We start from the raw sequence: 56,925 nt of genomic DNA, 5'->3' as shown, positions 1-56,925 counted from the left end.
CCGGTGCGAAGTTCGAGAGCTTCAGCTTTGGGGACGCGACGACGCAGCCGGGGGACGGTAGTGCGCCTGCGAACCCGAACAACTGTGGGGATCACAACTGGACAGCTTCTTGGGTGGATCCCTCAGGAAATGTCTGGCTGGGTGGAGAAGGTGGATGGCTCGCTGTTCACACGGGTACGAGTGGATTCAATTGCAGCCCCGGAATTATACCAAGTGGAGCAAACATCACGGCGTTGGTGGGCTTCCCGGCGCCGAGTGGAAGCGTGTTCTACATCACGGATACGACGGGCCGACTGTATCGGTATGCGCCAGGGACGCAACCGCCTGCGTCGCCGTTTACCGAGCTGGACGACAATGTGGTCAACTTCTACGGGATGCACGGGCTGCAGGAGGAGTTCCTTCTTGCAGTTGGCGGTACGACAGGAAGTGGTAGTGGGCAGAGGTTCCGTGGCTATGCGGTGACACCTGGGGGAACTGCGACTGCCGCCAGTCACTCACACGCGCCAGGAAACACGGCGGGTTCCGCGAGGGCTGTATGGATGGGAACTGCCAACAAAGCCTGCGCGGTGGGCGACAACGGGGCCGCGTGGCGCTGGGATGGAAATGTGACCTGGAACCGGGTTGATGCACCTGTGGGAGTGAATGTCCCCTTCACCAGTGTGGTGATGCGCAATGACGGGCAGAGCTCAGAGCAACGCCTGCTGGCGGACCAGTGCTACATGGTGGATGGGAGCGCGAATGGCAGGCTGCGTCGCCTGACGCCATACGGTTGGGCCAAGGGCCCAGACTTGCCCGCAGCCACAGCGACTGTCCCCCTGAATGACATCGCCATCACCGCGTCCGGAGACATATGGATCGTCGGTGACGACGGTCGCGTCTTCCACTACCCAGAGCCCTGACCCCCAGGTCCACCGTCCCCGGGTCGCTCAGTGACAGGCCCGGGGACCGTGCTCTCCAACTCCCGCAGCGGAACCCACCGTCCAAACCCCGGCCCCCCGTCCTTCCGCCGCCCAATCCGCTGCGCGGGATAAATCCCCCGGTGGCCCGTCAACACATACGCCACCGTAGCCACAATCATCACGTGGGGCAGGACCCCTGCCCCCACCAGCTCCACAGCCATGATGGACAGCGCAAGGGGCGTATTGGCCGCCGCGGCGAACAGCGCCGCCATGCCCACGGCCGCCCCCAGGTCCACCGGCAACCCCAACATCCGCGCGAGCACGTTCCCCAAGCTCGCCCCGATGAAGAACAGCGGCGTCACCTCCCCACCCAGGAACCCTGTCCCCAGCGTCACCACCGTGAACGCCAGCTTCCACGCGAACGCGGAGACAGGGAGCCCCGGGTCCTCGAACGCCCGCACGATGCCCGGCACCCCCAACCCCAGATACGCATCCGTCCCCACCCACAGCCACAACAGCACCACCGCCGTCCCACCCATCGCCATCCGCAACGGCAACCACGGAACCCGCTTCTCCATCCCCGCCTTCAACCGGTGCAACCCCTCCACGAACACCACCGCCACCGCCGCCACCCCCACCGCGAACACCAACCACTTCCCAATCACAACCACAGTCAACGGCAACGCCCCAGGCACCGGATACACCGTGTGGTGAATCCCCAACCCCCGCGTCACCACGTCTCCCACCACCGACGCCACCAGCGCCGGCAACAGCGCCTCGTACCCGAGCCGCCCCACCACCACGACCTCCAACCCGAACACGGCCCCCGCCACCGGCGTCCCGAACACCGACCCGAACCCGCCCGCAATCCCTGCAGCCAACAGCTCCCGCCGCAAATCCACCCCCGCCCGGAACCGGTGCGCCACCCAGTCCGCCAGGCTCCCTCCCATCTGCACCGCCGTCCCCTCCCGCCCCGCACTTCCGCCGAACAGGTGCGTCAGCACCGTCCCCACCAACACCATCGGCGCCATCCGCAACGGCACTTGCGCATCCCCCGTGTGCACCGTCTCCAACACCAGGTTGTTCCCCCCACGCACCGGCCCTCCCCACCGCGCATACACCGCCCCCAACACCCAACCCGCCAACGGCAGCGCGTACACCAGCCCCCCATTCGCCTCCCGAAGCCGCGTCGCCTCCTCCAGGAGCCACAGGAACCCCGCGGACGCCACGCCGCACACCACCCCCACCAGCGCCCCCAGCACCAGCCACTGCGCCAACACCCGCGCTCCCGTCGTCCACCTCAATTGTGCTTTCTCCCGCTGTATTGAAACACTGTGAAACACCGCGTCATGCGTCGCGCCGCGTCAGGAATCAGACACCCCAAGCCCTCGTGGGACAAAGTTTCACGCATTCCTCGAATTCTGACTGAACGCGTTATTCCAGTTTGCGGGTGATTCACGAATCGACGGCGTGTACGGTTCGGTCTCCCCCTACATCCCCCCGTGGGAAGAGAAGAGAGCGGGCATGTTCTTCCGTCGCAATGGGCTGTCCTTCGCGGTTGCCGTGGCCACCGCAGCGGTGAGTGGTAGCGCCCTGGCGAGCACCATCAACCAGAACACGTCGTGGACCATCGACCGGTCCACGTCCACGACGAAGTATCGCGTCGTGGCGTACGGCGACTCCATCTATGCGGGCTACAACGGTGGCATCTCCGCCGTCGCGCGCCGCGCGGCCCCCGTGGTGCAGGGCGAGTACCTGGCCAAGACGTGGAACGCGGACATCGAGGTCATCCGCCGCACCAAGTCCGGCGCGAAGGCGGACGACATCTACAACAACAAGATTGTCTCCGAGCGCTCGTACATGCAGACGGCCAACACGCGCGCCGTGATGTTCGAGATGTGCGGCAATGACTACCTGCAGGCGCGCAGCGCGTTCTCGGGTCAGTCCGGCACCTGTGACTACAGCGGCCTGGAGGCGGCGCTGGCGGCCTGCACCACGTACACGGAGCGGGCCATGCAGGCCATCAACCAGTACGCGACGTCGGCCAAGGTCAAGATTGTCTCCAACATCTACTACCCCGGCTTCGACGCGGACAACGTGCAGACGTCCTGCCGTGACTCGGCCACGGGCGCCACGGTGAACAAGCAGGTGAAGTTCCTGCCGCTGCTGGCGCGCAGCAACTGGCGCACGTGCAACCTGGCGGCGAAGTACGGCTTCCAGTGCGCGGACTCCTTCGCGGAGATGATGGCCGCGGACTACGACAGCAACGGCGATGGCCAGGTGGACTCGGCCGCCCTGCGCTACGTCGCGGGTGAGACCGAGGCCGCCTACGTGGCCCGCATCACCGGCGCCCTGCGCTCCACGCTGCGCGACGCGAACACCCACTTCGTCAACGCCAGCACCAGCTACGACTACATCCAGTCGGACAACACCCACCCGACGTACTTCGGCACCACCATCAGCGTGAGCATCTTCTCGGGCTCGGGCTCCGGCACGGGCGCGCCCCAGTTCACCGACACCCAGGTGGTCAACGGCAAGAACCCCGAGTGGAACAAGACCGGCCACGAGCGCATGGGCTGGGAGAGCTCGCGCTTCAACCCCGCGACGCCGTGATGTCAGCGCCCGCTCCGCGCGGGTGAGTCGCTGCATCCCAGGGCCTCCGATGCTCGTCCGAGCGTCGGGGGCCTTCGTCGTTCCAGCCAGGCCCTCACGACAGGAAGCGCAGCGCGGTGAAGGCCATGATGCCGCCGTAGTACACGAGGCGGCAGCACCACTCGGCCCCTCGGCGCACGCCGCGCGTCCACGAGGGAGTCCACTTCGCCGCCGCCAGCGACAGCGCCTCCGCCACCGCGCGCCAGAAGACGGCGATGAGCAGGAGGCTCAGCGCTATCGGCGCGTAGTAGCGACCGAACGAGCGCAGGTACGCGGCGAGCCCCGACACCTGGTACTCGCCGAACGGACCGCCGAAGGCGATGTACTGGTGCGCCCGGAAGAAGATGCCCGCGGGCACCAGCGGGAACACCACCAGCTTGAGCAGCAGGTGGTACCAGCGCTTCTTCCACAGCTCCCGCCGCGCCCGTCCGTAGCGCACCAGCGGATGCGAGGCCGACTCACCCAGCGAGCCCTGGAGGCGGCCCAGCGCGACGAGCAGCGGCAGCGCGTCCTCGACCTCCAGCCCGTGCCCCAACGCGCGTCCCGACTTCATGCGCACGACGAGCCCCGGGCCCGGCAGCGGCAGTCGCCACGGGCGCACCGTGTCCACGACCTCGAGCGGAACCTCCAGCCGCGCGCCGTCTCGCAGCGCGAGCGCGAGCCCCGAGGCGCCCACCTCGAGCGTGGCGCGGGCCCGGACGCGCATCCCCGCGACGAGCACCACCGGGAGCCCACAGCCGAAGACGAGGCCGAGGATGAGCGGCTGCGCGGTGAGCGTCTGCGTGCCTTGCAGGATGTCCGACATCAGCCAGGTGGTGAAGGCCAGCAGGCACGTCATCATCACCAGGCGCGCCGTCACGGCCACGCCGCGTTGCGCCGTCGTCCAGGCGTGGAGCGTGAAGCGCTCGGGCTCGGCGGTGGGCATGGGGGAGGGGAGGGCGTCGACGGAGGAGAGGCTCATGGCGCGAGGGAGCGGGGTCGCCGGGGGCCAGGTGGCCGAATTGCCTCGGCGAGAGGCTGTCCGTAGCATACGCAGCGCGGAGGTCTCCCGGCGAGCATGCGGCCGCAGCAACCATCTCCTGAACGCCGTGTCGACCGTGACGGTGTCACCCACGTGGCCGCCTCGCGCCCCTCCTCGGGAGGTGGCGTGGCGAAGTGGCTGGTGGGCGGCGCGCTCGTCTTCACCGTGCTGAGCATCGCGGTGAGCCTGTGGTGGAGCGCCTCGGCGGTGGAGGTCGAGGCTCCGCCTCCTTTCGTCGAGGCCCCCGCGCCTGTCGCCGAGCCCGCTCCCATGGTGGCGCGCGCCCCGGTGCCTCGCGCCGCGACGCGAGCGGCTCCCCAGGCGCCTGTCGCCATGGCCGCGCCCATCGAAGAAGCGCCGCCGCCCGCGCCGGAGCCGGACATGCCCTCGGAGCAGCCCACGGGACTCCAGCTGTACAAGCGCGGCACCAAGCCCCTCAAGCGCGGCATCGTCGTGCCCGAGGACTTCGAGCTGCCGCCCGGCTACGTGCGCCACTACCAGTCGACGGACGAAGGTGAGCGCGTCGAGGCCATCCTCATGTTCCATCCCGACCACAAGCCGGTGGACGCGAACGGCCAGCCCATCCCCATGCCGGAGAACCGCGTGGTGCCCGAGGAGCTGGCGCCTCCGGGGATGCCCTTGCGCATGTTGGAGCTGCCGAAGTCCGACGAGTCCAAGGACGCGCCTTGAAGCTCGGCCGTCTGGAGCCCTCGCCCGGAAGACACCTGGCCGACGCGCTGGTCGCCGTCGCGCTCACCACCGTGTCGCTGTGGGCCTTCTCGTCCCTCGTCTCGCCGTGGACCGCGCTGGGGTGGGTGGCCCTCACGTTCTGGCTCGCGGCCGTGGACCGCGCGCGCTCGTCGAAGGAGGCCCTGGCGCTCGGCGTGGGGCTCAGCGTCACGTTCTGCGCCACGGTGTTCCACTGGTTCCCCACCGCGCTCCAGGGCTACTCGGGCGCGCCCAGGTGGCTGTGCTGGGGCGCCATGCTGCTGCTCGCGCCCGTGTTCCAACCCCAGTTCGTGCTCACCGCGCTCGCACGTCACCTGGCCCGCCGCGCCGTGGGCGAGCGCGCCGCGTGGCTGCCCGCCGTGACGAGCGTGCTCGTGTACGTGGGCGTCGAGTGGCTCGCGCCCAAGCTGTTCTCGGACACGCTGGGACAGGGCTTCGTCTACTCGGAGCGGCTGCGGCAGTTCGGTGATGTGGCGGGCGCGGCGGGGCTCACGCTCGTGCTCCTGGCGGTCAACGAGTGTCTGCTCGGCACGGTGCGGGTCTTCCGCGCTCGAGGCGTGGCGCGCGCGCTGCGTCCTCTGGGCGTGGCGGTGGTGTTGCTCATGGGGCTGACGGGCTACGGGGCCTTGCGGCTGTCCCAGGTGCGCGCGGCGACGGACGCGACGCCGGCGCTCGTGGTGGGCGCGGTGCAGGCGAACATCACGAACTACGAGAAGCTCAAGGCGGAGATGGGCGCGTACGAGGTGGTGCGCACGGTGCTCGACACACACTACGCGCTGTCGGATGCGCTCCTGCGTGAGGCGCCGCTCGACGTGCTCGTGTGGCCGGAGACGGTGTACCCGACGCCCTTTGGTGTCCCCAAGAGCGAGGCGGGCGCGGAGCTCGACGCGGAGATTGCCGGCTACGTCGCCGCGCGGAACGTGCCGCTCGTGTTCGGCTCGTACGACGTCGAGGACGGCCGTGAGTTCAACGCCGCCATGTTCCTCGCGCCCCCCACTCGTGAAGGTGCCGCTCCCGAGCGCACGGTGTATCGCAAGTCGAAGCTCTTCCCGCTGACGGAGTGGGTGCCCGACACCCTCGACTCGCCGACGTTGCGCGAGTGGCTGCCGTGGACGGGACGCTGGACACCGGGCCCAGGGCCTCGGACGTTGTCGCTGCGCCGGCGGGATGGACGCGTGCTGAAGGTCGCGCCGCTCATCTGCTACGACACCGTCTTCCCGTCCCATGTCGCGGAGCAGGTGCGGCAGGGCGCGGACCTGCTCGTCACACTGAGCAACGACTCGTGGTTCACCGGCTCGCCGGGCCCGAGGATGCACCTGACGCACGCCATCTTCCGCAGCATCGAGACGCGCAGGCCGCAGGTGCGCGTGACGAACTCCGGTGTGTCCGCGCTCATCGACGCGTCCGGTGAGGTCCTCTCCGAAATCGCCGACGCGCAGCGAGGCACCCAGGTCATGCGGGTGCCCGCGTCTCCCGGGCTGTCCACGCTGGCGCTCACCTGGGGCCACTGGTTGGGCCCTGTCGCGCTGGTGTGCGCGGTGGCGCTGCTCGGCGGCGCGGTGCTGGGAGCTCGCGGCTCACGGCGCTGACGGTGGACTCTGCTCGCTTGAGGACACTCGGGACTCGGGTCCGCGCTGGTGCGTGACACATCCGGGTGACAGTCCGGCGCCCGCCGTTGTCAGCCCCGGTCGTCGTCACTACACGCTCCGCGCGGCGCAACCTCGTCCTCGGAGTCCCCTCGCGATGATTGTCGGTCGGCGTCTGTCCTGGCGCATCATCCTGCGTTACACGGGCCTACCCGTCACCCTGCACGTCCTCTTCGCGCTCGCCATCATCGTGGGCTACCGCGCGTATGGCGCGTCCTGGTTGGCGGTGCCCGCGCTGCCCATCACCGTGCTCGCGGCGGCGCTCGGCGTGCTGCTCGCCTTCCGCAACAACTCCGCCTACGACCGCTGGTGGGAGGCGCGCACGCTGTGGGGCGGCGTGGTGAACTGGTCGCGCTCCTTCGCCCGACAGGTCCTCACGCTGCTGCCTCGGCCCGGCACCACGCAGGAGGAGCCGCTCTCCGAGGTGGAGCTCGCGGCCGTGCCCTCGCGCCTGTTGCGCACCGCCGTGGACCGACCCGGCACCGTGAGGGGCCCGCGCGCGAGCGACGGCGCCGTGCGCGACAGGTTCGGCCAGGCGCGCATGCCCACCGACGCCAAGGTCTCCCTGGAGCACATCGCCGTCCTGGAGACTCCGCCCGAGGAGCAGCGGGGCATCATCACCAAGATGGTGGAGAGCATCACCGAGGACGCGCGCGAGCTCGTCTACGCGCAGATGGGCTTCGTGCACGCGCTGCGCTGCCACCTGCGCCGCCAGGACCCGCTGCCCGAAATCGTCCGCTTCTTCCGGCCCGCCGTCATCGAGGCCCTGCGCGAGGAGCACAACATCCCCTCCGCCATCCTCCTGTGGATGGCCACCCGCCTGCGCCGCATCTACGGCCAGGTCTCCGACCCGCAGAAGGTCGTCTTCCTCCACGTGACGATGGACCGCACGCTGTCCGAGATGACGAACCTCCTCGGCGCCTGTGAGCGCATCAAGAACACGCCGCTGCCCCGGCAGTACGACATCCTCCTGTACGTGATGACGCGCGCCTACCTGGTCCTGCTGCCGCTCGGCGTCGTCGAGGAGCTGGGCTGGCTCATGCCCATCGTCACCGCCATCATCGCGTTCCTCTTCATCGGCCTGGACGCGGTGGGCCGCGACATCGAGACGCCCTTCGAGGACGACGTCAGCGACACGCCGATGACGGCCCTCAGCCGGACCATCGAAATCAACCTGCGGCAGATGCTGGGCGAGACGGAGCTGCCCCAGCCCGTGCAGCCGCAGAAGGGCCTCTTGTACTGAAACGAGCTGCCCGAATGGGGTCTGTCAGGGCGGAACGTCGCACCCCCGGGCCTCGCGTTGCGGCGGACCCACGCGCGGCGTATACCCGAAGCATCGTGTCCGGACTGTCCCGCATCCTCACGCTCGTGTTGCTCGTCGGCTGGCAGGTCCTGGCCAGCGGCGTCGCGGGCCTGGGGCACTACTGCGAGAAGCAGGTCGCGACCCGCGCCACCAAGTGCCGCTGCCACGAGCACGAGAAGGAAGGCGGCCACAAGGCCTCCTCCTCGCCCGACGGCCCGGCGCTGAGCTGGAACTGCTGCGAGGAGCCGCACTGGGATTTGCCCGCGCCCACCGAGGCGGGTGGCTCCAGTGGAGCGCCCTTCGTCGTGGCGCCTCCCGTGCTGCTCCCGGTCGCCTGGGCGGCTCCTCGTCCGCCGGAGTGGGTGCCTCAGCGCTCGCTCTCCTGGTGGGAGGTGCCTCCCGCCCAGGGACCGCCTGTCTTCCTCCGCATCCGCACGCTCCTCATCTGAGCGCTCCGGCGCGCGGCGACGTCGCGTCCTCCCGCTGAAGTCCCACGGGAGTCACGCGAAGGCCGCCTCGCGCCTGGGTTGCGCGCGTCCGTGTGCCCACGGAAGGCGTGCCGCCCTCGGAGTGTCCCTGAGGAGCCGGGTGCGCGAGTCGTTCGCTCTCCCCGGCATGGCAGTCAGTCGGTCTGAAGAATCCAGAAGAGCGAAGCCATGGACATGATTTGGGAGCTGATGATTGGAACGGTGCTGCTCACGCTGCTCATCGTGGTGATGACACCGGCGATGTGGAGCTCGCGGCTCAGCCTGCGCGAGAAGCAGAAGAAGTACGAGGGCCAGGGCCCCGGCCCCAAGACCTGAGGCCCGTGACGGCGCGAGGAGACACGGCCACCTTCCAGTGCGTGGCCGTGTCCTCCGTGCGCGTCAGAGCCTGCCGGCCTTGAGCTCGCTGACCAGGTGCGCGCTGGCTCGCACGGCCAGGGCCATCATCGTCAGCGTGGGGTTCTGCGGTCCCTGCGAGGGGAACGCCGAGCCGTCCATCACGAAGAGGTTGGGCACGTCCCAGCTCTGGTTCCACGCGTTGAGCACGGAGGTGCTGGGGCTTGTGCCCATGCGCGCGGTGCCCACCTCGTGGATGGCCATGCCCGGCGTGGACAGGGTGTCGTTCACCTTCTCCACCGTGAAGCCCGCCTCCTTCATCATCTCCTGGCAGGCGGCCACGGCGTCCGCGCTCATGCGCAGCTCGTTGTCCGAGTGACGGCACTCGATGTGCGCCGCGGGAATCCCCCAGCGGTCCTTCACGGTGGGGTTCAACGTCACGCGGTTGTCCGCGCGCGGCACCATCTCCCCGAAGGGCACGAAGTGGCACGAGTCCCCGAAGGTGAACACCTGCACGCCGTAGCCGCGCGAGAAGCCCTCCGCGTTGGTCGTGACGTTGCGGAACTGGGGGATGTACGCCCAGCTCTGCTCGGCGCGCTGCTCGGAGGCGGGCAGGTTCATCTTCGCCTCGATGCCGAGCAGGTACGTGTGGTCCATCAGGTTGCGGCCCAGCTGCCCCGACGAATTGCCCAGGCCCTCCGGGAACGCGGCGCTCTTCGAGTGCAGCATGAGGCGCGTCGTCTCGATGGTCCCCGCGGCCAGGATGACCACGCGGCCGTGGGCCTCGTGCGTCTTGCCCGTGTCCGAGTCGATGTACCGCACGCCGGTGACTTTGTTCGTCTTCGCGTCGTGCAGCACCTGGTCCACCACCGCGTGCGTGCGCAGGGTGAGCCGGCCCGTCTTGAGCGCGGCGGGGATGGTGACGGGGGCGCCCGCGGTGCGGCGCACGACGACGCGGCGCTCGGGCCAGCGGCGCTCCACGCGCTCCTTCAGGCGCTGCTCGGCCGGGTTCATCGCGATGGACGCGGCGAAGATGGAGTCGGGCAGCGTGTCCAGCCCGTCCGTGTTGCCGTGGAGGCCCATCCACCGCTCCACCGTCTCGTAGTGCGGCGCCAGGTCCGCCAGCGACAGGGGCCAGTCCGGGCCCTGACCGTCGCGCCCGCCTGCTTTGAAGTTGAAGTCCGACAGCCGGTAGAACTGGCGGCCGTGCGCCTTCACCGAGGTGCGTCCGCCCACCTGCCGCGCGCGAATCCACGTGAAGGGCGCGTCCTTCGGCGTGGTGTACGGGTTGTCGACGTCATCCACGAAGGCGTGCGGATGGAAGGGCCACGCGAAGGTGGTGGACTGCACCGACTGGCGCTGCTTGCGCGCGCTGTCCGTCTCCGCCTGGTAGCGGAAGAGCTTCTGGCGGACCCGGTGCATCACCCACAGCAGCTTGTCCGCCTGGTTGCTGCGCCCCGCCTCCAGCACCAGGACGTTCAGCCCCGCCTCGGTGAGCTGCTTGGCCGCCCAGCCACCGCACGCGCCGGAGCCCACCACCACCGCATCGAAAGTCTTCTTGGACGTGCTCACAGCGACCCGGCGAGTGCAAAGGGGATGCGCGGCGTGACGCACCGCGAGTTGATTCGGCGCAGTGTAAGCTGCGGCGCGCGAGCTTGACCATTGGACGCCCGCCTGTGTCGCGAGTGACTCGCGTGAGGCTCGGGCGAGCAGCCGGGGGATGCCCGGGGAAGGTGTTGCATGAAGTGGCGGCGAGTCGTGGCGGCGGTGGTGGCGTTGGGGGTGCTCGCGACCCTGGCGCTCTTCGCTCGGGCGCTGCGGCACTCGGAGGCGTACTTCCACTATCCCCGGGTGGCGCCGGAGCGCCCCGCGGACTTCGCGGACGCGCAGGACGTGCGCCTTTTCACCTCGGACGGGCTGGAATTGCGCGGGTGGTACGTGCCCTCGAGGAACCGCGCCGCGGTGGTGATGACGCACGGCCTTTCACAGACGCGCGCGGATGTGTTGCCGGAGGCGCGCATCCTGCGGGACGCGGGCTATGGCGTGCTCCTGTTCGACCTGCGCGCGCACGGCGGAAGTCAGGGCGAGACGTCCACATGGGGCGACTTGGAGCGGCGGGACGTGCGGGCCGCGCTGGAGTACGTGCGGGCCCGGCCCGACGTGGACCCGGCGAAGGTGGGCGCGCTGGGATTCTCGATTGGCTCCGCCGCGGTGGCGGAGGTGGCCGCGAAGGACCCGGACGTGCGCGCGGTGGTGCTCCTGTCCCCGTTCAACACGCTGTGGCTCGCGGCGGCGTATGACTTCCGGCGCTTCGGCGTCATCACCCAGACGGGCGCGCTGGTGCCGTTCTGGCGGCGCGGAGTCCAAATCGAGGAGGTGCGCACCATCGACGCGGTGGACCACATCCGCCCCCGGCCCCTGTTCATCGTGATGGGGACGGAGGAGTCGGGTCAGCCGCTCGCGGATGAGCTCTTCGCCCACGTGCGTGAGTACGCGCAGACGTGGCGCATCCAGGGCGCGGGGCATGGCGGCTTCGCCACCGTGGAGCCCCAGGAGTATCCCCGCAGGTTGCGCGCCTTCTTCGACGGGGCGCTGCTCGGAGGCGGGGAGGGGAGCGCGGCGAATCCCGCGCCCTGAGCCGACGGACTCAAAGGCGCGTGCGAGTCGCCTCAGACTTCGGCGGCTGTCGACGGACCCGGAGGTGAGTCACCTACCGCCGAGCCCGCGACGCCATCACTTCACGGAGCCTTCGGGGCCGTTTCCTTCTCGCGGGCCTCGAGCTGCTCCAGGCTCTTCAGGAAGGCGCGGCCCTTGGCCTCGTCCGTCATGTAGACGAAGGCGGCCATGCCCTTGAGCTGCTCGAGCGACTCGCCCTCGCGGCCCGGCTTGCCCTTCTGACGGTTGTGGATGGCCGCGCGCAGGCGGCGCACCACATCGCGCGGCACGCGGGCGGAGGCCACGCCGTCACGGGCCCTGTTCACCACCAGGCCCGTCACCTGCTGACGCGTGCCCTTGCGGCTCACCCGCGTCTTCTCCGGGTGCACGCGGAAGCCCTCGGACTCCACCACGTCCTTCACGCGCGCGAGCAGCACGGCCACCGGCGCACCCTGCGCGCGACGCGCCTTGGGCTGCTTCGTCTTCGTCCACGAGAACGTGAGGTCGTCCGCGTAGCGCGTGTAGATGAAGCCCAGCTTCTTCGACAGCGCGGACAGGCGCTTGTCCAGCTTCAGGCACAGCGCGTTGGTGATGCCCGGCGACGTGGGCGCGCCCTGCGGCAGCGAGCGCGGACCCTTGGCCACGTAGAGCGTCTTGCCGCGGAACTGCACCGCCTCGCGCGGGGCCTCCGTGGACATCAGCGCCAGCAGCGTGGACGTGTTCTCCGGCAGGCCGCCCTTGCGCAGCAGCCCCTTCACCCGGCGCCACGTGACGGAGGGGAAGAAGTCCTTCAGGTCCACCTTCACCACGACATCCGCGCTGTGGTGCGCGAGCGCGTTGGTGAGGATGGAGCGCCCCGCGACGAAGCCGTGCGCCGCGCCGTGCACGGGCAGCCGCTCCACCACGTTGGACAGCACCCAGCGCTGCGCTTCCTTCAGCTCCGGCTTGGGGGACGTAATCGTCCGCGTCCCGCCGTCGCGCTTGGGGATGCCCCAGCTGATGTAGTGCGAGCCGGTGTCCACCTCGCGGTGGAACGCGAACCAGCGCAGCTTGGAGACGCTCAGCCCCAGCGCCTTGGCCAGCACCTCCGCGGAGCCCAGCTCGGGCAGGCCGTTGGCGCGGGCGCGCTCCTCACGGTGCGCGATGTCGAACTTGTCGGCGCCGCCGTCCTCTTCCCAGTGGACCCCGGCACCCAGGTGCCCCACGTGGGTGGCCTTCCAGGCCTCGTGGGCCTGGCGCCCCAGCGCGCGACGCTCGGCCGCCTCGGCCTTCTTCTTCTCCTTCCACGCCGTCTTCTCTTTTTCCGAGGCGCTGGAGAAGTCGAGCTCTCCCACGGCGAGGCCGCGAGAGACCAACTGGCCTTGCGCCCAGGCATCGGCGCCGCCGGCCTCGACGATGGCCTTCCATCGGGCGAGCAACGCCTCGTGCGCGGCGCGACGCGCTTCGCGTTGAGCGACAGCGGTGGCGGACGGGGCTTGGGGCGCTGGCGTCGCGACGGCTTGCGGCGCGGCAGCGGGGACGAACGACTCCAGCCTGGCGGTCATGTCAGCACCTTCGAGGGGGCGCGGCGGCTTCGGACGAAGCGGCTGTCATTCGCGAGCAGTCGAGGGAGGCCAGGAAAGCACCACCATCTCACCTGGGGCACGGTAGCCTCACCGGCTCTCCCCTCACCTGCACTACGGCCGGGGTGGGCAAACGGCGGTCGCGTCGTTGGCTCCGCTGCCCACCCCGGCCGTAGTGCAGGTGAGGGAGAGAGCCAAGAACAGGCTACCTTGCGGAGAGTGTCCTGCATTCAAACCGGAGCGGCGCAACGCCGCTCCCGCGCTCGAGGCGCTCAGGCTGATGCACTCCAGACCTCTCTCGGCTGCTCGCGCGTGAAGCGCGCTTCATCGTGTCTTCCGTCGCACCTTCCCTGTCGGCCGCCATCGAAGGCGACCGAGCCGTGGTTGAGTGTTTACACCAATGACGAGGCCGCGTCGATGTAGCCGTCGGCCGAAAGCTTCTCCAGGCGCGTGAAATATGCGGTGCGCGCCTCCACGTCCGTGTCGAACCAGAGCCGCTGGTGACGCGCTTCGCCGGTGCGAAGGCCCCACTCCACGGCGACCACCTGGCCATCCAAGGAAACGCGGTACACCATCTCTTGTCCGCTCTCCGCGTCGCGACGCACGTACGAGCGCGTCTCGGCGCGGATGTGCTTGCGGCCCTCGGGCGTCTGCCGGAGCGCCTCTTCCTCGGTGCGGCGGCGCGCGTAGACCAGGCGCAGCGCGAGCTGGTGCTCGCACGGTCCCTCGCGCATGCCGGAGCGGCGGAAGTGCGGACACCCGCAGGACGCGTCCTTCACGCGGCCTTCCAGGTCCAACGTGAAGCTGGGGAAGAAGCTGCGCACGGCCTCGCGGTCCACCACTTCGCCGTGGATGCGCGTGCCCTCGCCCACCATGTCGTGCACCTTGGTGAGCTTCACCTCGCCGGCACCCGGGCCGCCGTCGCCGAGCAGGCGGTGGGCGCGGGCCTCACGCTCGCTGCCGAAGCGGATGACGGACTCGTCCACGGGCGTGGCCATCAGCTCACGCGGGCGGTACTTGCCCTGCGCCACATCGAAGAGGACACGGCCGCGGAGGCACTCGAGCTGCAACGCCGCGCGCACCTGCTCCTTCTTCGCGCCCTCCGCGGCGGCGACGAGGGGCTCGAAGGACTGCGGGCCATCGGCGCGCAGCTTCCCGCGCAGCTTCTCGGCCAGACCCTCCGGCACCGCGCGCGGCATCAGCACGTCGAAGGCCGCGGCGGAGGACCAGCCGCTCTCCGTCCAGCCGGTGAGGCCCATCGTCAGCGTGGCCTGGCCCATGTCGATGACCCAGAACACCGGCAGGCCCGGACCCATGAGCTGCAGGCGCACGGACTTCGCATGCGGCAACAGCCGCGCGAGCGCGACCAGCCGCTGACGGCCGAACGTGCGCACCACCGCGGGCGCGGTGCCGGTGTACTTGCCGCCGTGGCACTCGAGCACCAGCTCCCACGGCTCCAGCACCAGCCTGGGCGGAGCGCCGGGGACCAGCTCGAAGCGCAGCGCGCGCGGGGCCTTCTTCGCCTTGCGGGTGCGCAGCGCGAAGAGGAGGTTGTACAGGTCGATGGGCGCCAGCTCGCACGTGTTGGCGGGCAGCGTGGCGGCGGACTGCACCTGGAGGAAGCCGCGCAGCCACGCGTGCGGCACCTGCACGTTGCGCGGCTCACGGGCTTCCTTGGCGGGCAGCGCGACGTGGGCCTCCAGCGACACGGGCAGGTAGGTGCGCAGCCGGTCCATGCGCGAGAGCAGGTCCGACGGGACGTCCAGGAAGGTGGAGCCGTGCGCGGCCTCGCGGCCCTCGAAGAGGCTGTTGTCCAGGGACAGTCGCGCGTAGGCGCTCTCGTCGCGGGAGAACACTTCGAGCGAGACGCTGTCCGGGTCCACGGTGAGCACCGGGTCCAGCACGGCGTCCTGCTTCTGCTCACCGTCGAGCGCGTTGTCGAGGAAGGCCTTCTGGGCCTCCCAGATTTGCGCGCTCGCCCGCTTCCCCTTCTTCATGAGGTACGCGAGGTACGCGGTGCGGTCCTTGCCCCGGTAGCGCAGGTCGCTGGCGAGGATGCCGAACGTGGCGGTGAGCGCGTCGCGGAACAGCGACGCGTCCTTGAGGCGGCCTCGCACGCCGACGGTGCCGCGCGAGCCCTCCAGGGCCAGGAGCACGCGCGAGGCGTCCGCGTGGGACTCCACGTCGCTCGCGGTGGCGTAGCGAAGCTCGACGGGGTGACGGGTGGCGGTCGTCACGACGGGTTCCCTTCCTTCCGGTGGTTCTTCGCGCGCTCGGCGGCGCGACGTGCACGTTTGTGGGCGCGCCAGGCGGCCTTGCGCAGCTCCACGGACTGAGACTTGTCGAAGGCGGCCGTGTGCAGCAGCTTCGCTGCCTCGTCACCGCCCAGCCGGCCCATGCCGGCCCAGGCTTCCTGTTTCACCTCGGGCTTCGCGCTCTGGGCCAACGCGGCCAGCGGCGCGAGATTCCCCTGACCCAGCAACGAAGGCTCGGCCAGCCGACGACCCTCGGACGAGGCCAGGGCGTCGGCGGGCACCTTCGCGCCCGTGGGGCCCAGGGCCACCGGGTCGAACGGCTTCACCTCCAGCGCCCAGGTCGCGGCCTTCTCGGGGGAGAGCCGCGCCAGTGCATCCGCGGCCGCCGAGCGCACCCGCGCATCCGGGTCCGTCAGCGCGCCCTTGAGCACGTCCGCGGAGGCGGTGCGCTCCTTGTCGTTGGACAGCACGGGCGCCGGGGTGTCCTGGCCCTGGAGCTTCAGCGTGGCGCCGGCCGTGCCCAGGCGGGACAGCACGCGGGCCGCCTCCTGACGCACCGTCGCGGGGGAGCCCGCCTCGCCAGCCTTGAGGATGTCGCGCGCGGAGTCGGCGAGCCCCGCCGTGCCCAGCCGCGAGCCGGCCCACAGGATGCGCTCCCACGCGGAGGCGAGCGCGTTCTTCTTCGGGCCGGGAGGCGTGGCCGCCCAGTCCTTCGCGGTGCGCCGCTCGGAGGAGACCAGCGCGCGGGACAGCCCGGCCACGTCCACCTGTCCGGAGGCGCGCGCCTCGCCGGTCCACGTGCCAATCAGCAGGGCCGCCTCCTGGCGGGCCTCCGCCTTGTCGTGCTCCAGCAGCGTCACCGTCTCGGGCACCGGCAGCGCGCCGCGCCGCGAGAGTCCCCGACGCAGGCTCAGCCGCAGCTCCTCGTTGGTCAGCGTGGCGAGCCGGGGCACCAGCAGCGCCGGGTCACCCTCGCGGGAGAGGTACGTGACGGCCGGCTCGGAGATGTCCTGGTAGCGGCTGGCCACGGCGAGGAACTCGACGCGGGTGCGCTCCTTCGGGAACAGCTCGTCCAGCGCCTTGCGCGCCTCCTTGCGGAGCAGCTCCGTGGAGTCGTCCAGGATGGTGGCGAGCGTGGTCTCCGCCTCCACGTCCTTGAGCTTGCCCAGCTCCTGCGCGGCGGTGATTCGCACGAGCAGGTGGGTGTCCGTGTCGAGCAGCAGCGCCTCGACCTTCACCCGGGCGCGCTCGCCGCCGATGGCGCGAAGGCCCTTCACGCCCGCCTGCTGGAGCGAGGAGTCGGCGCCCTCGACCGCGGCGGCCTCCACCTTCTCCTCGACGCGGCGGCGCTCCTCGCCGTCCGGCAGCCGGCCCGCGAGGCGACCCAGGCCCTCCACCGCGGCCCACACCATGCTCGGCTCGGTGGGCGCCTCGGGCGTGCCACCGGCGGCCACCGTCTCCAGCTCGCTCAGCGCCCGCGCGTCACCCAGCGTGCCCAGGGCGAGCAGGGCGCGCTCGCGCTGCCCGTCCTCACCGGCGCGCGAGTACAGCAGCAGGGGCCGCAGCGCGCTCACGCCGCGCAGGTGCGCGACGCCCTCGGCGGCGGGCAGCATCAGCTCGCGAGCCCCACCGCGCAGCACGTCCTCGAGCGGGCCCACGGGGGCGGCGTGCTCGACGACGCGCTTGGAGTACAGCCCCACGGCCTCGGCGCGCACCGTGACGTCCCGGTCGTTGAAGAGGCTGACCAGCACCTCGGACTGACCGGCCTCCGCGCCGTGCTCCAGCTCGCGCAGGGCCGCCAGCCGCACCGCCACGTCCAGGCTCTTCACCGCCGGACGCAGGAAGCGCAGCGCCAGCGCCGCGTCGCGCTTCTTCACGTCCGTGCCGGCCACCTGCATCGCGGCGGGGACACACGCGACGCGCACCGCGCTGGTGTCGTCCTCCAGCACGCGGCGCGCCAGCACGTCCAGCGCCTCGGGGCGGCGCGTCTGTCCCAGCGCGTCCACCAGCCGCAGTCGCTCGTGCAGGTCCGTGGAGACCGCCAGCCGCGCGGCCAGGGCGCTCACGGCGGTGGGCGTGGCCAGTCGGGCGAGCGCCTCCACCGCGCGCTTGGCGACGGCGGGCGTCTCCGAGCGCAGGAACGAGGCGAGCACCTCCACCGCGCGCTCGTCGCCGCGCCACGCGAGCAGCTCGGACGCGCGCAGGCGCAGGTCCTCGTGCTCGCTGGACATGGCCCGACCCAGCGCCTCGGTGACGCGCGAGTCGTTGGCGCCGGCCAGCCGCTCAATCACGCCCACGCGCAGGTCCGCGTGCTCGCTGCCCAGCGCGGCCAGCAGCGGCTCCAGGCTGCCGGGCGGGCTGAGCTTCTCGAGCAGCTCGAACGCGTAGCGGCGCACGTCCGACAGCGGCGAGTTGAGCGCGGCGGTGATGCGCGGCTTCGCGGCGTCCCCCCGCTCGGCCAGCTCGTCCAGCGCGATGCGCGCCACGTCCGGCGCCAGCGAGGCCAGGGCCAGCGAGAGCGGCTCGTCGCTGCCCGCGGGGAACAGCTCCTTGAGGCCCGTGAGCGCGGCCTTGCGCACCAGTTGGTGTGGATCCTCCAGGGCGCGCAGCAGGGCGGCCACGGCGGCGGGCGTGCCCGCGTAGCCCTCCTGCGTGAGCTTCACCACCCGGTCCACGGCGTCGCGGCGGACGCGGTGACCCTCGTCGTCACCCGCGGACACCTGGCGCAAGAGCCCCACGTACGCGCCGAAGGCCAGCCGGCGCAGGTGCTGACGCTCGGCGTGGGTGGCCGCCTCGGGAGAGGAGGTCTCCGGCGTGCCGGGCTTGGTGGCGGAGAACAGCCGGCGCAGCCAGCTCTTCGCGGGCGTGGCCTGCACGGGCGACACGGTGGGCGCCGTCTCCGGCTTCCACGGCGCGTCCAGCGAGCTGGGCCGGGCGACCTTCTGCGCCTCGCGGAAGTAGTCGAGCGGCTTGTTGCGCAGCAGCAGCACCTGGGCCGCCGCGTAGCGCTGCTCGGGCTGACCGCTGGAGAGGGCCTCGGCGAGCCCCACCATGCGCTTGGCGCGGTCCTCCTCGGAGGGCCAGTCCTTCATGTCGCCGACCTTGTCGGGCTTGGGCGGCAGCAGCCCCTCGACGAGGTTGGCGCGGTACGCGTCCGTCTCCGTGCGCAGCTCCAGCGCGCGGGCCGCGGCGTAGCGCACCTCGGGGCGTCCGCTGGACAGCGCGCTGGCGAGCAGGTCGGGCGGCTCCCCGCGACGGGTGGCGCGCAAGTCCCGGGCGAGGACGATGGCGAACACCATCTCCTGCACCTCGCGGGCGCGGTCCTCCAGGCCATGCAGCAGGCCGCCGTCGCCCTCGGAGCCCAGGGCCGCGAAGGAGAGGATGGCGCCCAGCCGGATGGGCAGGTGGTCATGGCGCAGGTTGCCGGTGAGCACCGGCAGCGCGCGCGCATCACCCAGGCGCGACAGGCCGTCCGCGCCCCACGAGCGCACCGCCACGTTGGCGTGGCTGAGCGCGTCCAGCAGGTAGCCCTCGTCGCCCCGACGGCTGGCGGTGGCGAGGCCGCGCGCGCCCTGCTCCTGCAAATCTCCCAGCTCGCTCGTCAGCAGCGTGGTGGCGAACCAGGACAGCAGCCGACGCGAGCCCAGCGTCGCCAGGGCACGAGCGCCCCGGATGCGCAGCGGGATGAGGAACGCGGGCGGGTACAGCCGCTCGAGCTCCTTGTCCATCAGGTTGCGCATCGGCTCGATGATGTCCTCGGCGCCACGGGGCGCGAGCAGCTCGGAGGCGCGCACGCGCACCGGCAGCGCCGCGGAGGACAGGCCCGCCAGCAGCGGCCCGTTCTCGCTCGGAATCAGCTTGTCGAGCGCCTCCAGCGCGGCGACCGCGACCTCCAGCTCCTCGTCCTGCACGCGCTTGAGCAGCGGCGAGCGCAGGGGCTCGGCGGGCGCGTGCACGGAGCCCTTCGCTGCCAGCACGCGCAGGGCGGGGTGCGTCGACGCGAGGGCGGCCAGGTGCGGCTCGGGCTTCTCCTTGCCCACCAGCTTCACCCACGCCTCGTACGCGGCGGTGGCGACGCCGACGTCGCGGTCCTCCACGGACTTCTTCAGCCGCTCCTGCGCCCAGCCCTCGGCGCCGCGCTGCGCGAGCACCTCCACCGCGCGGCCACGCAGGTCCGGGAAGCGGCCCGCGAGCGCGCGGTCCAGCGCCTTCTCCGGCACCTTCTCGTTCCACGCCCACAGCGTGCGGAACGCCTCGCCGCGCACCTTGGCGGACTCGTCCTCCAGCGCGTCACCGAGCAGCGGCTCGGCGCCCTGGGCCGCGGCGCCCAGCTTCACCAGCCGGTCCAGGCCGCGCACGCGCACGTCCTCGTGGCCGGAGCGCAGGGCCGCCTCGGCCGAGGCCAGCGGCGCCTCCGCGTCCAGCGCCACCACGGCGTCGAGCGAGGTCGCGCGCACGTCCGCGTTCTCGTCGTCCAGCATCCACACCAGCCGCTCGCGGGCGCGCGCGTCCTGCAGTGCCTGCAGGGCGGCGGCGGCCTGACGGCGGATGGCGGGGTCGGGCTCACGCGACAGCTGCAGGAGCGCGCCCAGCGCCCGGGCATCCCCCAGCTGCGCGAGGCCCCGAGCGCCCCGGACGGCCGTGTCCGGCGTGCGGCAGGCCATGGCCGCCAGCAGCGGCTCCAGGTCGCTCTCCGTCAGCGAGGCACCCACGGCGCCCTGCGCGGGCATCGCGTCGCGCGCGGCCTGCACGTCGGCGTCCGTCAGCGCGGAGGTCTGTCCCTGCCGCGAGCGCTGCGCGAGCCGGCGGGCCACGTCCTTGGTGGAGCGCGCGAAGTCCTCGTCGCGGCTCTCCAGCGCGTGCGCCAGGGCGCGGCGCTCCAGCACGCGGATGGTGAAGGCCACGCGGCGCACGTCCGCGTCGGCGTCATCCAGCGCGCGGGCGACCAGCGGCTGCAGCTGGGCGTGGCCCAGGAGGCCCGCCCCGGCGATGCGCACCAGCACCTCCACGCGCAGGCGCGGCTGGCCCCGCTCGAAGGCGGCGCGCAGGGGCTCGGTGTCGGCAGGCGCGGAGACCGAGGAGAGCGCGTCCAGCGCGGCCAGCCCCACGGTGGCGTCCGTCTCACCCAGCTTGCTGGCGATGAGCGCGGGGACCAGCGGGGACGCGCGGCCCAGCTTCGCCAGGCGCTGGAGGCCCGCGACGCGCATGTCCACGAAGCGCGACTCCAGCGCGGCGCGGGGCGCGGCCAGCGGCGACTCCGTCTCCAGCGCCTCCAGGGCCTTGAGGGCCTCGGCGCGCACCTGGGGATGGTCGTCGTCCAGGCGCTCGCGCAGCTTCGGACGCGCGGCGACGCGGCCCTTCTCGCCCAGCTCGCGGGCGGCGAGGCGGCGCACCTCCGCCTCCTTGTCCGTGGAGAGCACCTGGAGCACGAAGTCGAGCGCCTCGGTCTCCTCCAGCGCCGCGGCCTCGCGCACGGCGGCCTCGCGCTTGGGGCGCCCCGCCTTCAGCGACTCCGTCAGCAAGTCGAGCCCGTGCCGCGACACGACCTGACCGTTGGCCGGCTTGCCGTCCGTCTCGATGCCGAAGCGGAAGACGCGCCGGTCCTCGCCCGCCGTGAAGAGGGCGCCCAGCGACGTGCGCGCCTCGCGCGGGTTGCCGGGCGCCACGAACACCAGCGCGTTCACCGGCTTGCTGCCGCAGTCCAGCGTGCGCGGCTTGCGGCGCTCATCCAGCCGCCACACCTTCACCTTGCCGTCGCTGCCCGCGGACCAGACCCGGTCGCCGGGCTCCTCGTCGTCCTGCGCGGCGGGCGTGGGCGGGAACACCAGCGCGAGCACCGCCCCGGCGTGACCGGAGTCCTTGTCGCCGCGGACCTCGAACTCCACCGCGCCCACCAGGTACCAGAAGCGCACCTTGCCGTCGTCGCCACCGGAGGCGAGCCGGCCGTCGCGCGGCGTGAAGGCCAGCGCGCGCACCGCGCCCTCGTGGCCCGCCATGTCCCGGCGCTCACCGGTGGCCTGGGTGAAGGAGCGCACCACGCCGTCATCACCGCCGCACGCGATGAAGGTCCCGGACGGGTCCACCGCCACCGCGCGCAGGGGCTGCGGCGACGCCTTCCACTCGTGCGCCTTGCGCGCGCCGTCCCACTCCCAGCCGCGCACCACGCCGTCCGCGCCCGCGCTGAACAGCACCTTGCCGTCGTGGCTAGACGCGAGCGCGGTGACGCCGCCCGGATGCGCGTCGGTGAGCCGCGTCTGCACCTGCCCGTCGGACACGGTGCCCAGGCACAGGGTGCCGTCGGCCAGGGCCGCGGCGAAGCGCTCGCCCGACAGGGCCAGGGCGCTCACGGCGGAGGGGAGCTCACTGCTCCACAGCACCTTGTTGGAGGCCAGGTCGAACGCGGTGAGGCGGCTGGGCGCGGACGCGCGGGCCCCGCCGAGCAGCAGCACGCGGGGGTTCGCCGCGAGCGCGCGGAGCTTTTCGATGTTGCCGATGGCGAGAACGGACATGGTGTTCTTTCCGGGGCGCCCATCGGGCACCCGATACGCTGGGAATGCCGACGCTCAGAAGCCCCCGAGCTGCGCGCTCGGATGCGCGGTGCGCAGCTGGACCAGGGAAGCCAGGCAGCTCTGCCACTCACCCTTCGCCATGGAGCCGGTGAACTCACCGAGCACCGGCGCGATGACCCGGGCGAAGCTCTCGTCCTCCAGGCCCAGGTCCCGCACCAGCTCGATGACCCGGCGCTTGGCGACGCTGGCCGACAGGCGCTTCTGCACCTCGCCCTCGCGCGCCTCCTTGGCGCGGCCCGGGGGCAGGCCGAAGAGCATCTTGCGCAGGAACTCGCGCAGGGCCGGCACGTCCGCGAACGGCGCGCCTCCACCCGTGGCGGGGGCCTCCTTCGCGCCCGCGGGCTTCCACCCCTCCGGCAGGTGCGTGGGGCGGTGCTTCTCCCAGAGCAGGCGCACCGCGAACAGGCCCACCTCGCGGTCCGCGCTCTGCATCAGCCACGTGAGCCGCTCGGCGCCGCCCAGCCTGGCGTAGTGCCGGCGGATGAGCTCCACCGCCACCTCGCGCGTGCTGCGCTTGGTGCTCTCCGTGAGGGAGAAGACCTTCACGGGGTCCAGCTCCTCGGGGTGCAGCACGTAGCGGGCGTCCGCGCCCTCCTCCCCCGCGCGCAGGAGCGCGTCGTAGGCCAGGTTGCGGACCTCCTTCGCCTCGGCGTCCGCCAGCTCGTACACCCGCGTGTGCCAGCCCCACGCGCGCAGCTCCGCGCGGGTGACGGCGAGCGCGAAGCGGCGCACGTCGTCGCGCGCGTCGAACAGCGCGGGCCACAGCTTCTCCGGCGTGTACGCCTTGCGAGGCGCCTTCGGCTTGATTTCGTAGGACTTCGACTCCGGCTGCTCCGGTCCGATGATGGGGTGGTGGCAGCGCAGGTACGTCTGCGCGAACGCGCGCACCGGCACCGGCTGCTTGGCGCCCAGCGCCAGCTCGAACAGGCGCTCCAGGCCCGCCGCCGCGTCTCCCGTGTCGCTGAAGTCCGCGGGCGCCACGTACTCGAGCAGGTAGCGGTGCGCGAAGTCGTGCAGCGTCGGGTCCGCGCGCCGCGCCAGCGCCAGCAGCCAGGGCACCGTGAGCTGCCGCGCGGTGAACAGCTTGCGGTTGCCCAGGAGCGCCAGCGCCACGTGCCGGTGCTTCGCGCTGAAGACCAGGCCCTTCACCTTCTCCACGTCCAGCCCCGGCAGGCTGTCCGCGCGCTGCAGCCACGTGGCCACCTGCGCGCCGATGCGCGGGTGCGCCGCCTTGTCCAAGAGCCACTCCGGACCGATGGCCGCCGGCGCGTACGACGACAGCGCCTTCACCACCAGGCCCTCCACCGGGTACGGCTTCTTCGTCAGCCGCGGGTCCTCCAGCAGCTCCTTCCAGAACGCCACCGGCATCTCCCCGGCCGCGTACTTGGACTGCACGTACCCCTTGGCCCAGTTGAGCTGCTCGGAGGTGCCCAGGTACATGTCCCGCAGGAAGCCCGCCGTCAGCTCCGCCCGGTCGAACGACTGCTCCAGCGACTTCGCCGCGAAGCCGGCCGTCGCCTTGTAGGGCAGCAGCCGCCCCAGCAGCTCCATCCCCAGCTCACGCGGGTTGCGCTTCTCCAACGTGGCGGCCGCGAAGGCCTTCACGTCGTTCTCACCCTTGGCCACCAGCTCCACCAGTCGCTCGGCGGACAGGTCCTGCGCGTGCGCCCGGGCGTACTCGATGGCGTACGTGCGCGCCCTGCCACTGGGTGACATCAGCAGCGCGATGACCGCGTCGTGCAGGCCCAGCTCGCGCAGCTTGCTCTGGTGGAACTCAGGGGAGCCCTGCAGCGTCTCCACCAGGAAGTCGTGGGCGCTGGCAAGCGGACGACGCGCCAGCCGGTCCAGCCACGCGGGCGTCACCTTGCGCAGGCTCTCCGGGAAGTCCTTGCGCAGGCCCTGGATGGCGAAGCGCGCGGCGGGGTCCGACAGGCACGTGTCGAGCAGCCGCATCAGCGCGTCCGGCGAGCGCTTCCACGCCTCCGTGAAGGCGCGCTGCTTCACCATGTCGCCCGGCGGCTGGATGCCGAAGGAGCCGCCCGTGTAGTTGCCCGTGCCGTGCGCCCAGATGTGGTTGGCCACCCAGACGGAGTACCAGGACGTGTCCTCCTGGTAGTGGCGCAGCACCTCCACGGCGAACTGCGGGTACAGCTCCGGGACGGCGGCGCCCAGGTGGCGCAGGTAGCGCCACGCGCGGCGGCGCAGATACTGGAGCGTCCCGCCGGAGACCTCGTGCTTGTAGGACTGCCGGCGCTCCACGTCGAAGCGCCAGGCGAGCACGCCGAACAGCTCCGCGTCGTGGTTGGCCTCGGCCAGCTTGTAGATGCGCTTGAGCCCGCCCCACAGGCCGAACTTCAGGTCCGCGGTGGCCGCCAGCTCCAGCAGCACCGCGCGCGAGGCGTTGGTGTTCTTGCGGTACAGCGACACCAGCAGGTCCGCCAGCGCCAGCCGCGCGGGCTGGGGCACGTCCTTCTGGGCCAGGAAGCGCTGCCACGCGTCCGCGGAGGCCTCGCGGCGTCCAGCGCTGTCGTAGCGGGCCTGCGCCTGGGCGAGCGAGCGCAGCAGCTTCTCGAAGGTGAAGGCGTCCTTCGGCGGGGCCTTGCCTTCCTCCGGCTCCGGCTCCTGCTGCTCGAGGAGGGCAAGCATGGCATCGGCCAGGTCCGGCGACTCCGCCTGGGCCAACCGCTCGAGGTCTGCTGCGTTCAGCGCGTCGCTCGTCGACATGGGCCAGGGGACTTAGCACAGGACGCCACTGCTGGCAGTGTGCGCACGCCTGGGTCCTGGACTTCTCGCTTTCGGATGTTCCGCGAGTCGCAGGAAGCCGTTAATCCACGATGTCCGCGCCGGCGCCGAACAGCGAGCGATTCTTGCGGTTGTCGAAGTACGTCAGGTCCACCAGCAGCGCGGTGGCCAGCACCAGTTGACGCAGCCGGCCGTCGGTGCACGAAGGCTGGAATTCCAGGCGGAAGTTGTCCGCGTCGCTGAAGGTCTCCTGCAAGAGGCCGCTCCACTTCTTGCGGATGACCGCCACCTCCTCGCCGCGCTGGAGGATTCGGAACGTCCACGGCTTCAAGAACGGCCCCTCCACCGAGGCCAGCACCGCGCCGGTGGATGACACGATGTCGAAGCGCCGACCGAACAGGCGCAAGCGCTGGACGATGTCCCCCATGGGGCGGCCGTCCCACGCCGTCACCTCCGCGCGGGCGAAGAAGAGGTGCCAGGGCAGCTCCACCGCCATCGCCAGCGTGCCGCCCAACGTCATGCACTCCAGCCGGGCGCGGTAGAAGGGCCAGAAATTTCGCGCGAGCCGCGACATCCAGCCCTCGCCCGTCTCGCCCACGTACACGGTGCCCCGGCCGTCCTCGCCGCAGACCTCGTACTTGTTCTTCCCCTCCCAGCCGATGAGGATCTCCAGCGCCTCGCGGAACTGGCGCATGCGCAGCGAGGTCGCCGTCAACACGGCCTCCAGCGCCAGCCGCAGCTCCAGGCTCATGTAGCGCGGGTCTCCCGGAGGCCCCTTGCCCGCGAGCGCCGGCGCCAGCTCCTCGGGAGCGGTGGACAGCGCGTCCTGTGGCTCGGAGCGTGCCTTGCGCGCGCCCCAGTCCAGCTCCAGCTCCGAGTCGGTGCCCCACCCTGGCTTGTCACCCATGGAAGCAGGGCTTAAGCGGCATCCCGCGCGGGCGCAAACGAGGGCGCGGGCCTCACTCCGCCTCCGAATCCTCCACCACCTCGATGGGCGCCAGGGCGCGCCACGTGGGCTGGACGTCGAGCGCGACGACGCCGCTCGCGGGCAGGTCCACCTCGCCCCGGTGGACCTGCTCCCGGCGCGTGTCGAAGTTCATGCTGGTGAAGAAGAACGTGTAGTGCCCGGCGGACAGCTCCTCGAAGCGGGTGTCGGTATAGGGCCAGGATGGGACCGCCAGCCTCCGGCCGAGCTGCTCCAGCTCCAGCAGCGACTTGGGCAGCGGCACGTCGCCGGGGAACAGGTAGGTGTTCAGGAGGGCCACGCGCTCGGTCATCATCATCGCGCCCCGCTCGGGGAGGTTGAGCTTCAGCGTCGTCGCCCCCGCCATCTCCTGGAAGTGGAGCACCTTGCGCTCGTCGGGGCCCAGGCGCACGCGCTGGGGGAGGAAGCGCACGGAGTCACCCTGGAAGTTCGTGTCCTCCTGGGGCGCGACGGCATACTCGCCGGGCGGCAGGCCGGAGACGCGGAACGTCCCAGTGCCCCGGTCCACGTCCAGGGAGTCCTCGGGGGAGAGCACGTTCACCACCTGGACGTCGGTGTCCACGGGGCGGCCCTCGCGGTCCTTCACGGTGCCCTCCAATCGCGCGCCCGCGGACACGCGCAGCTCCAGCGGCGCGCTGCCGTCGCCCACCTGCTCGCTGCGAGGCAGGTAGTCCGGATGGGTGAGCGTCAGCACGAGCGGCCCCGCCTCCAGGGGCGGCAGCTCGAAGGTGCCATCCGCGCGGGTGATGGCCGACGCGAGCGAGGGCGGTCCTTCGTCCATGTCCCCCGAGTCCTCGCCCCGACGCGCCTCGGCGCCGGGTGACTTCACGTCCACCTCCAGGCCCACCACCGGCGCGGAGGTCCTCGCGTCCAGCACGCGGCCGCGCAGCCGTCGCCCGGCCTTGAGCACCACGTCGCCCAGGTCCAGGTCCTGGCCCCGGATGACCTCCACCTGGCGCACCACGCGCGTGAGCCCCGGGGCCTCGAGCGTCAGCCAGGTGGTGCCCGGCTGCTCCACGGGCACCTGGAAGGCGCCGTTGGCGTCGCGGTAGGGCACGTCATCGATGTTGAAGCGGGTGATGGGCGTGCGGTCCTCGCGCACCAGGCGCCCGCGGACTCCGCCCACGTAGCGCACCACCAGCTTCAGGTCCGTCACGCCCGCCTGCGCCTGCACGCCCGAGACGCGCCGGGTGTCGTCGACGTCCGGCGTGTCCGAGCCGCGCAGCGCGTAGCTCGCCATCGTCAGGTCCACGCGGTAGCGCCCGTTCGACAGGTGCTCGAGCGTGAAGCGCCCCTGCTCGTTGGATTGGGCCTGCGCGGGAGGAGGCAGGGGCGCGTGGTGTCCGAACCGTCGCCGGCTCGAGTCGTCGGGCTCGGTCAGCGGATAGGCGAAGATGCTCGCGCCAGGCAGGGGCGTGCCCGCCTCGTTCACGACGAGCCCCGCGATGGACAGGCCTCCGTCCATCCGCATCGTCACCGTCTTCGTCTCGGTGCCCGTCACCGTCACGTCGACCGAGACATCGCCCACGCCGCTGTGCTCGAGCGAGGCGCGCAGGATGAACCGGCCCGGTGGCACGCCCTCCAGCTGGAAGGCGCCCTGCGCGTCGCTGCGCACCCAGATGGGCACGGGCTCCTCCTGGCCCACGGGCCTCAGCGTGATGGCCACGTTCGGAATCGGGGCGTCCTTCAGGTTCACCACGGTGCCCACCACGCGCGCGCCCCGCTGCATCACGACGCGCACGTCCCGCGCGGGCGCCTCCACCTCCAGGGTGGTCTCGAGGAACCCCGTCACATTGGGCGAGAGCCGGTAGAGGCCGGGCGAGGGGAGGTTGAGCACGAAGCGCCCCGTGTCATCCGTCGCCGCGTCGATGACCGGCCCATCCGCGAAGGGCGCGTCCGGGTCCCCATGCTCCAAATCGTGCGGCTTGCCGTCGCGCCGGCCCTTGGGCTGACGCAGCCACTTCATGGCGGAGAGGGTGACCTCCGTCAGCGGTGTGCCCGCCTCATCGACCACGAGGCCCTCCACGACGAAGGCGCGCTCCATGGTGAGCTCCACGGGCGGTGTGCGGTGCGTGACTTCCACCACCGTGGTCTCGGTGGGCAGGAAGCCCTTGGCCGACACCGTGAAGTGGTGGGTGCCCAGCGTCGCCTCTTCCAGCTCGAAGCGCCCGTCCGCTCCCGTGAGGGCCTCCGTGCCGTAGTAGACGGTGCCACGGGAGTTGGCCAGCACCGTCGCGCCCTCGATGGGCTGCCCCGCGGTGTCGCGCACCGAGCCCGTCACCCGCACGAGCGTGCCCAGGCGCACCGTCACCTCCACCTCGGACTGCTCCTCGTCGAGCGTCGCCTCCGCCTGGCCCTGTTGCTGTCCGTGGCGGGCCTTCAGCACGTAGTCGCCCGGAGGCAGCCCCTCCAGGGTGAAGCGCCCGCGCGCGTCCGTCTCGGCGGTGACGCCGGTGTCCACGGCCTCCACGAGCGCGTTGGCGACGGGCCGCTCATCCTCGAGGAGGACCTGACCGACGATGCTGCGGGGTCGGTGGAGCACGATGTCCTCCGCCTCGAGCGCATCGGGGGAGGTCTCCCTCATGCACGAGCCCACCAGCTGGTCGTCGTCCACCTGGAGTCCGTAGGTGCTCGCCGGCAGCGGGCCCAGCGTGAAGCGGCCGTCGCTGTCGCTGGTCGTCTGGAAGAAGCGCGAATGCTCGGTGTGGAAGAGCGTCAGCTTCGAGCCCACCACGGGGCGCAGGGCCTCGTCCACGACGCGGCCGGCGAAGACGACGCTTGGCTCGAGGACCAGCTCCACGTCCTCCGTGCCCGTCGTCACCTCCGTGGCCAGCGCGGCGCCCTTCGCGCTCACGGCCCACAGCGCGACGGTGCCCTCGGGGAGGTTCTTCACCTCGAAGGTGCCATCCGCATGGGTGGTGACGCGCGCCACCACGGGCGTGTCGCCGCGGCCCGCCTGGATGAGGTCGCGCAGGGCGGCGAGCATGTCCAGGTCCTCACACCCAGGCGAGGAGAGCGGGAGGTCGACGTCCTCGCCGCAGGGGCGCAGCGAGAGCGACTCGCCGGGAAGGGCGCGCGAGACGGAGAGCTCCACGCCCGAGGCGGGGCTCCTGTCGGCGGCGAGCACGCGGCCCCGGAGGCTCAGCGTCCCGCGTGTCTGGGCCAGCGGCGCGTGGGTGAAAGGGGTGACGGAGGCCGGCGAGGTGGCGGGCTCGGAGGGCGAGTCCCGGAGGAGGACGAAGGCCACGCCCGCGCCCAGGGTGAGCACGGCGAGCGTGAGCGCCAGCACCAATGGCCTTCGCATGGTTCCCTCCCCGTCGGAGGCCCACGGTAGCAGGGCTTCCGGCAGGAAGTCGCCGGGGGCTCAGGCGCGGGCGGGGAGCGCTTCCAGGCGGGCCTTCTCGGCGACGATGAGGTCGCGGACGTGCTCACGCAGCGCGGCGACGTCGTGGAAGCCCGAGGGGTCCACCGGAGGCATCACCTGCACGTGGCAGTGCGCGGAGGTCTCCAGCACCAGGCCGTGCTTGGGCAGGGTGCGCGCGGTGCCGGTGAGGACGATGGGGATGATGGGGCACTGCGTCTTGAGGGCGAGCGCGAAGGCGCCGTCCTTGAAGGGCTTGAGCTGTCCGTCCTCGGAGCGGGTGCCCTCGGGGAACATGAGGATGGGGACGCCGCGCGCGAGCCACGCCTCGGACTGGGCCAGCATCTTCAGGATGCTCGCCTTGTCGCCACGCACCAGCGGCACGTAGCGGTTGAGGTGCATGTTCCAGCCGATGAGGGGCAGCTTGAAGTTGGCGGCCTTGGAGACCCACTTGAAGGGGCGGTACAGGCCGAAGAGCACGAGGATGTCGCCGAGCGACTCGTGGTTGGACACGAGCACCGCGGCGCCCTTCCACGGCAGGTGCTCGCGGCCGTCCACCTTCAGGTGCCACAGCGGATTGACGTAGAAGTAGAGCTGCGCCCAGAAGCACGAATACAGGTGCAGCACGCGCCCGTTCCGGTCGAAGGGCGTGGTGAGCGCCCACACCACGACGGCCCCGAGGAAGAGCAACAGGCTGGAGATTCCGAGGAACGCCCAGAAGACGATGGAGAACAGGAGTCGAATGGCGCGCAGTGTGCCACAGGCCCGGGAGGGAGATAGCGGGGAGTTGGGCGCGCCTGTCATCCCGCTCTGCGCGCGGTGGAGGCGTCGTGGGAGTCGAGCACGAGCAGGCGCGCGCCCTCGGCCTCGAACAGGGTGCGCAGCCAGGGGTGGCAGGTGAAGGCGATCACCTGCTGTTGCTCGGCGAGTCGGGCGAGCAGGTGGATGGCGCCTCGGGCCCGCGTGGGGTCGAAGTTCACCAGGATGTCATCCACGATGAGCGGCAGCGCGCCCCGCGTCTCTCCGAAGTCGCGCACCACGGCGAGCCGGAAGGCGAGGTAGAGCTGCTCCCGGGTGCCGCGTGAGAGCTGGTCCGCGGACCAGTCGCGCTGGCCATCGCTGACGCGCAGCTCGCGCTCGTCGCCGGCGGGGATGAACACGCGGCGGTAGCGGCCCTCGGTGAGCAGGGCGAAGTGCTCGGAGGCGAGCTGCACCACGCGGGGCTGTTGCTCCTCCTCGAAGCGCTGTCGGGCGCGGTTGAGCAGGGCGAGGGCCAGCTTGTCCTCGGCGTAGCGGGTGGCGAGCTCGGCGACCTTCGCGCGGAGCGTCTCCTCCTGGATGCGCAGGCGCGAGAGCAGGTCGTCGTTCTCCCACTGTTCGAGCTGGTTCCGCGTGGCGCCCTGCTCGGTGAGGACGTCCTTGAGCTTCGACTGTGCTTCCGAGTGTCGCGAGCGCACCTGTTCCAGGGTGATGCGCAGTCCCTCCGCGCCGCCGAGGGAGCGGAGCGCCTCGCGGACCTGTGCGTCGGAGAGCCCGGTGCGGGCCTCGATGCGCTGGGCCAGCTCACGGGTCTGTCGGACGAGCTCGGCGTAGCGGCGGGCCTGCACGGCCCGACGGCGGAAGGTCTCCTCGTCACCGCCGCCACCTTCGTGGAGCAGGGCGGCGAGCGCGGCGTCCTCGGACTGGCGGAGGGTGTCGAGGCGCGCCTTCTCTTCACGCAGCTCGCGACGACGTTCGTCCACCGCGCGCCGCTCGGTCTCGCGCTCACGGGCCGCGTCGAGGGCGGAGGTCACGCTCGCGACGAGTGACTCCGTGGTCCTGGCGGAGAGGAGGTCTTCGTCGTGGAACGGAGTGCTCGTCGGAGGGACGCGAGCCGCGCGGAGGCCCCGCGTACTGGAGACCGTGAGGAGCGTCGCGGACGAGAGGGCTTCGGTCGGCGCGTCGCGGTTCGACGAGTCCGCGGTCGCGAACGAAGCGTTTCGCGAGGACGTGTGTGAGTCCACCGTCCTGGTGAAGTGAGGAGTGTCTTCGTGAGTCGGAGCGCCGTCGTGCGACGCTGGGTTCGTCAGCTCGTGGGGGCGCTCCGTGCCGTGCGCGAGCCTCACGGGCGTATTCAGGGACAAGGAGCCGGTCGGTGCATCGCGGCCCGACGAGCCAGAGACCGCATGGGTGCGCAGGGACGTGTTCGTGAACAGCCCCTGCGTCAGCTCATGAAGCCGCGTCACCACCGCCGCGCAGGTGGCCTCATCCGTACTGACAGCCGCGTCCTCGGCGCTCACGTCCTGCCAGCGCTGCCGGAGCGCGGAGGCATCCCGCCACAGCGTCAGCGCCGCGGGCGCGGGCAGGCCCGAGGGGAACTTCCGTGACGCCAGACACACCGCGAGCTCGGCGTTGAGCGTCGCGATTCGCCCCTCATGTCCACGCAGCGTCTCGCCCGCCTGACGTTCATCGCGCGAGGCCACGTCATGGCTGGCGCGCAGCGTGTCCCGCTCGCGCAGCAGCACCTCGCGCCGTCCCGCCTTCTCCAGCAGGTCCGCCAACAAACCCTCGCGCACGGTGATGTCCGCGAGCGTCGCCAGCGGCGCGAGCCCCGCCTCCATCGACGCCGTGAGCAGCTCCCGATGAAGCACCTCCTCGCGAGCCGCCAATCCCGCGAGCGTCGCGCGAAGCCGCTCCTCCGTTTGCTGCCGCTCACGCAGCCGGGCCGCCTGGGCCGCGCGCTCCGCATCGCGAGCCGACTCCACGCGCCGCCGAGCCACTTCCACCAATCCGGTGAGCAGCAATCCACCCGCGAGGCACATCGCCCCCGCCGCCGTCCCACCCATCAACCACGCACCCACCGCCAGCGCCACCACGATGGCGGCGGCCGCCGGCACCCACCACACGGGAATCACCGCGACGTTCGGCGCCCCGGGGCCCACTCCGGAATGGCGAGAGCCCTCGAGCTGTCGTCGGGTCTCCTCCTTCTTCTCCCCCAATCGCTCCAGCTCACCGCGCACTTCGCGCATCCGACGCGAGCCCGCCTGTTGTTGCCGGACATGCGAGGGCCGCACATCCGGCAGCTCCGCGAGCTCCGACTCCAATCGCCCGAGCACCCCATCCAGGCGCTCCCGCTCGGAGCGAGCCCGCCCCCAGGCGGCGAATGAATCCTTCCGTCCCGTCTCCTCCGCCTCCAGGCGCGTCGACAGTGACTCCAGCCCCGCGCGAGCCCCCGCGCTCAAGTCGAGTCCCATCAACCCCGCGCCATCGACGCCGAGGCCCAGCTCCTCCAGCGACATCTCCACCTGACGCCTCTTCACCCGCAGCGCCGCGCGCCGGGCCGGCAACGCTCGAATCCTCTCCGAGTACTCCGCATACGAGGCCACCGCCGCGCGCAGCGCCTCCTCCCGCCCATGCACCGGCGAAGGCGCCGACAGCCGCTCCAGCTCCGCCTCCGTGGACGACAGCTTCTCCACGAGCCGCGCCACGTCGCCGCGCTGGTTGCGACCGCGCTGGAGCGCCTCCTCCAGTCGTGTCTCGCCGCCCTCGGGGAAGGTCTCCAGCGCCGGCAGTCCCTCCAGCTCCGCCCGAGCCTCCCCCAGCGCCGTGACTTCACTCAACGCCGAGGACAGTCGTTCCAGCCGCTCCAACTCGCGACCATCCTCCTGGACCCGCGTCTCCAGCCGGACGAGCTCCCCACCCAGCGCCTCCCATCGCTCGCGCTTCGCGAAGTAGAGCGCGGGCCGGTTCCCCTGCTCACGAAGTTGTTCCTGAACCTCCTCCAGCTCACGGAGCTTCACGTTCAGCTCGGGGTTCGTCCCACTCGGCTTGTAGAGCCGCTCGGCGCTCTTGCTCAGCGCGGACATCGCCTCGGGCAATCGCCGGGCCCCGCGCATGCTCGCGGCCACCAACGCATCCGAAGCGCCCCGAGCCTCCGTGAGCTGCTCGAAGCCCGCGAGCTCCTCCAGCCGGAAAGCGAAGACATCGAAGTACAGCTCCCGCGAGACATGTCCCCGCGCGTCCTTCAGGCGCTCCTCGGACAGCGGCTCGCCGTCGGGCCCGAGCACCGTCAGGCTCTCGGCCTTGCGTCCCTTGGGCGTCGCCATGCGCCGCACCGTCAGCGGCCCCGTCGCCGTGAAGAGCCGCAGCTCACCGCCGAAGGGCGTGTCCTCCTCGGAGGGCGCATACCGCTCCGGATGCCCACGCTTCTCGAAGCCGAACAACATGGCCCGAAGGAATGCGAGCAGCGTGCTCTTGCCCGCCTCGTTGGGCCCGTACATCAGGTGCAGTCCGGGACCCAGCTCCAGCGACAGCTCGGAGAAGTGTCCGAAGCGTCGCACCCGCAGCGAGTCGATGCGCAAGCCCGGCTTCATGCCCCGTCCTCCTCGTGCAGCGCCTCGACGCCCAGCAGGCTCGCGCGGGACACCCACTCCTTGCGAGGCGTCTCCAGCACATCCACCCCCAGGCGCTTCAGCTTCTGCCCCAGGCTGCCGAGCGCCTCCTCGTCCCACAGTCGCGTCAGCTCGCTCGGGTCCTCCTCCAGCGCGCGAGCCTCCTCCAACAGCGTGCGAGCGAAGCCGCCCTCCGCCGTGAGCGCATCCCAATCCAGCTCGGGGCGACTCGAGTCCCGCAGCGACTCCAGCAGCACCGGTGGATGTCCCGCCGCCAGCTTCGCGCGCAGCCCTTCTTCCAACTGCGAGAGCGCCCCCGGTCGAGCCAGCTCCCGGTGCAGCGGACCGCGCCCCGTGAGCACCACGCGCACCGCGTGCCCGTCCAGCTCATGAGCACACGCCGCGTCCACGGCCTCGCTCAGCGTCCCCATCAATCCATCCAGCGTGGCCACGCCGGTGAGCGGCACCTCCACCCGATGCCAGCGCACCGTGTCCACGGGCACGAAGCGCCGCCGCGTCCCACGGTCCTCCACCTCCACCAGCACGCAGCCTCGCTCACCGGTCTCCAGCACGTGCCGGCCCTGCGGATTGCCTGGGTACACCGCGAGCCCGCCGCCGGGGAGCGCCAGCTCGCCGCGCGTGTGCACATGTCCCAGCGCCCAGTAGTCCAGGTCGCGCGAGCCCAGGCCCGCGGGGGTGCAGGGGGCATAGTTCGCATGGCCCTCGGCGCCGCCCAGGTTCGCGTGCAGCAGGCCCACGCTGAAGCCCTCGCTGGTGCGACGGAAGCGCGAGGACAAGTCATCACGCACCTCCACGTCGGGATACGAGATGCCCTGCACGCGGCACAACCGGCGGCCCTCGCGCCGCACCTCGACCTCCTCCCAGTCCGGGCCGAAGACCTTCACCGAGGACGGCAGTCCGAGCGTGCCCGTGTCACCGCTGAGCGGATCATGATTCCCGTGGACGATGAATGCCTCGATGCCCGCGACGTGCAGGCGCTCCAGCTCGCGACGCAGGGCGAGCCGCGCGCGCACGGAGCGGTCCTTCACCTCGAACAAATCCCCGGCGAGCAGCAGGAAGGCGACGCGCTCGCGCAGGCACAAGTCGACGATGCGCGCCAGGGCGCGGAAGGTTGACTCCTGGAACCGGGTCAGCAGCGGGCCGTGGGCTGCGATGCCGCGGAAGGGAGTGTCCAGGTGCAGGTCGGCGGCGTGGACGAACTTGAAGTGCATGGCGGGCCCCGCACCGTACCTGAAGCACGGCGCGGCTCTCGTTTCCAGCCCGCAGACGCACGCGCGATGTCCAACAGCCGCGAGGCGACTAGTCCTGGGTGACGTCGAGCCTCCGCCACGCGAGCTGTAGCGTGCGAGACATCGTGCCACTCGCGGGGATGTCCAGCTCCTCGGTGTGGTAGCGGCCGAGCGCGTCGGGCGTGAGGAAGAAGACGGTGACCCTGCCCTGTGGGACATGAGCGAACACCACCTCGGTGTCCCCCACCTCGTAGAAGCCGGGGATGCCCTGGAACATGACCTGGCGGAGCGCGGCGGGGCTCGTGGGCGGAGGCACGCTGCCGGGCACCAGCGCCATGTCCACGCCCTGGTCCGTGGGCACGCGCAGCCTCACCGTCACGCCGCCCGTTGCGGGCTTGAACTGCACCGACACCTCGCCGCTCGATGGCACGTCCACCTGCTGTGGCAGGTAGGCCAGGGGACGGCTCTGCTGTCCGCGAGGCTCCAGCCGCAGCGTGTACTTCCCGGGGTTGAGCGCGCTCGCTTTCCCAGCGCCGTTCTCCAGGACGATGGAGCCCTCGGAGCCCGCGCCCTGATAGGTGACGAAGCCGTTGGCCTTCTTCCCCTGCGCATCGCGCGCCGTCACGTTCAGCCGCGCGCCGGGGTCCATGCGCACCGTCACCTCGGTCTGCGTGGCGTTGATGGAAACCAACTGCTCGCGGTAGCGCTCGAGCAGGGCCAGTCGGAGCGTGAGCGGGCGAGCCTCCAGCTTGCCCAGGTCGAAGCGTCCGTCGCGGTCCGTGGTCCTCAAGACGAGCTGTCGCGGGAAGTTGTCGCCCTCGTCGCGCAGCTCGCTGTCGAGCGCCACCAGGACATTCTCCGCGGGCTCTCCCGTCGTCGCGTCCAGCACGACGCCCGTGAGCGCGCGGCCCGCCTCGAGCCGGATGTCCCCCAGGTCGACGTCCGCGGACGCCTCGCCGCCCTGCACGGCGCGAGACACGGTGGGCAGCCCCTGCGCGCTGAAGATGAACTGGGTGCGTCCCGCCATGGGGTGGTTGGGGAGCGAGAAGGTCCCGTCATCGGACTCGAGCTGTTGCGCGTTGACGCGGAAGCGCGAGAGGGGCGCGCCATCCGGTCCGACGAGGCGACCTTTGACATGCGAGTGGCGCTTCATCACGAACCGCGCCTGCTGCGTGTCCGCCTGGATGAAGAGATTCTCGGAGCCCGTCGCCGAGGGACTGGAGGAGGGCGTGGAGCGCTCAGGCAACAGGGTGTGACCGAGCTTCGTGGCGGCGAGCCTGTACCCGGTGGCCTCCAGGTGTCGGAGCACCGCGCGTCCGTTCGCGTCCGTGCTGACGCCCGAGGAGAAGTGGTGCATCTCTGAGTGGTACTCCTCGGGAGTGGGGTCCAGCGGCCTGGCGCGCACCAGGGCCTTCTCCACGGGGTTGCCCGAGGTGTCGACGACGAGCACCTCCACGGCGCGCTCGGGCGGCAGTCGCATCGTCACCTTCGCCACGGCGCCATCGCGCACCTCCACCTCGGCCTCGACCTTGCGGTCCACGCTGGGGGAGGCGCGCAGCGCGAAGATGCGGTAGCGCCCGGGAGCGACGCCCTGACGGCGGAAGACGCCCTGGTCATCCGTGCCCATCGTCTCCAGCGGCTCTTGCTCGTCTTCGCCCGCGTCCATCCGCCCCAGGACCACATGGAAGCGCGGCATGGGTTGTCCTCGTGCGTCCAGCAAGGTGCCTTCGACGGTGCCACCGGTGCTCAGCGTCAGCAGGACGTCCTTGGCGGGAGCGGGCGTCGACAGGATGAGCGGGACGAAGCGCTCGCTGAAGGTGCTCACCTTGTAGTCGCCGGGTTCGGTGGCATCGAGCACGAAGGCGCCGTCCTCGGCCGAGTAGGTGCTCTCCTGGGGCTCGAAGTCCTCGGCGTGCTGGACGGGGCGGTGCAGGTCGACCCGGATGCCCGCGAGCGGACGTCCCGAGCCGTCGACGACGCGACCAGTGACGGACGTGGCGCGCGTGAGGGTGAAGTCCTGGGAGCGCATGTTGGAGGACATGACGCGCTCCTCGGCACTGGACATGTCCACGTAGCCGTCGGCTTCGATGGTGAAGTCCCAGCCTCCGGGAGCGACGGGTCCCGCGCGGTAGCGACCATCCGGACCGGTGAGGGTCTCCAGCTCCTCGACGCGTGAGCGGTCGGTGGACCGCAGCTTCACGCGGGCCTTGGCCACGGGGGCGCCCTGGTCGTCGGTGACGCGTCCTTCGACACCGAGCGCCTCTCCGAGGTTCAGCGTCACGGGGGACGAGGGTGTCTTGCCCAGCTCCACCAGGGCGCGTGCGTACTGGCCCGCGTGTTCGGCGGTGAGCCGGTAGTGGCCGCTGCCGGGCTCGAGGGTGAAGCGACCTTGCGCGTCCGTCTTCGCGCGCAGCGGCGGCCTGTCCTCCATGACCTTCTCGCGGGAGGCGAGCACCTCCACGTCCTTCACGGGGGCGCCATTCGAGAGCACGCGGCCGGTGAGCGTGTGTCGGCGGCCCAGGCGGATCTCGTGAGGCGCCTCGCGGAGCTGGAGCCAATCGAGGGTCGGGCTCCAGTCCTGCTTCGCGGCGAGCAGGACGTAGGAGTCGAAGGGAAGGGGGCCGAGCTTGAAGTGGCCCCGGGCATCGGTGGTCGTGTCGAAGAAGCGGGTGTTGCGCCAGCTCGCGAGGGTGATGGCGACGCCGGGCACGGGGGCGCTGTCCTCATCGAGGACGCGGCCTGACATGAACAGCGAGTCGTCGAGCATCAGCGAGACACCGCTGCTCCCGGCGGGCACGCCCATGCGAGTCCCCGCGCCCTGGGAGGAGAGCGCGAGCAGCGTCTGGGGGCCTTCGGGCAGGCCTTCGAGGACGAAGGAGCCGTCCTCGGAGGACAGCGCCTCCGCGTGCACGGGGGCCTCACCCTGACGGGCGAGGAGCAGGGAGACGAGGATGCTCTCGGAGGCGGGCATGCAGTCGACGAGCATCCGAGTCGCCCAGGGCTCCGGGCTGAGCGCGTCGCGACGGGAGAGCAGCTCCTTGGGGCAGGGCGTCGCGGACAGCGTCTCACCGTCCTCGGGCCAGGACGCGGAGACGCGGGCGCCGGCGACGGGCTTGCCCAGCGTGTCCACGACGGTGCCACGGATGGAGAGCCCGGCGCTCGAAGGGGGCAGGGGAGCGGATGTGCGAGGCAGCGCGTCGTGCGCGGCGCGAGCCTGTCCCGCGGGTGCGCGAGGAGTCGCCGAGGGCTCGCCGCTCCACGGCCGCCACACGAGGAGCACGAGGACTCCGATGACGAGGATGCTGCCCCCCAAGAACCACCTGCGCATGCACGAGCTCCGGCTGCTGACGTCGAAGCCTCAGGATAGCAGCCGGAGCCCCACGGACTGCTTCGGGAGTGGAATGTCAGCCCTTCGCGAGCTGCGTGCTCTGCTTTCTGAGATTCAGGGTGAGCTTGCTTGTGTGCCGGTCGTTACGGGCTGGAAGACCACCGAGATGTCTCCCTGCGCGGGCACGTCCACCTGTTGCGGCGGATACGCACCCGGATGAGCGCCTTCCCATCGAAAGGTGTAACGCCCCGGCGCGAGGGCTTGGGTCTCCCACGCTCCGTTCGAGAGCTGCTTGTTCTGTGACGTCTCCATCGATTGGTACAAGAGGCTGCCTTGCGCGGGTTTCCCCTCCGGGTCCATCACCCTCACGTGGACTCGCGCTCCGGGGCTCATCCACACCGAGACCTCTTGTTGTGACGAATCCACCTGGGTCCGCTGCTCCGGATATCGGTCCTCCGTGGTCGAGAGCAGCGTGAGCGGACGGATGCGCACCGGCCCGAGCACGAAGCGTCCCTCCCGATTCGAGAGCGCCTGGAGCTGCAGCTCGGGGTCGGGACTCTCGTCGCTCCCTTCATCGTCGATGCGCACCCGGACACCTGACACGGGGTCTCCCGTCCGAGCATCTCGCACCACGCCGCGAAGCTCGCGGCCCGCCTCCATTCGAATCTCTCCGAGGTCGATATCGGGTCCGTCCCAGCCGCCCTCCACGGTGCGCATGACCTTGGGCAGGCCCTTCACCTGGAAGATGAACTGTTTGTGGAAGGGGCCCTCGTGGTTCGGCACGGAGAACGTGCCATCCGGCGAGGTCACCCATGTGTCGTTGACGAGGAACTTGCGAGGGGGCGCGCCATCGGGACCGACGAGCCGCCCCTGGACATGCGCGCGCCGTTTCATCACCAGTCGAACCTGCTTCACCTCCGCTCCGATGAGGACTTCTTCATCACGCAGGGTTTCTCCCGTGGATTGCTCCGGAAGCAGGACATGCCCCGCCCGGAATGCACTCACGAGATGGTCCGCGTCTCGAAGCCCCTGGACGACGAAGTGGCCCTTCGCATCGGAGACGACTTCGGGGTGCACCTCCATCTCGCATCCTCCGATATGCGCACTCCCCTCGTCGTCCGAAGCGTCTCTTTGGGCCCGGACCAGGATGCGGGCACCTTGGATGGGATTGCCCGAGGTGTCGACGATGCTCCCTTCCAGGGCGTGCTCGACGGGGAGCCGCAAATCCACCTTCGTGACCGCGCCCGCCTGGACCTCCACGAGGGACCAGGCTTCGCGAGTCACGCTGTACGAGGACTGCTCGGCTTTCACCCGATATCTCCCCGGGGCGACGCCTGCGCGCGAGAATCGGCCCCGAAGGTCGGTGTTCGGAGTGTGCAGGGTCTCGTTGGGTTCGTCTCCCTTCAAAGGCGCCAGCACCACCTTGAAGCCTGGCACCGGCAGGCCCCGAGCGTCCGTGAGCGTTCCCTCCACGGAGCCTCCCGTGCTCAAGGTGATGCGAAGGCCCGTCATGGGCGCCCGGACGACGAGGGTCTTCGTGACGACGCGGTGGCTGTACGCGATGAGTTCGAACCTGCCGGGGGACGCCGCATCCAGCATGAATGAGCCGTCCGCGGCCGTGCGGCACGCCACGTACTCTTCTTCGCCGGGGCCGAGGGCTGCCTGCATCAACAACAGCTCCACATTCCCCAGGGGTTGCCCGGCCTCGTCCACCACGTGTCCGGTGATGGTGGCCGCACGTTTCAGCGTGAAGTCCTGGGTGCCTGGGGCCGGAGCCAGGGTGCGATTCTCTCGCTCCCTGCCTACGTAGCCGGGGGCCTGGATTCCGAACGTCCAGTCTCCAGGCTCCACGGGCCCCACGCGATAGCGACCCGCCGAGTCCGTGGTGGTCTCCAGGCGCGTCCACTTCTGTCCTGGTGGGAGCAGGCTCACGCGCGCGCCCGCCACGGCGGCTCCAGACGTTTCGTCGAGCACCGTGCCCTCGACCTGAAGCGCTTCCCCCAGCTCCAGCAGCACCTCGGGAGAGGGAGACGCGCCCAGGGTGACCCGCGCGAGCGCCGACCGCCCTTCTCGCTCCGCGGTGATGAGGAACGAACCGGTGTTCAATTCGAGTTCGAAGCGTCCGCCTGAATCCGTGGTCGCGCGGAAGGGAGGTGTCGTGTTGAACGGCTCCGCCATGACGGCGACCACCTCGACTCCTGCCGCGGGGGCCGCACCGGAAATCACCTGTCCCGAGAGCCTGCGTGAACGGTGCATCCGGACCTCCTCCGGAAGGCCCGAGGAGCTCGTCTGCTTGAGCACGGGGCGCCAACCTTCTTTCGACGCGAGCAGGAGATAGATGTCGTGAGGAACCGGTCCGAGCTTGAACTCACCCCGAGCATCCGTGCGCGCGTCGAAGAACCGCGTGTGCCGCAGGCTGACCAGCGTGAGGGAGACTCCCTCCAGCGGGGCGTCGTCATCGCCCAGCACCTGTCCCTCGATGAGGACGGGCTGTTCCAGCATCAACTCCACGTCCTGACTGCTCGCGGGCACCCCCGTGCGAGACACCGCGCCGTGCTCGGAGAGCGCGAGCAACGCCTGGAGCCCCTCTGGAAGGTCTTCCAGGACGAAGGAGCCATCCTCGGCGGAGAGCGTCTGGGCATGCACGGGGGCTTCGCCCTGGCGCGCGAGCAACAAGGACACCAACATGTCCTCGGTCTGGGGCAGACAGTCCGCGAGGAGCCAGGGAGACGTGGGATTGACATCCGGTGTCGCCCACGAGGGGAGGTCGTTCCGAGGGCAGGGAATCGTCGACAGCGTTTCGCCTTCCTCGGGCCACGACGCGGAGACGCGAGCACGCGCGACGGGCCTGCCCAGGCCATCCACGACGGTGCCTCGGATGGAAAGCCCCGTGCGTGGACGGGGCATTGGCGGAGACCTGCGAGCAAAGGCACCTGACCCCGGTGCGGACACGCTCTGTGCAGCGTCCTCCTCGCCCCGAGTCTCCGAGGGCGCGTCATTCCCCCACAGCACCCAAGCGAGGAGCACGAGCACCCCAGCGGCGATGCCTCCCACAATCCATCCACGCATGACGGGCTCCGGTGGTCCGACGTCCAGGCGTCAGGATTACGACCGGTGCCCCCGCGACTTCCTCACGACTTCTTCATGACTTCCTCACGGCTGTCTCGCGGCGACGCCGAACGTCCGCCAGACGGGCCGCACCAGGTGGGGCATCGTGCCGCTCGCTGGAACGTCCAGCACCTCCGCGTGGTACCGGTCGTCCTCGGGGCCCATGAGGAAGAGGGTCGCCTTCCCTTCGGGGACGTGGGTGAAGGTGAAGACCTGCTCCGTACCATCCACCTCGGCCCGTGCGTCCTGCCCCAGGCTCATCCTCCGCTGGAGCTCCTCGGGACGCTCGGGCAGCGGTGGGGTGCCGTGAACCAATCGCAGGTACGTGTTCTCGTGGAAGGAGACGCGGACCGTCAGCGTGGAGCCCTCGGTCACGGGTTGGAGGAGCACGGACACCTCCCCACTCTCGGGGACCTCCACGGCTTGCGGCAGGTAGTTGAGGACCTGGTCCTTCTTCCGCGCCCCTTCCGCTTTCAGCAGGTAGCGACCCGGAACGAGCCCTCCCATCTCCACGCGGCCCTTCTCCAGGAACACCCGGTCCGAGTATCCCTCGGGCCCCTGGACGGTGACGTTTCCGTCGAGTGGTCCACCCCGGAGGTCCACTGCCTTCAGGAGCATGCGAGCGCCGGGCTTCAGCCGCACCGTCACCTCCTGCTGCGCGGCCTCCACAGTCACTCGCTCCTGACGGTAGACCCCGCGCTGGCTCGCGAGGAGTGTGAGCGTCCCGGTGGTGACGGGCCCCAGCTCGAAGCGCCCCGCTTCGTCCGTCAGGCTGTGCACGGCGGTCCGCTCGTCGACGTGCACCTCCAGGTTGGCGCGAGGCAGGGGCGCGCCCGTCCGTGCATCGACCACCACGCCCCGCAGCCTCCGCCCCGCCCCCAGTCGAATCTCCCCCAGGTCGATATCCGGCCCGTCCAAGCCGCCCTTCACATCGCGCAGCTCCGAGAGCAAGCCCTCCGCCTCGAAGGCGAAGGTGGTGATACCGGGACCCTCACGATTGGGCACCGAGAAGGTGCCATCCTCGGACGTCACCCGAATGGAGTCGACGTTGAACCCGGTGATGGGGGCGCCCTCTGGTCCGACGACGCGTCCCCGCACGTGGGCATGCCGCTTCATCACCAGCCGCACCTGCTTCACGTCGACATCGGCGACGAACAGGCCGTCCTCGAGGGGCGCCCCCGTGGATTGCTCCGGGCTCAACTCGTAGGCCAGGTGCAGGACGGTGAGCGAGTGCTTCTCCAGCCCCATCCCTCGAATCAGGAAGCGTCCGTCCGCGCCAGTCTCGACCCCGTTCGGTGGCCCATGGCGATGGCGTGGATGGACCAGCACCACGCCGCCCTGGGGGCTCGGCGCGAGCGAGTGCGCCCGGACGAAGGCCCCACGGATGGGCGCCCCCGCGCCATCGACGACGATGCCCTCCAGGTTGCGCTGCTCGGCGAGCCGCAGCTCCACCTGCGTCACCTCGCCCTGACGGACCTCCACCTCGGTGGCGGCCTCCTGGTCCACGCCGTCCGTCACCGCCTGGGCCACGATGCGATAGCGCCCCGGAGGAACGCCCTTGCGCGAGAAGCGCCCCTCGGACGTAGGGCCCTGCGCGGTCAGGATGTAGGACGGGTCCTGGGTCGACAGGGGCGCGACGTACACGGTGAACCCTGGGAGAGCCAGGCCCCGGGCATCGGACAGGGTCCCCTCCACTGCGCCACCGGCGCGCAACGTGACGAGCACGTCCCGCGCGGGGGCCGTCATCTTCAGGCGCTCGGTGATGAAGCGATGGGTCTGCGGGATGAGCTCGTAGTCACCGGGAGCCGAGGCGTCCAACACGAACGCGCCGTTTGAATCGGTGAGCGCGGTCTCCTGCGTCTCGTAGTCCACCGGGTCCTCGAGGTCCGCCTGCTCCAGGTTCAGGTGGATGCCCGCGAGGGGATGGCCCGCTTCGTCCACCACGCGTCCGGAGATGGAAGCGGCGCGCTCCAGCGTGAAGTCCTGGCTGCCCGTTCCCGGCCCCAGCTCGACCTCCTTCCCATAGGGAAGGTCGATGTAGCCACGAGCCTCGACGGTGAAGCTCCACGGGCCCGGCTCCACGGGGCCCAGGCGATAGCGCCCATCCGCGCCAGTGGTGGCCTTCAGCTCGCGCTGGGGACGCAGCTGGGCGGTCACCGTCACGACAGCCCCCACCACGGGTTCACGCCGTGCCGCGCCGAAGACCGCGCCCTCGACATGAAAGGCCTCGCCCAGGTTCATCACCACCTCGGGGGGAGACGTCTTCTCCACCGTCACGCGCGTGAGCGCATAGCGCCCATTCCGCTCCGCGGTGAGCACATACGTGCCCGGGTCCAGCTCGACGGTGAAGCGCCCCTCCGGGTCCGTGCGAACCTTCATCGGAAGGTCGCCATCCTCACGGGTCGCGAGGACCTCCACGTCCTTCACGGGTGAGCCCGAGGACAGCACCCGACCGGTGAGCGCGCGTGGCCGCGACATCCGAATCGTCAACGGCTCGTCTTGGTAGAGAGGGTCGGCGAGCACGGCGGGCCAGCCTTCCTTCGTGGCGAGCACGACGTGGCCGCCCGCGAGGAGCGGCCCCACCTCGAAGCGTCCCTGGGCATCCGTGCTCGTGTCGAAGAAGCGCGTCTGCTCGTGGCTCACCACCAGGATGGAGACCGCGGCCATGGGCGCGTCGTCCTCGCCCAGCACCTGTCCCGACACCCGGTGGTGGTGCTCGACCACCAGCTCCACGTGCTCGCTCCCGGAGGGCACGCCCAGGCGCGAAGCCGCGCCCTGCTCGGAGAGCGCGAGCAGCGCCTGCGGCCCCGAGGGCAACCCCTCCAACACGAAGGAGCCGTCCTCGGCGGAGCGTGTTTCCGCATGGACGGGGGACTCGCCCTCACGCGCCAGGAGCAGCGAGAGGACGGTGTCCCGGGTCCTCGGCAGACAGTCCGCGACGTTGTACTGGCGCGTGGTCTCCACGAGCAGCTCCGGGCGGGAGCCGCCCTCCCAGGGGCACGGCAGCGTGGACAGCGTCTGCCCGTCCTCGGGCCACGACGCGGAGACGCGAGCGCCCGACACGGGACGACCGAGCGGGTCCACCACGGTGCCGCGGATGGACAGGCCCGCGCGCGAGGGAGGCTGCGGCGCGGACGTACGAATCCGCCCGGCGCGCTCGGAACGGGTGCGAGCCGCGGAGGGGCGCTCCCGCGTGGGGGCGGACTCCTCGGTGCGCCACCCAGCCCAGGCGAGGAGCACCAACACCCCCGCGATGCACGCCCCCACAATCCACCCGCGCATGAAGACTCCGGCTGACCGACGTCGCGGCGTCAGGATAGCAGCCGGAGCCCACCTCGCGCGGAAGGCGCTACCGCATCTGGCCGCTGCCGGCGTCGGTGCCCTGCATCTGCTGGCCGTTGCCGTAGTTGCCGCTGCCGCCGGTGCCCTCCTGGTGCCGCAGGGCATCCCGGTTGGTCCCCGAGCCCCCCATGGCCCCGGAGTTATCCTCGCGGCTGCGTTCCCGGCAGCCCGTCGCCATCAGCGTCGCCGCCACCGCCACCACCGTCATCCATCGCGTGAAGGTCCTCATCGTGCGTGCCTCCTTTCAGGCTCGCCCAAGGCTGTGGGCGCACCACGCGGTGCGCAACGATGGACGCAGCCGCTCGGCCCCACGTCCGCCCCGGACCCGGAGGCCCGGTCTCGAGTCCCTGTTGTTCAGTCCTCGCGACGCAGCACGAGCAGGCCGTACTCCAGTCCACCATCCATCAAGGCCTGCTGCAGTCGCAGGTGCTCGCGACGGGACTCGCTCCGCGCGAGCACGCGCGTGGGAGGTTGTCCTGGCGACGCGTAGCGCTCGTGCGCGAGCAACTCCAGCGTGAGGGACCAGAAGCCCACCGCGCGCCCGGACACGTCGTCGCGCACCTCCAGCTCCAGCCCGGCCGCGTGCGCGGCGGACAGATACTCATCCACGGTGCCGATGCGCGTGCGCCAGTACCGGTCGAACGGCGCGGCCAGCTCCGGCCGACCGAGGAAGCAGTCCGCGATGGCCAGCACGCCCCCGGGACGCAGGAGCGCGCGCACCCGGCGGAACCACTCCGCGCGAGGCAGGTAGCTGCTGCTCTCCACCGCCACCACCGCGTCGAAACACGCGCGCCCCGGCACCGCGAGCGCGTCACAGTGCATCGGCTTCACCCGCGCGCCCACGCCCTCGATTTCGGCGAACGTGCGCACCAGCTCCACGTGCGAGGGCACGTTCGTCACCGCCGTCACCCACGCCTGATGCGCGGACGCCCAGTACAGGGCGCCGCCGCCCAGGCCGCAGCCCACGTCCAGCACGTCGCCGCCATCGGGGAAGCGCCCCACCGCGCGAGACAGCTCCGTGAGCAGCGCTTCCTGAGACGCATGCACGCGCTCGCGCACCAGCGGCTCCGGTTCGCCGGGAGGGGGCACGTCATCCACCAGGCCCACGTGGAAGTGCACGCGAGGACCGGGGCCATAGCGGCGAAGGATTCGCTCGGTCTTCTCCTCGTAGTAGGCGGCCACGGCGTCGTGGCGGGCTTCGGACCAGGTGGGTTCGACCCTCATGGCTCCACCTCCGGAAGAATGGGTTCGATGCGTCGCAGCGCCGCGTCCAGGCAGCGCAGGTCCTGGGCGCGCAGCGACTCGGCGGCGTGTCGTGCCCACGTCACCACCGTGAGCCGGTCCTCCACGGGCATGGAGGTGAAGCGCGTGTCCCTGGAGCGGATGTCCTCCGCGACATGGGCCGCCACGCCCAGCGCGAGCCCCACCTGCACCGCGCGCTCCTCCAGCCGCGTGCCCGCCCACAGCACGCGCAGGTACGCGGCCCACTGCCGTCCGGCGATGCCCTCCGCCACGCGGCGGAACAGCGGCGCCGTCCACTCGTGTGCGCGCACCTCGAGCGCCTGCGGTCCAGCCGCCAGCGCCAGCATCCGCGCGCCGTCCTCGAGCACGTTCAGGGGCACGCCGGCATGGGGCTCGGCGAGCGTGGCCCACGCCAGGTTCTGCAGGAGGAACTGCGCGCAGGGACCCACGCGCAGCGGCGCGTCGTAGTAGGTGCAGTCGCCGTCGATGAGGTCATCGGCGAGGTTGCCCGCGCAGAAGCTGAGGAACAGACCCACGCCGCGCGCGGTGAGCACGGAGCGCTCCAGGCCCGCCTCGGCGCCGGCCTCATAGAACAGGGGGAGGGGGCCGGGCTGCGCGGCCTCGAGCGCGGCGAGCACATCGCGCTCCGACGCGTCGGGCAGCTCCAGCCGCCGAAGCACCCGCAGGGCCTCCTGGTACAGGGCTCCTCCGCTCATCGGTACTCCCTGGGTAGGAACAGGCGCAGCAGGGCTCCGCCGTCGGGGGCATTGCGTCGGTGCAGTGTTCCGCCGCTGGCGCGCAGCAGACACTCGCTGGTGTACAGGCCCAGGCCGGTGCCCTCGGGCTTGGACGTGTAGAGCTGCTCGGCGGGGACATCGAGCAGCGCGGTGGGGAAGCCCGGCCCGTCGTCGGCGATGACGACCTCCAGCCTCCCGCTGAGCGGCTCCACGCGGGCCTGGATGCTCACCCGACTGGCGCCGCGCTTGCCGTCGCCTTCACACGCGTTGAGCACCAGGTTCTCCACCACGCGTCGGAGCGTCGTGGCGCCGCCGCGCATCATCGCGCGCAGGGGTTGGCCGGGCTCCACCGACAGCTGGATGTCGACGTCGGGGAAGCGCAGGCCCACGCTGGCTTGCACGCCCTCGAGCAGCGGAGGCAGCTCCACCGGCTCCGGCTCCGAGCCGACGTAGCGCCGTCCCTTGGCGCGAATCTCGGCGACCATCTCCCGAACCTGGTGGAGGCTCTCGTTGAGGGTCCTGAGCAGGTCCTCATGGTCGGAGCGGCCGTGGCCGGTGCGCTGCGTGCCCATGAACGACAGCATGTCCGCCGCGGTGGCCGCGGACATGAGCGCGCTGTCGAGCTCGTGGTGGTGGCCGAGGATTTCCCCCAGCGCGCGCGACAGTCGGCTGACGTCCTGCTCCTGTTGCTCCAGGAGCTGGGCCTGCACGGCGGCGCGGAGACGCTCGGCCTCCGCGCGGGCGCGGTCGTGCTGCACGGCGAAGGTGCCCAGGTACAGCTCCGCGGTGAGGGCGGCCGGGCCGATGACGCCGAACAGGCCCAGGTGTTCGTCGCTGTCGCGCAGGGGCAGGGCCGCGAGCAGGGCCACGGTGGTGCCCAGCGCGAGGAAGGGCTGCTTGGGCGTCACGCGGTGCAGCCGGCCGTGGAACGCGGTGGTGAAGAGGAAGAGCGAGGCGATGACGGTGGCGCCCTGCAGCTCCGACATGGCCATCAGCGCGGCGAGGAAGAAGTGCAGGGACGTCACGCCGAGCACCAGCCACACCCAGCCCCACGTCTCGATGTGGCTGCGCCGGCGGTGGACGGCGGAGAAGAGCAGGCCGCTGACGAGCATGGGGGCGGCGCACAGGAGGCCCTGGCCGAAGGAGATGTCGAAGGTGCGCTGGGCGCCGGGGGCCCACGCGACGGCGGCGAGCACGGCCAGCACCACGGTGGTGAGCACCCACCAGGGGCCCACGCCGGCGGCGGCCAGCACCTCGCGCGGGTCCTGGGCGAGCGTCCAGCGGCGGAAGGCGGTCGTGACGGCGCCACCGGTGGGGCGAGGTCTCATACGGTGGTGGTCAGGGACGAGCCCGCCACTCGCTGGAGCAGGTTGACCTCGCGCGTGGCGTCCTCGACGCGCTGGCGCAGCTCGTGGACGAGCGAGGGGTGTCCGCGCCGGGTGACGCGCACCTCCACCTCGCCGCCGGCGAGCAGGTGATGCAGCGCCTCGAGGACGGGCTCCAGCGCGGGGTTGAGTCCCACCGCGCCGCCGGGTCCCTCCACGGCGCCGAGTTCTTGGATGCGCAGCAGGTAGTCATTCACCGCGCTGGCGAGCGGCACGTCGACGCGCCGTGGTGCCCAGGTGTCGTGGTCTGCCTGCATGTCGCTCTCCCCCGGGCGCGCGGTGGCGTCCTCGTTGCGATGGTGGTGGGACTGGAGGCGGAAGGCGCCGCGAGTGGGGCGTCCGCCTGGCTCCCCTGCTCGCGAAGGAGCACGGGGCCTCGCATCCGTCGCCGCGGGAAGCGGGGCGGGCGCGCACGTGGGGGCTGTTTCGATGAGGTCGCGCGAAGGCGTGGAGACGCGCGGGTCTCCGGTGGAGCGCGGCGACGTCTGTCGAGACCTCATGCTGGTTGCCCCCCGCGAACCAGTCAGGCGCGGCCATCCGGCGTCGCGCGACAGGCAGCAAAGCGAGCCGTCGCGGAGGGAGTCAAACGAGGCCCGTCGGGAGTGTTCTGTAGTCCGCGAGGGCCCCACCCCGAGGGGCGGCGGTGTGACGTGGGGAGGACGGGCGCGTGGGCCTGGGGAGCGGGGACATCCGGGCGGCCGGGCGTGGGGTGGAGGTGTCCTGGGCGTCGAGCCATCCGCACCGTTGCCGGCGGGGGTGTCGTCATGGCCAGGGTGAAGCAGGTGAGCGAGCAGGGGGCGCGGGGCGACGTCGAGCGCGTCTACCACGAGCTGCGCAGGACGATGCGCGTGACGGGGGTGGACGTGTCGTTGCGGACGTGGGCGTCCTGGCCGCGCTTCTTCGTGGCGATGTGGGAGGCGATGGGGCCGAACGTGGAGACGCGGGCCTTCGAGGAGTCGGCGTTGGAGCTCTGGCAGCAGACGCTCGACACGACGGTGGCGTGGGACGAGCTGGGGGCGTGGGAGGCGGCGAAGCTGGGGCCGAGTCAGCGCTTCCACGTGCGCGGCGTGCTGGAGCTGTACGAGGCGATGCTGCCGAGGGTGACGTTGATGGTGGCGGCGGTGCGGCTCGCGTTGGAGGGGCAGGGGGTGGGGCGCGGGGAGTCGCCGGGAATCGGTGAGCGGCTGGAGCGGGGTGTGCCCGCGCGAATGGCGGCGATGGAGTGGGTGGCGGAGACGCCGACGGAGCCGGCGTTGAAGGCGGTGTTCGCGGACATCGTGAAGACGGTGGGGCCGCCGGGGGTGCCGGGGGAGTATCGGGCGTTGGCGTGCTGGCCGGGATACCTGGAGGCGGCGTGGCGTCGGCTGAAGCCGCGCATCGGGGACGCGTCGTATCAGCAGGCGGCGGAGGCGCTGCGTGAGTCCGCGAGGCGGCGCGCGCGGGAGCTGCCGTACGTGGTGGCGCTGAGCCGGCAGCGGGTGAAGGCGCTGGGCGAGGACGCGGACGCGGTGCTGAAGGTGACGGAGTCCCTGGAGCGGCGAGGCACGGTGTTGCTGCTGAACCTCTCGCAGTTGGTGCAGGACGTGCCGGACATGTTGCGCCAGCCGATGCCGGGCGCGGCCCGGTTGGTGCCGGACTGGGTCGCGGCGGAAGAGCTGCGATGAACCGGCGTGAGGCGTGGCGGTGGTCCCTCTCGATGACCCGAGCGGTGGCGACGGAGGAGCGGCGATGAACTGGCGCGAGTGGCAGAGGCGGCAAGAGGTGATGGAGTTGGGTGGCCACTTCGTGAGCTACGTGGACTGGGGCAAGGGGCCGCCGGTGGTGTTGCTGCACGGTCTCCCGACGTGGGGCTATCTGTGGAGCGGGCTGGCGCGAGCGCTGGCCGCGTCGCACCGGGTGTTGGTGCCGGACCTGCTGGGCTACGGCTTCTCCGACCGGAGGGACCGGTTCGACCGCTCGGTGACGAAACAGGCGGAGGTGATGGAGGCCTGGATGGACCGCCTGGGCGTGGTGGACGCGGTGGTGGTGGGGCACGACGTGGGGGGCGGCGTGGCGCAGCAGCTCGCGGTGCGTTTTCCGCGTCGGGTGAGTCGGCTGTGTCTGATGGACAGCGTCTGCTACGACGCGTGGCCACTCGCGCTGATGTCGCAGCTCGGCACGCCGGGGCTGTCGCGGAAGCTGTCTTGCGAGCGGATGCCGAAGCTGCTGCGCTTGGGGCTGAAGAAGAAGGGCTTCGTGAAGGCGCCGTCGGCGGAGCTGCTGGAGGGGCTGCTCGCGCCCTACTCGACGGAGGTCGGCTGGGTGTCGCTGTCGCGCAACGCGGTGGCGCTGAACACGAACCAGACCCTGGAGCTGGCGCCGAAGCTGGGTCACCTCGCGGTGCCGACGCTGGTGATGTGGGGCGCGGAGGACGGACTGTTGCCCGCGAAGTACGGCGAGCGCCTGGTCTGGGACATCCCGGGTGCGCGGTGGATGCAGGTGCCGGACGCGGGGCACTTCGTGATGTGGGACGCGCAGCACACGGTGGCGATGGAGCTCTTGCGCTTCCTCGAGGGCGCCTCGCCGGTGCGCCATGTCCAGGTGCGCACGGTGGCGGAGGAGCTCTGGGGCACGGAGGCGCCCGTGGCCTGAGCCGAAGCGAAGGGGCCGAGTGTCTTGGTGCTCGCGCGCGGAGCGTGCACGCGCTAGAGGGCGCGGCATGCGTGAGCGAATCCAGGCGGTGCTTCGCCAATTGGCCCAGTCGTCCGAGCTCGAGGCTCGCTGGTTGCACACCCTGTCCCTGATGGAGTTCATCGGCGCGAGGAAGATTTCGCGCACGGTGGCGGACCGGCATCCGTCGTTGAGCGTGCTCGAGCACCTCGCGGACGAGACGCGCCACGCCTTCGCGTTCAAGCGCCTGTCCGTCGAGCTGGCGGGAGGCGAAATCGCCACGTTCCTGTGCCCGGAGGGCGCGGGCCGCTATTTCCAGGGGCTGGACCACGAGCTGGCGAAGTGGGCCACGTCGCACACGGGCGCGCCGGACGTGTACCTGCACTACCTGCTCACGACGACGGCCATCGAGCGTCGCGCGATGGTGCTCTATCCGCTCTACAAGGCGGCCACGCGCAGCTCGAGCGTGAAGGAGGAGCTGGGGCGCGTCGTCACGGAGGAGCAGGGCCACCGGCGCACCATCGAGGACGCGTGCGTGGCCCGGCTCTCCGAGGTGGGCGCGTCATTGGACGAGGCGCTGGCGCTGGAGGAGCGGTTGTTCGGGGCCTTCATCGGCGAGCTGGAGTCCGTGGTGGCGAGCGAGCTGGCCGCCCTGCCCGTGGCCCTGACCGCCACTGTGGCGCCTCGGACCTACTCCGAATCCGAGGCCTGAGCCGCGTCGTCCTGGGTGAGCACGAGCTTCTGCTCGTGCCACCGAGCGCGCAGGTTCCGAGCCTTGCGAGCGCGCTTGCGACTGAGCTCCACGCCGATGGCCTCGAGTCCCATCGCGTTCGCCACGGCGAGCGCGGTGCCGTGGCCACAGAAGGGGTCCACGACGGTGCGCGTGGGGGTGTGCTCGAGGATGAAGCGGCACGCGAGCTGACACGCCTCCACGCCCATGCCGCGAGTCCACGTGACTTCGCCCGCGTCGGGGAGCACATCGGCCGTGGACTTCCCCAGGTCGACGCGGATGCCGCGTGAGAAGCACAGCATGTGGGAGTACGCGGGCCGGCCGAACGTCACGGTGCCGGGGGCGCGGCGACAGACGACCTTGTGCCAGAGCAGCCCCAGGCCCGAGTCCTCGGCGGCGCGCGAGACGAGGTAACCCTTGTCGACCCAGAGCCCCTCATCCTTCACATCCGTTTGATAGAAGATGGCCACGCCGTCGTCGGGCACGCGGGACATGACGAGCGCCGCCGCGCGGGTGAACCACGCCTTCCACTCGGCGAGGGACAGCGTGGGGAACTCGGACGCATCCGGTAGCGAGGCCACCGCCGAGCAGCCCGTCAGGATGGGTTGAGCCGCGAGCCACGTGAGCGCGTCCTCGCAGTGCACCGTTCGCCCGGCCGTGTGGAGCATCATCCCGTCTCGTTATCACTCCACGAGCCAACCTCACACGTACCCGCGGCGAATGCCTACATGGGAATCTTGAGACGCTCCCGGGTGTCCTGACTTGCTTTCGCTCCCGTACATTAATTCAATGCCGCTTTATCCTTTTCGTCCGGAGAGACGACATGCCCTCGATTTCCGCTGCTGACGGGACTTCACTTCACTACCGAGTCATCGGTGACGGACCGCGCACGGTGGTGTTGGTGCATGGGTGGATGGTGTCGGGCGCGGTGTGGGACGGGCTGGTGGAGCGGCTGGACCTGACGGGGTTGCGGCTGGTGATTCCGGATGCGCGAGGCACCGGGCAGTCGGGCAAGGCGGACGGTGGTTACACGCTGGAGGGCCTGGCGAGGGACGTGCTGGCGGTGGTGGACGCGGTGGGTGCGGAGCGCTTCACGGTGGTGGGGCACAGCATGGGTGGGCAGCTGGCGCAGTGGGTTGCGTCGGAGGTCCCCGCGCGGGTGGACGCGCTGCTGCTGCTCAACACGGTGCCGGCGTCGGGCTTGCCCCTGCCTCCTGATGCGGCGGGGCTGTTCCGCACGTCGGCGGGAGACCGTGAGAAGCAGAAGACCATCCTGGGGCTCGCGTGCAAGACGCTGACGCCGGAGCAGCTGGAGGCGCTGTTGAAGGACGCGGGCGCGGTGAGCGCGGCGTCGATTGAGGGCGCCTTCGACGCGTGGACGACGGGTGGCATCCAGGAGCGGCTGGCGCGAATCGTGGCGCCGACGTTGGTGGTGTCCACGGATGACGCCTTCCTGCCGCCGGCTTTCTTGAGGCAGGCCGTGGTGTCGCCCATCCGGCGCGCGCGCATGGCTCACATTCCGGGCCCCGGTCACTACCCGCACGTGGAGCATCCCCAGGAGACCGCGGCGGTGGTGTCCGCCTTCCTGGCTGGCTCCGCGCCCGCCTGATTCCGGCTTCGAGGGAGGCATCACGATGGCCTGGAGCATGTCCTTCGACTACGACGCGCCGAACGATGTCGTGACGGCGAACTTCACGGACTGCGTCCTGGTGAATGACGAGGATGTCCTGCGGTGGCGGCGTGAGGTGGAGGTGCACCTCGCGCCCTATGCGGGCTCGGGCAAGGTGGACCTGCTCATCAACCTGGATGGGTTGGTGGTGAAGTTCACCGCGGGCCGGGTCTTCGGCAAGGAGCGCCGCGAGGTGCTCGAGCGCTTCACGCACCGCTCGTACCGCTTCGGTGGTGACGAGATGACGCGCATGTTCGTGCTCACCAGTGGCGCCATCAACGGCGCAGCGGTGAACCACTACCTGACGCGAGACGAGGCGCTCGCCGCGCTGAAGGCCGAGCGCGAGGCGTTGCGTCAGCGGGGCCCGTCTCCGTTCGGTGGGGGCTTCATCGGCGGCAAGGTCTGAGGCGCGAGGGCCCCGAGCCCGGCGCATCACCTGTCGCCCCCTTCCTCCCAGCACCCCGTCGTGGACGCTGGGAGGGCGCGCATCCGCCACGGCGCGCCAACGCCAGACGGCGATGCGGCCGGGGTGCATCGTTCCTCTCGAGGGATGTGGGTGTCATCGGCTCGACGAGGGCCTGCCTCGTGGGGAGGTGTGGGGTGGAGGCGGGCAGGCGGTCCGGGTGAGGAGGCGTGGCCGGTTGCTTGGGAGGCCACGCGCTTGTCGATATCGTGGGCCACCCGACATCGCTGAGAGGACGTCACCATGAACCGAGCGAACTCGATGCGCCTGGCCCTGCTCGCTGGCGCGCTGGTGTTGTCCGTGGGGTGTCACCTGGAGGAACCCTTGGGGGTGAGCCAGGGGGCCACGGGCTCGTTGCGCGTGGTGACGGTGTTGCCGCGCTCGCTGCCATTGGACCAGGTGGCGAAGGTGGAGGTGACGCTGACGCCCGCGCAGGGCGAGCCGGTCTCGACGGTCCTCGAGGGCGCGGGTGAGTCCTGGGGCGGGCTGATGAGGAGCCTGCCGCCGGGCCGCGTGGGCGCGGTGAGGGCGCGGGTGTTGGACGTGGCGGGCGGGGTGGTGGGGGAGGTGAGCGTGTCGGACGTGGAGCTGGAGAAGCACCGTCCCGCGCTGCTCGTGCTGGTTCCCCATCGGGTGAATCCCACGCTGGGGAGCACGGCGCCCATCATCGACGCGGTGGTGGGCACACGCGCCGCGGTGTCTCCGGGAGAGTCCATCCGGTTCCGGGTGGTGTCGCGGGGGGCGGAGGCCTCGGAGACGCTGACGTATGCGTGGGAGGCGGTGGAGGGACAGTTCACCGACAAGGGCGTCCCGGACGCGGAGTGGACGGCGCCGCAGCGCCGCGGGGCGGATGCGCTGACCTTGAAGGTCATGGGGGCACAGGGGGCGGTGTCCACGCTGCGGTTCTCCGTGGACGTGGCGCTCGGGGGCGGTTGGGGAGATGCGCACGAGGCCTCGCTCGAGCGCGACCCGGTGGTGACGGAGCTGGACGCCCGACCGGGCGCCGAGGTTCGGGTGGGAGCGCCGGTGGAGTTGGGGGTGACGGCGGTGGACGACGATGGAGACCTGCTCACCTACGCGTGGACGTCCAGCTGCGAGGGCCATTTCGAGGACGCGACGTCACCGACGACGCGCTTCACTCCGATGGAGGCGCCCCAGGTCGCGTGTGACAATTGCCGGTTGACGGTGAGGGTTTCCGACAATGCGACGAGGGCCTCGCAGGTGCGCTCGTTGAATCTGTGTGTGAAGAACCCCCAGCCGCCGATTCTCACGCAGGTGACGCAGTCCTCCCAGGACGCCTTCGCGGGGCAGCGGGTGCGGCTGTCCGCGACCGCGACGGACCCTCAGGGAGAGCCGCTGACCTTCGCGTGGACGGCGAACACGGGGCTCCTGGGGAACATGGTGCGTGGGGCCGGAACGAGCTCGGCGGACTGGGTGATGCTGTCCTGCGCCCCGAGGGATGTGACGCCCACCATCACGCTGACCGTCACGAATGCCTCCGGGTTGAGCGTGACGCGAGTGTTGGTGGTGGAGTGGGAAGACCTGCTGTGTGACGAGCACGCTCCGTGTCCGGCGGTGTTGGGGGCCTCGACGGTGACGTTGACGGCGGACTGCACCACGGCGCAGACGGTGTGGATTCCGGACGGGTACACGTTCGACGGGGCCGGCCACGTGCTCACGGCGGTGGACCCGCGCGACGGGAGATTCCGAGGCGCGGTGTTGAGCAGCCTGGGGACGACGGCGCACGTGAGGGACGTGACGGTGGCGGCGCGAGGGTTGTCGGAGCTGGCGTGTGACGCGGGCTCGGCGCGGCTGCGCGGCATCCTGTTCGACGGCGCGAGCGGCTCCATCCTCGACAGCGTGGTCCGGGACGTGAATCAGAAGGAAGGAGCGGGAGGCTGTCAGGAGGGCGTGGCCATCGAGGTGCGCAACGCTCGGGACGCCGAGTCGGTGACGCACGTGGAGGTGCTGCGCAACCATGTGTCGGCCTACCAGAAGGCGGGCATCGTCGGCACGGGCAAGGTGGTGCTGAACGTGGAGGACAACCGGGTCGAGGGCGGTGGGCCGGTGTCCTTCATCGCGAGGAACGGCATCCAGTTCAGCGACGGGGCCACGGGGCGGGCGACGGGCAACCACGTGACAGGGCACGCCTACAGGGGAGACTCCGCGGTGGCCTCGGGCATCCTGGTCGCGGGCGGGCCTTACTACGGCTTCGCGCTGTGCGAGGACCTCGTCCTCTTCGAGAACACGGTGGAGGACAACGACGTTGGCATCAACCTGTCACAGGGAGAGGCGGGCGGAGGGCCGCTGGCGGTATCGACGCGGCTCCAGGTGTCGCGAAACACCGTGACGCACCGCGGGCCGGTGACGAATGGCTATCCGTACCAGGCGGGCATCTCCGACCTGGGGGGCGCCAACTTCATCAGCCAGAACAAGGTGAGCGGGCCTGGGTATGACCGAGGAACGCAGCCGGGGGCCACCTTCGACGTGGACGTGGTGGCGGGAGCGGCGTCCCAGCTCTTCTTCATGACCCCCGCGCGCGAGACTGCCACGGGGAGCTGCTCGGAGGGCCTGGTCGTGCAGAGCCAGGACAGTCGCGGCAACCTGTCCGCGCTGGCGGCGCCTTCGCTGACGTTGGAAGGAGCGGGACCCGCGGCGACTGGAGTGGCGCTCTTCGCGGACGCGACCTGTACGACGCCGCTGGCGACCTCGGGAACCGGGTGGTCGCTGGTGTTGGAGAGGACGCAGCAGGAAGCGACGTTCTTCTTCCAGGCGGCGCAGGTGGGCGAGCTGATGCTCACGGTGAGCGGCGAAGGAGTGACCGGGACGCAGGTCCAGCGCGTGCGGTGATGCCGGAGGGCTTCATGTAGGTCCATGGAGCAGGTGCTCTTCCAGCGGGTGAATGGACGCCCCGAGGTCTGTTCTCCTGCTCGGACTCCCACCGAGCATCCAGGATCGGGAGTTTCTGGGTACGGACTCGGGGACGGCGCCCGGTGGTTCAAGGTCGGAGCGAAAGCCGCTTCAGTGGGTTGCCCGGGGCTGTCCCTGGGGGAGATCCGAGCGGGGACGGGGTGGGGTGGAGAAATCCGACGCGCCCTGTCACGAAAAGTTGATGTGTTTCCAGGATCAGTGGTACATGCCGCTCCCCCGCAACGAAGCCGCGCACTGGCGCGGAGTCCTTCGTGGTGGGAGCAGGAACATCGACGGAATACAGCGGTCAACGAAGCGAGTTGACAGGAGACGCGGCGGTGATAGAAGCCGCGCCCCCGACGAAGAAACCCGAGCGGTAGGCGGGCAGGAGCGGCGGGGCGGTCAACGAAGCAGCGGTTGACACGGGATGCGGCGAAGAGGTAGAAGCCGCGCCCCTCCGGAAGAAAGCAGCGGAAGCCACTGGGCGGCGCTGGGGACTTCGGAGAGCAGCAAAGAAGAAAAGCTGAAACTGGGTGGTTGAC

34 protein-coding genes are annotated in these 56,925 nt (G+C 70.9%); 13 read left to right on the top strand and 21 right to left on the bottom strand.

Going from position 1 to position 56,925, the window contains the following annotated elements:
• Nucleotides 1–883: 883 nt before the first annotated feature.
• The gene (locus tag LXT21_RS43715) at nt 884–2,203 is read right to left on the bottom strand and encodes a chloride channel protein (protein WP_254044205.1); all 1,320 of its coding nucleotides are present in this window, start codon (nt 2,201–2,203) and stop codon (nt 884–886) included.
• Nucleotides 2,204–2,423: 220 nt separating this feature from the next.
• Between LXT21_RS43715 and LXT21_RS43710 the strand changes: the two genes are divergently transcribed.
• Nucleotides 2,424–3,512 (top strand): SGNH/GDSL hydrolase family protein, encoded by a 1,089-nt coding sequence (locus LXT21_RS43710; protein WP_254044204.1) that lies wholly within the window; start codon nt 2,424–2,426, stop codon nt 3,510–3,512.
• Between the two features lie 94 nt (nt 3,513–3,606).
• On the opposite strand, the gene LXT21_RS43705 is transcribed toward LXT21_RS43710, so the two are convergent.
• Nucleotides 3,607–4,512, bottom strand: coding sequence for a hypothetical protein (locus LXT21_RS43705; RefSeq protein WP_254044203.1), 906 nt, complete (start codon nt 4,510–4,512; stop codon nt 3,607–3,609).
• A gap of 186 nt (nt 4,513–4,698) precedes the next feature.
• Here LXT21_RS43705 and LXT21_RS43700 point away from each other — a divergent pair, with 186 nt between their 5' ends.
• The 5 genes from LXT21_RS43700 to LXT21_RS43680 all read left to right on the top strand — a co-directional run bounded on the left by LXT21_RS43700 (nt 4,699) and on the right by LXT21_RS43680 (nt 9,053).
• Entirely contained in the window at nt 4,699–5,262 is a 564-nt protein-coding gene (locus tag LXT21_RS43700; protein WP_323395764.1) for a hypothetical protein, read from the top strand.
• Complete coding sequence (gene lnt / locus LXT21_RS43695) at nt 5,259–6,890, top strand: apolipoprotein N-acyltransferase (RefSeq protein ID WP_254044201.1); 1,632 nt, start codon at nt 5,259–5,261, stop codon at nt 6,888–6,890. The genes LXT21_RS43700 and lnt overlap by 4 nt, the downstream gene beginning before the upstream one ends.
• 154 nt (nt 6,891–7,044) lie before the next feature.
• Nucleotides 7,045–8,190, top strand: a complete 1,146-nt coding sequence (locus LXT21_RS43690) for a bestrophin family protein (RefSeq protein ID WP_254044200.1) — start codon at nt 7,045–7,047, stop codon at nt 8,188–8,190.
• A 95-nt stretch (nt 8,191–8,285) separates the two neighbouring features.
• Complete coding sequence (locus LXT21_RS43685; RefSeq protein WP_254044199.1) at nt 8,286–8,699, top strand: hypothetical protein; 414 nt, start codon at nt 8,286–8,288, stop codon at nt 8,697–8,699.
• A 207-nt stretch (nt 8,700–8,906) separates the two neighbouring features.
• Nucleotides 8,907–9,053 (top strand): hypothetical protein, encoded by a 147-nt coding sequence (locus tag LXT21_RS43680; protein ID WP_254044198.1) that lies wholly within the window; start codon nt 8,907–8,909, stop codon nt 9,051–9,053.
• 63 nt (nt 9,054–9,116) lie between these two features.
• Here LXT21_RS43680 and LXT21_RS43675 read toward each other — a convergent pair whose 3' ends face one another.
• The gene (locus LXT21_RS43675; RefSeq protein WP_254044197.1) at nt 9,117–10,643 is read right to left on the bottom strand and encodes a GMC family oxidoreductase; all 1,527 of its coding nucleotides are present in this window, start codon (nt 10,641–10,643) and stop codon (nt 9,117–9,119) included.
• Nucleotides 10,644–10,811: 168 nt separating this feature from the next.
• On the opposite strand from LXT21_RS43675, the gene LXT21_RS43670 reads away from it, so the two are divergent.
• The gene (locus LXT21_RS43670; protein WP_254044196.1) at nt 10,812–11,708 is read left to right on the top strand and encodes an alpha/beta hydrolase; all 897 of its coding nucleotides are present in this window, start codon (nt 10,812–10,814) and stop codon (nt 11,706–11,708) included.
• 101 nt (nt 11,709–11,809) lie between these two features.
• On the opposite strand, the gene LXT21_RS43665 is transcribed toward LXT21_RS43670, so the two are convergent.
• The 17 genes from LXT21_RS43665 to LXT21_RS43585 all read right to left on the bottom strand — a co-directional run bounded on the left by LXT21_RS43665 (nt 11,810) and on the right by LXT21_RS43585 (nt 48,219).
• On the bottom strand, nt 11,810–13,270 hold the full coding sequence (locus LXT21_RS43665) for a reverse transcriptase family protein (protein WP_254044195.1): 1,461 nt from the start codon (nt 13,268–13,270) through the stop codon (nt 11,810–11,812).
• Between the two features lie 410 nt (nt 13,271–13,680).
• Nucleotides 13,681–15,525, bottom strand: coding sequence for a GNAT family N-acetyltransferase (locus LXT21_RS43660; RefSeq protein ID WP_254044194.1), 1,845 nt, complete (start codon nt 15,523–15,525; stop codon nt 13,681–13,683).
• On the bottom strand, nt 15,522–22,052 hold the full coding sequence (locus LXT21_RS43655; RefSeq protein ID WP_254044193.1) for a HEAT repeat domain-containing protein: 6,531 nt from the start codon (nt 22,050–22,052) through the stop codon (nt 15,522–15,524). The genes LXT21_RS43660 and LXT21_RS43655 overlap by 4 nt, the downstream gene beginning before the upstream one ends.
• 54 nt (nt 22,053–22,106) lie before the next feature.
• Nucleotides 22,107–24,836, bottom strand: a complete 2,730-nt coding sequence (locus LXT21_RS43650) for a hypothetical protein (RefSeq protein WP_254044192.1) — start codon at nt 24,834–24,836, stop codon at nt 22,107–22,109.
• Nucleotides 24,837–24,936: 100 nt separating this feature from the next.
• Nucleotides 24,937–25,761 carry a phospholipid scramblase family protein gene (locus tag LXT21_RS43645; protein WP_254044191.1) on the bottom strand — a complete coding sequence of 275 codons (825 nt, stop codon included), beginning with the start codon at nt 25,759–25,761 and terminating at the stop codon, nt 24,937–24,939.
• 52 nt (nt 25,762–25,813) lie between these two features.
• Entirely contained in the window at nt 25,814–29,143 is a 3,330-nt protein-coding gene (locus LXT21_RS43640) for a carboxypeptidase regulatory-like domain-containing protein (RefSeq protein WP_254044190.1), read from the bottom strand.
• Between the two features lie 60 nt (nt 29,144–29,203).
• Nucleotides 29,204–29,890, bottom strand: a complete 687-nt coding sequence (locus tag LXT21_RS43635; protein ID WP_254044206.1) for a lysophospholipid acyltransferase family protein — start codon at nt 29,888–29,890, stop codon at nt 29,204–29,206.
• A 110-nt stretch (nt 29,891–30,000) separates the two neighbouring features.
• The gene (locus LXT21_RS43630; RefSeq protein ID WP_254044189.1) at nt 30,001–33,552 is read right to left on the bottom strand and encodes an AAA family ATPase; all 3,552 of its coding nucleotides are present in this window, start codon (nt 33,550–33,552) and stop codon (nt 30,001–30,003) included.
• Nucleotides 33,549–34,802 (bottom strand): metallophosphoesterase family protein, encoded by a 1,254-nt coding sequence (locus tag LXT21_RS43625; RefSeq protein WP_254044188.1) that lies wholly within the window; start codon nt 34,800–34,802, stop codon nt 33,549–33,551. The genes LXT21_RS43630 and LXT21_RS43625 overlap by 4 nt, the downstream gene beginning before the upstream one ends.
• Nucleotides 34,803–34,890: 88 nt before the next feature.
• Nucleotides 34,891–38,148 carry a carboxypeptidase regulatory-like domain-containing protein gene (locus tag LXT21_RS43620; RefSeq protein ID WP_254044187.1) on the bottom strand — a complete coding sequence of 1,086 codons (3,258 nt, stop codon included), beginning with the start codon at nt 38,146–38,148 and terminating at the stop codon, nt 34,891–34,893.
• Nucleotides 38,149–38,262: 114 nt separating this feature from the next.
• Complete coding sequence (locus LXT21_RS43615; RefSeq protein WP_254044186.1) at nt 38,263–41,055, bottom strand: carboxypeptidase-like regulatory domain-containing protein; 2,793 nt, start codon at nt 41,053–41,055, stop codon at nt 38,263–38,265.
• A 246-nt stretch (nt 41,056–41,301) separates the two neighbouring features.
• Entirely contained in the window at nt 41,302–44,538 is a 3,237-nt protein-coding gene (locus LXT21_RS43610) for a carboxypeptidase regulatory-like domain-containing protein (protein WP_254044185.1), read from the bottom strand.
• 67 nt (nt 44,539–44,605) lie between these two features.
• Nucleotides 44,606–44,827, bottom strand: coding sequence for a hypothetical protein (locus tag LXT21_RS43605; protein ID WP_254044184.1), 222 nt, complete (start codon nt 44,825–44,827; stop codon nt 44,606–44,608).
• Nucleotides 44,828–44,952: 125 nt separating this feature from the next.
• On the bottom strand, nt 44,953–45,822 hold the full coding sequence (locus LXT21_RS43600) for an SAM-dependent methyltransferase (protein ID WP_254044183.1): 870 nt from the start codon (nt 45,820–45,822) through the stop codon (nt 44,953–44,955).
• On the bottom strand, nt 45,819–46,556 hold the full coding sequence (locus tag LXT21_RS43595; RefSeq protein WP_254044182.1) for a hypothetical protein: 738 nt from the start codon (nt 46,554–46,556) through the stop codon (nt 45,819–45,821). Before LXT21_RS43595 ends, LXT21_RS43600 begins: the two co-directional genes overlap by 4 nt.
• Nucleotides 46,553–47,905 (bottom strand): sensor histidine kinase, encoded by a 1,353-nt coding sequence (locus LXT21_RS43590; RefSeq protein WP_254044181.1) that lies wholly within the window; start codon nt 47,903–47,905, stop codon nt 46,553–46,555. Before LXT21_RS43590 ends, LXT21_RS43595 begins: the two co-directional genes overlap by 4 nt.
• The gene (locus LXT21_RS43585; RefSeq protein ID WP_254044180.1) at nt 47,902–48,219 is read right to left on the bottom strand and encodes a hypothetical protein; all 318 of its coding nucleotides are present in this window, start codon (nt 48,217–48,219) and stop codon (nt 47,902–47,904) included. Before LXT21_RS43585 ends, LXT21_RS43590 begins: the two co-directional genes overlap by 4 nt.
• 507 nt (nt 48,220–48,726) lie before the next feature.
• On the opposite strand from LXT21_RS43585, the gene LXT21_RS43580 reads away from it, so the two are divergent.
• From LXT21_RS43580 to LXT21_RS43570, 3 genes are all read left to right on the top strand, one after another.
• On the top strand, nt 48,727–49,626 hold the full coding sequence (locus LXT21_RS43580; protein ID WP_254044179.1) for a halocarboxylic acid dehydrogenase DehI family protein: 900 nt from the start codon (nt 48,727–48,729) through the stop codon (nt 49,624–49,626).
• Between the two features lie 64 nt (nt 49,627–49,690).
• On the top strand, nt 49,691–50,593 hold the full coding sequence (locus LXT21_RS43575; protein WP_254044178.1) for an alpha/beta fold hydrolase: 903 nt from the start codon (nt 49,691–49,693) through the stop codon (nt 50,591–50,593).
• 67 nt (nt 50,594–50,660) lie between these two features.
• Complete coding sequence (locus LXT21_RS43570; protein WP_254044177.1) at nt 50,661–51,323, top strand: hypothetical protein; 663 nt, start codon at nt 50,661–50,663, stop codon at nt 51,321–51,323.
• Here LXT21_RS43570 and LXT21_RS43565 read toward each other — a convergent pair.
• Entirely contained in the window at nt 51,302–52,012 is a 711-nt protein-coding gene (locus LXT21_RS43565; protein WP_254044176.1) for a site-specific DNA-methyltransferase, read from the bottom strand. The genes LXT21_RS43570 and LXT21_RS43565 overlap by 22 nt on opposite strands.
• Nucleotides 52,013–52,164: 152 nt before the next feature.
• On the opposite strand from LXT21_RS43565, the gene LXT21_RS43560 reads away from it, so the two are divergent.
• From LXT21_RS43560 to LXT21_RS43550, 3 genes are all read left to right on the top strand, one after another.
• Complete coding sequence (locus tag LXT21_RS43560) at nt 52,165–52,950, top strand: alpha/beta fold hydrolase (protein WP_254044175.1); 786 nt, start codon at nt 52,165–52,167, stop codon at nt 52,948–52,950.
• A 25-nt stretch (nt 52,951–52,975) separates the two neighbouring features.
• Entirely contained in the window at nt 52,976–53,416 is a 441-nt protein-coding gene (locus LXT21_RS43555; RefSeq protein ID WP_254044174.1) for a hypothetical protein, read from the top strand.
• Nucleotides 53,417–53,716: 300 nt separating this feature from the next.
• The gene (locus tag LXT21_RS43550) at nt 53,717–56,323 is read left to right on the top strand and encodes a right-handed parallel beta-helix repeat-containing protein (RefSeq protein ID WP_254044173.1); all 2,607 of its coding nucleotides are present in this window, start codon (nt 53,717–53,719) and stop codon (nt 56,321–56,323) included.
• The last annotated feature ends 602 nt before the right edge of the window (nt 56,324–56,925 follow it).

This window comes from Myxococcus guangdongensis (assembly GCF_024198255.1).
Classification (GTDB): domain Bacteria; phylum Myxococcota; class Myxococcia; order Myxococcales; family Myxococcaceae; genus Myxococcus; species Myxococcus guangdongensis.
Note: the sequence above shows the minus strand (reverse complement) of the source record. Positions and strands in the feature narration are given on the sequence as shown.

What these genes read in the sequence shown, in the direction of transcription:
- LXT21_RS43615 (WP_254044186.1), bottom strand. Translation starts at nt 41,055, where the DNA reads ATGCCCCGTCCACGCACGGGGCTTTCCATCCGAGGCACCGTCGTGGAT.
- LXT21_RS43600 (WP_254044183.1), bottom strand. Translation starts at nt 45,822, where the DNA reads ATGAGGGTCGAACCCACCTGGTCCGAAGCCCGCCACGACGCCGTGGCC.
- LXT21_RS43605 (WP_254044184.1), bottom strand. Translation starts at nt 44,827, where the DNA reads ATGAGGACCTTCACGCGATGGATGACGGTGGTGGCGGTGGCGGCGACG.
- LXT21_RS43650 (WP_254044192.1), bottom strand. Translation starts at nt 24,836, where the DNA reads ATGTCGACGAGCGACGCGCTGAACGCAGCAGACCTCGAGCGGTTGGCC.
- LXT21_RS43680 (WP_254044198.1), top strand. Translation starts at nt 8,907, where the DNA reads ATGGACATGATTTGGGAGCTGATGATTGGAACGGTGCTGCTCACGCTG.
- LXT21_RS43610 (WP_254044185.1), bottom strand. Translation starts at nt 44,538, where the DNA reads ATGCGCGGGTGGATTGTGGGGGCGTGCATCGCGGGGGTGTTGGTGCTC.
- LXT21_RS43640 (WP_254044190.1), bottom strand. Translation starts at nt 29,143, where the DNA reads ATGCGAAGGCCATTGGTGCTGGCGCTCACGCTCGCCGTGCTCACCCTG.
- LXT21_RS43560 (WP_254044175.1), top strand. Translation starts at nt 52,165, where the DNA reads ATGCCCTCGATTTCCGCTGCTGACGGGACTTCACTTCACTACCGAGTC.
- LXT21_RS43620 (WP_254044187.1), bottom strand. Translation starts at nt 38,148, where the DNA reads ATGCGCAGGTGGTTCTTGGGGGGCAGCATCCTCGTCATCGGAGTCCTC.
- LXT21_RS43570 (WP_254044177.1), top strand. Translation starts at nt 50,661, where the DNA reads ATGCGTGAGCGAATCCAGGCGGTGCTTCGCCAATTGGCCCAGTCGTCC.
- LXT21_RS43665 (WP_254044195.1), bottom strand. Translation starts at nt 13,270, where the DNA reads ATGACCGCCAGGCTGGAGTCGTTCGTCCCCGCTGCCGCGCCGCAAGCC.
- LXT21_RS43575 (WP_254044178.1), top strand. Translation starts at nt 49,691, where the DNA reads ATGAACTGGCGCGAGTGGCAGAGGCGGCAAGAGGTGATGGAGTTGGGT.
- LXT21_RS43585 (WP_254044180.1), bottom strand. Translation starts at nt 48,219, where the DNA reads ATGCAGGCAGACCACGACACCTGGGCACCACGGCGCGTCGACGTGCCG.
- LXT21_RS43670 (WP_254044196.1), top strand. Translation starts at nt 10,812, where the DNA reads ATGAAGTGGCGGCGAGTCGTGGCGGCGGTGGTGGCGTTGGGGGTGCTC.
- LXT21_RS43690 (WP_254044200.1), top strand. Translation starts at nt 7,045, where the DNA reads ATGATTGTCGGTCGGCGTCTGTCCTGGCGCATCATCCTGCGTTACACG.
- LXT21_RS43595 (WP_254044182.1), bottom strand. Translation starts at nt 46,556, where the DNA reads ATGAGCGGAGGAGCCCTGTACCAGGAGGCCCTGCGGGTGCTTCGGCGG.
- LXT21_RS43580 (WP_254044179.1), top strand. Translation starts at nt 48,727, where the DNA reads ATGGCCAGGGTGAAGCAGGTGAGCGAGCAGGGGGCGCGGGGCGACGTC.
- LXT21_RS43555 (WP_254044174.1), top strand. Translation starts at nt 52,976, where the DNA reads ATGGCCTGGAGCATGTCCTTCGACTACGACGCGCCGAACGATGTCGTG.
- LXT21_RS43710 (WP_254044204.1), top strand. Translation starts at nt 2,424, where the DNA reads ATGTTCTTCCGTCGCAATGGGCTGTCCTTCGCGGTTGCCGTGGCCACC.
- LXT21_RS43630 (WP_254044189.1), bottom strand. Translation starts at nt 33,552, where the DNA reads ATGAAGCCGGGCTTGCGCATCGACTCGCTGCGGGTGCGACGCTTCGGA.
- LXT21_RS43550 (WP_254044173.1), top strand. Translation starts at nt 53,717, where the DNA reads ATGAACCGAGCGAACTCGATGCGCCTGGCCCTGCTCGCTGGCGCGCTG.
- LXT21_RS43645 (WP_254044191.1), bottom strand. Translation starts at nt 25,761, where the DNA reads ATGGGTGACAAGCCAGGGTGGGGCACCGACTCGGAGCTGGAGCTGGAC.
- LXT21_RS43705 (WP_254044203.1), bottom strand. Translation starts at nt 4,512, where the DNA reads ATGAGCCTCTCCTCCGTCGACGCCCTCCCCTCCCCCATGCCCACCGCC.
- LXT21_RS43655 (WP_254044193.1), bottom strand. Translation starts at nt 22,052, where the DNA reads ATGTCCGTTCTCGCCATCGGCAACATCGAAAAGCTCCGCGCGCTCGCG.
- LXT21_RS43590 (WP_254044181.1), bottom strand. Translation starts at nt 47,905, where the DNA reads ATGAGACCTCGCCCCACCGGTGGCGCCGTCACGACCGCCTTCCGCCGC.
- LXT21_RS43565 (WP_254044176.1), bottom strand. Translation starts at nt 52,012, where the DNA reads ATGATGCTCCACACGGCCGGGCGAACGGTGCACTGCGAGGACGCGCTC.
- LXT21_RS43625 (WP_254044188.1), bottom strand. Translation starts at nt 34,802, where the DNA reads ATGCACTTCAAGTTCGTCCACGCCGCCGACCTGCACCTGGACACTCCC.